The organism is Streptomyces sp. NPDC005017 (assembly GCF_042873115.1).
Classification (GTDB): domain Bacteria; phylum Actinomycetota; class Actinomycetes; order Streptomycetales; family Streptomycetaceae; genus Streptomyces.
Window position 1 is genome coordinate 54,771 of sequence record NZ_JBIALD010000016.1, and the last position, 55,158, is coordinate 109,928.

General features: G+C 73.7%; 51 protein-coding genes (2 of these 51 running past the window's edge). 21 read left to right on the forward strand and 30 right to left on the reverse strand.

Annotated features, from left to right (window positions below; all coding sequences use genetic code 11):
* On the forward strand, positions 1 to 1,301 hold the 3' portion of the coding sequence (locus ACFYR0_RS23875; protein ID WP_389331522.1) for an MFS transporter. The gene continues 82 nt to the left of window position 1, outside the view; 1,301 of the gene's 1,383 nt are visible here — the last part of the coding sequence; its start codon lies off the left edge, out of view; its stop codon occupies positions 1,299 to 1,301.
* A gap of 116 nt (positions 1,302 to 1,417) precedes the next feature.
* On the opposite strand, the gene ACFYR0_RS23880 is transcribed toward ACFYR0_RS23875, so the two are convergent.
* Both ACFYR0_RS23880 and ACFYR0_RS23885 read right to left on the reverse strand, forming a co-directional pair.
* Complete coding sequence (locus tag ACFYR0_RS23880) at positions 1,418 to 2,929, reverse strand: cation acetate symporter (RefSeq protein WP_389331830.1); 1,512 nt, start codon at positions 2,927 to 2,929, stop codon at positions 1,418 to 1,420.
* Positions 2,930 to 3,006: 77 nt separating this feature from the next.
* The gene (locus ACFYR0_RS23885; protein ID WP_389331525.1) at positions 3,007 to 3,372 is read right to left on the reverse strand and encodes a DUF485 domain-containing protein; all 366 of its coding nucleotides are present in this window, start codon (positions 3,370 to 3,372) and stop codon (positions 3,007 to 3,009) included.
* A 396-nt stretch (positions 3,373 to 3,768) separates the two neighbouring features.
* Between ACFYR0_RS23885 and ACFYR0_RS23890 the strand changes: the two genes are divergently transcribed.
* Together ACFYR0_RS23890 and ACFYR0_RS23895 are read left to right on the forward strand one after the other, a co-directional pair.
* On the forward strand, positions 3,769 to 4,722 hold the full coding sequence (locus ACFYR0_RS23890; RefSeq protein ID WP_389331528.1) for a hypothetical protein: 954 nt from the start codon (positions 3,769 to 3,771) through the stop codon (positions 4,720 to 4,722).
* Positions 4,719 to 5,879: an FIST signal transduction protein gene (locus ACFYR0_RS23895; RefSeq protein WP_389331531.1), complete on the forward strand. Its 1,161-nt coding sequence runs from the start codon at positions 4,719 to 4,721 to the stop codon at positions 5,877 to 5,879. The genes ACFYR0_RS23890 and ACFYR0_RS23895 overlap by 4 nt, the downstream gene beginning before the upstream one ends.
* Before the next feature lie 501 nt (positions 5,880 to 6,380).
* On the opposite strand, the gene ACFYR0_RS23900 is transcribed toward ACFYR0_RS23895, so the two are convergent.
* A complete protein-coding gene (locus ACFYR0_RS23900) occupies positions 6,381 to 6,944 on the reverse strand; it encodes a TetR/AcrR family transcriptional regulator (protein ID WP_389331833.1) in 564 nt (187 codons plus the stop codon).
* A gap of 263 nt (positions 6,945 to 7,207) precedes the next feature.
* On the opposite strand from ACFYR0_RS23900, the gene ACFYR0_RS23905 reads away from it, so the two are divergent.
* From ACFYR0_RS23905 to ACFYR0_RS23915, 3 genes are all read left to right on the forward strand, one after another.
* Entirely contained in the window at positions 7,208 to 8,098 is an 891-nt protein-coding gene (locus tag ACFYR0_RS23905) for an NAD(P)-dependent oxidoreductase (protein ID WP_389331534.1), read from the forward strand.
* 91 nt (positions 8,099 to 8,189) lie between these two features.
* Complete coding sequence (locus ACFYR0_RS23910; RefSeq protein WP_389331537.1) at positions 8,190 to 9,248, forward strand: nitrous oxide reductase family maturation protein NosD; 1,059 nt, start codon at positions 8,190 to 8,192, stop codon at positions 9,246 to 9,248.
* Positions 9,249 to 9,285: 37 nt separating this feature from the next.
* Positions 9,286 to 10,314, forward strand: coding sequence for a methyltransferase (locus ACFYR0_RS23915; protein ID WP_389331540.1), 1,029 nt, complete (start codon positions 9,286 to 9,288; stop codon positions 10,312 to 10,314).
* 65 nt (positions 10,315 to 10,379) lie between these two features.
* Here the strand turns inward: ACFYR0_RS23915 and ACFYR0_RS23920 are convergent, their stop codons facing one another.
* From ACFYR0_RS23920 to ACFYR0_RS23980, 13 genes are all read right to left on the reverse strand, one after another.
* Positions 10,380 to 10,712 (reverse strand): TcmI family type II polyketide cyclase, encoded by a 333-nt coding sequence (locus ACFYR0_RS23920; protein ID WP_389331543.1) that lies wholly within the window; start codon positions 10,710 to 10,712, stop codon positions 10,380 to 10,382.
* A 22-nt stretch (positions 10,713 to 10,734) separates the two neighbouring features.
* The gene (locus ACFYR0_RS23925) at positions 10,735 to 11,214 is read right to left on the reverse strand and encodes an SRPBCC family protein (RefSeq protein ID WP_389331546.1); all 480 of its coding nucleotides are present in this window, start codon (positions 11,212 to 11,214) and stop codon (positions 10,735 to 10,737) included.
* 1 nt (position 11,215) lies between these two features.
* Positions 11,216 to 11,476: an acyl carrier protein gene (locus tag ACFYR0_RS23930; RefSeq protein WP_386382019.1), complete on the reverse strand. Its 261-nt coding sequence runs from the start codon at positions 11,474 to 11,476 to the stop codon at positions 11,216 to 11,218.
* The gene (locus tag ACFYR0_RS23935; RefSeq protein WP_389331549.1) at positions 11,473 to 12,732 is read right to left on the reverse strand and encodes a ketosynthase chain-length factor; all 1,260 of its coding nucleotides are present in this window, start codon (positions 12,730 to 12,732) and stop codon (positions 11,473 to 11,475) included. Before ACFYR0_RS23935 ends, ACFYR0_RS23930 begins: the two co-directional genes overlap by 4 nt.
* Positions 12,729 to 13,997 (reverse strand): beta-ketoacyl-[acyl-carrier-protein] synthase family protein, encoded by a 1,269-nt coding sequence (locus tag ACFYR0_RS23940; protein ID WP_389331552.1) that lies wholly within the window; start codon positions 13,995 to 13,997, stop codon positions 12,729 to 12,731. The genes ACFYR0_RS23935 and ACFYR0_RS23940 overlap by 4 nt, the downstream gene beginning before the upstream one ends.
* Complete coding sequence (locus ACFYR0_RS23945; RefSeq protein WP_389331555.1) at positions 13,994 to 14,428, reverse strand: cupin domain-containing protein; 435 nt, start codon at positions 14,426 to 14,428, stop codon at positions 13,994 to 13,996. Before ACFYR0_RS23945 ends, ACFYR0_RS23940 begins: the two co-directional genes overlap by 4 nt.
* A gap of 87 nt (positions 14,429 to 14,515) precedes the next feature.
* Complete coding sequence (locus ACFYR0_RS23950; protein WP_389331558.1) at positions 14,516 to 15,673, reverse strand: SchA/CurD-like domain-containing protein; 1,158 nt, start codon at positions 15,671 to 15,673, stop codon at positions 14,516 to 14,518.
* Positions 15,674 to 15,839: 166 nt separating this feature from the next.
* A complete protein-coding gene (locus tag ACFYR0_RS23955; protein ID WP_389331561.1) occupies positions 15,840 to 16,565 on the reverse strand; it encodes a class F sortase in 726 nt (241 codons plus the stop codon).
* Positions 16,566 to 16,680: 115 nt separating this feature from the next.
* Positions 16,681 to 17,310 (reverse strand): hypothetical protein, encoded by a 630-nt coding sequence (locus tag ACFYR0_RS23960; protein WP_389331564.1) that lies wholly within the window; start codon positions 17,308 to 17,310, stop codon positions 16,681 to 16,683.
* Positions 17,311 to 17,459: 149 nt separating this feature from the next.
* A complete protein-coding gene (locus ACFYR0_RS23965) occupies positions 17,460 to 19,115 on the reverse strand; it encodes an FAD-dependent oxidoreductase (protein WP_389331567.1) in 1,656 nt (551 codons plus the stop codon).
* Positions 19,116 to 19,545: 430 nt separating this feature from the next.
* Complete coding sequence (locus ACFYR0_RS23970) at positions 19,546 to 21,054, reverse strand: MFS transporter (protein ID WP_389331569.1); 1,509 nt, start codon at positions 21,052 to 21,054, stop codon at positions 19,546 to 19,548.
* 596 nt (positions 21,055 to 21,650) lie between these two features.
* Entirely contained in the window at positions 21,651 to 21,920 is a 270-nt protein-coding gene (locus ACFYR0_RS23975) for a hypothetical protein (protein ID WP_389331572.1), read from the reverse strand.
* The gene (locus ACFYR0_RS23980) at positions 21,917 to 22,333 is read right to left on the reverse strand and encodes a TetR/AcrR family transcriptional regulator (RefSeq protein WP_389331836.1); all 417 of its coding nucleotides are present in this window, start codon (positions 22,331 to 22,333) and stop codon (positions 21,917 to 21,919) included. The genes ACFYR0_RS23975 and ACFYR0_RS23980 overlap by 4 nt, the downstream gene beginning before the upstream one ends.
* A gap of 328 nt (positions 22,334 to 22,661) precedes the next feature.
* On the opposite strand from ACFYR0_RS23980, the gene ACFYR0_RS23985 reads away from it, so the two are divergent.
* From ACFYR0_RS23985 to ACFYR0_RS23995, 3 genes are all read left to right on the forward strand, one after another.
* Positions 22,662 to 24,140: a glutamate--cysteine ligase gene (locus tag ACFYR0_RS23985; protein WP_389331575.1), complete on the forward strand. Its 1,479-nt coding sequence runs from the start codon at positions 22,662 to 22,664 to the stop codon at positions 24,138 to 24,140.
* 107 nt (positions 24,141 to 24,247) lie between these two features.
* Positions 24,248 to 24,919 carry a hypothetical protein gene (locus ACFYR0_RS23990; protein ID WP_389331578.1) on the forward strand — a complete coding sequence of 224 codons (672 nt, stop codon included), beginning with the start codon at positions 24,248 to 24,250 and terminating at the stop codon, positions 24,917 to 24,919.
* 1 nt (position 24,920) lies between these two features.
* The gene (locus ACFYR0_RS23995) at positions 24,921 to 25,574 is read left to right on the forward strand and encodes an RES family NAD+ phosphorylase (protein WP_389331581.1); all 654 of its coding nucleotides are present in this window, start codon (positions 24,921 to 24,923) and stop codon (positions 25,572 to 25,574) included.
* A gap of 42 nt (positions 25,575 to 25,616) precedes the next feature.
* On the opposite strand, the gene ACFYR0_RS24000 is transcribed toward ACFYR0_RS23995, so the two are convergent.
* Both ACFYR0_RS24000 and ACFYR0_RS24005 read right to left on the reverse strand, forming a co-directional pair.
* Positions 25,617 to 27,773 carry a caspase domain-containing protein gene (locus tag ACFYR0_RS24000; RefSeq protein ID WP_389331584.1) on the reverse strand — a complete coding sequence of 719 codons (2,157 nt, stop codon included), beginning with the start codon at positions 27,771 to 27,773 and terminating at the stop codon, positions 25,617 to 25,619.
* 76 nt (positions 27,774 to 27,849) lie between these two features.
* Entirely contained in the window at positions 27,850 to 31,902 is a 4,053-nt protein-coding gene (locus tag ACFYR0_RS24005; protein ID WP_389331587.1) for a CHAT domain-containing protein, read from the reverse strand.
* A gap of 194 nt (positions 31,903 to 32,096) precedes the next feature.
* Here ACFYR0_RS24005 and ACFYR0_RS24010 point away from each other — a divergent pair, with 194 nt between their 5' ends.
* Entirely contained in the window at positions 32,097 to 32,360 is a 264-nt protein-coding gene (locus ACFYR0_RS24010) for a GlsB/YeaQ/YmgE family stress response membrane protein (protein WP_389331590.1), read from the forward strand.
* 84 nt (positions 32,361 to 32,444) lie between these two features.
* Here the strand turns inward: ACFYR0_RS24010 and ACFYR0_RS24015 are convergent, their stop codons facing one another.
* Both ACFYR0_RS24015 and ACFYR0_RS24020 read right to left on the reverse strand, forming a co-directional pair.
* Positions 32,445 to 33,137, reverse strand: coding sequence for a CBS domain-containing protein (locus ACFYR0_RS24015; protein ID WP_389331593.1), 693 nt, complete (start codon positions 33,135 to 33,137; stop codon positions 32,445 to 32,447).
* Between the two features lie 118 nt (positions 33,138 to 33,255).
* Positions 33,256 to 33,759, reverse strand: coding sequence for a flavodoxin domain-containing protein (locus ACFYR0_RS24020; RefSeq protein ID WP_389331595.1), 504 nt, complete (start codon positions 33,757 to 33,759; stop codon positions 33,256 to 33,258).
* Positions 33,760 to 33,963: 204 nt separating this feature from the next.
* On the opposite strand from ACFYR0_RS24020, the gene ACFYR0_RS24025 reads away from it, so the two are divergent.
* Positions 33,964 to 34,773 carry a MerR family transcriptional regulator gene (locus tag ACFYR0_RS24025; protein ID WP_389331598.1) on the forward strand — a complete coding sequence of 270 codons (810 nt, stop codon included), beginning with the start codon at positions 33,964 to 33,966 and terminating at the stop codon, positions 34,771 to 34,773.
* Positions 34,770 to 35,099, forward strand: a complete 330-nt coding sequence (locus ACFYR0_RS24030; protein ID WP_389331601.1) for a hypothetical protein — start codon at positions 34,770 to 34,772, stop codon at positions 35,097 to 35,099. Before ACFYR0_RS24025 ends, ACFYR0_RS24030 begins: the two co-directional genes overlap by 4 nt.
* An 81-nt stretch (positions 35,100 to 35,180) precedes the next feature.
* On the opposite strand, the gene ACFYR0_RS24035 is transcribed toward ACFYR0_RS24030, so the two are convergent.
* Both ACFYR0_RS24035 and ACFYR0_RS24040 read right to left on the reverse strand, forming a co-directional pair.
* A complete protein-coding gene (locus ACFYR0_RS24035) occupies positions 35,181 to 36,395 on the reverse strand; it encodes a chitosanase (RefSeq protein WP_389331604.1) in 1,215 nt (404 codons plus the stop codon).
* Between the two features lie 156 nt (positions 36,396 to 36,551).
* Complete coding sequence (locus ACFYR0_RS24040; RefSeq protein ID WP_389331607.1) at positions 36,552 to 37,160, reverse strand: hypothetical protein; 609 nt, start codon at positions 37,158 to 37,160, stop codon at positions 36,552 to 36,554.
* A gap of 304 nt (positions 37,161 to 37,464) precedes the next feature.
* Here ACFYR0_RS24040 and ACFYR0_RS24045 point away from each other — a divergent pair, with 304 nt between their 5' ends.
* The 4 genes from ACFYR0_RS24045 (at position 37,465) to ACFYR0_RS24060 (ending at position 41,545) form a co-directional block, all read left to right on the forward strand.
* Positions 37,465 to 38,184: a VOC family protein gene (locus tag ACFYR0_RS24045; RefSeq protein WP_389331610.1), complete on the forward strand. Its 720-nt coding sequence runs from the start codon at positions 37,465 to 37,467 to the stop codon at positions 38,182 to 38,184.
* A gap of 826 nt (positions 38,185 to 39,010) precedes the next feature.
* The gene (locus tag ACFYR0_RS24050) at positions 39,011 to 39,931 is read left to right on the forward strand and encodes an NADP-dependent oxidoreductase (RefSeq protein WP_389331613.1); all 921 of its coding nucleotides are present in this window, start codon (positions 39,011 to 39,013) and stop codon (positions 39,929 to 39,931) included.
* Between the two features lie 26 nt (positions 39,932 to 39,957).
* Complete coding sequence (locus ACFYR0_RS24055) at positions 39,958 to 40,428, forward strand: GreA/GreB family elongation factor (RefSeq protein ID WP_389331616.1); 471 nt, start codon at positions 39,958 to 39,960, stop codon at positions 40,426 to 40,428.
* Between the two features lie 178 nt (positions 40,429 to 40,606).
* Positions 40,607 to 41,545 (forward strand): endonuclease/exonuclease/phosphatase family protein, encoded by a 939-nt coding sequence (locus ACFYR0_RS24060; RefSeq protein ID WP_389331839.1) that lies wholly within the window; start codon positions 40,607 to 40,609, stop codon positions 41,543 to 41,545.
* 96 nt (positions 41,546 to 41,641) lie between these two features.
* On the opposite strand, the gene ACFYR0_RS24065 is transcribed toward ACFYR0_RS24060, so the two are convergent.
* The gene (locus ACFYR0_RS24065; RefSeq protein WP_389331619.1) at positions 41,642 to 42,346 is read right to left on the reverse strand and encodes a response regulator; all 705 of its coding nucleotides are present in this window, start codon (positions 42,344 to 42,346) and stop codon (positions 41,642 to 41,644) included.
* Positions 42,347 to 42,617: 271 nt separating this feature from the next.
* On the reverse strand, positions 42,618 to 43,082 hold the full coding sequence (locus ACFYR0_RS24070) for a cyclic nucleotide-binding domain-containing protein (RefSeq protein WP_389331842.1): 465 nt from the start codon (positions 43,080 to 43,082) through the stop codon (positions 42,618 to 42,620).
* 265 nt (positions 43,083 to 43,347) lie between these two features.
* Here ACFYR0_RS24070 and ACFYR0_RS24075 point away from each other — a divergent pair, with 265 nt between their 5' ends.
* Positions 43,348 to 44,253 carry a universal stress protein gene (locus ACFYR0_RS24075; protein ID WP_389331622.1) on the forward strand — a complete coding sequence of 302 codons (906 nt, stop codon included), beginning with the start codon at positions 43,348 to 43,350 and terminating at the stop codon, positions 44,251 to 44,253.
* Positions 44,254 to 44,326: 73 nt separating this feature from the next.
* Here ACFYR0_RS24075 and ACFYR0_RS24080 read toward each other — a convergent pair whose 3' ends face one another.
* Positions 44,327 to 44,683 (reverse strand): STAS domain-containing protein, encoded by a 357-nt coding sequence (locus ACFYR0_RS24080; RefSeq protein ID WP_389331625.1) that lies wholly within the window; start codon positions 44,681 to 44,683, stop codon positions 44,327 to 44,329.
* A 260-nt stretch (positions 44,684 to 44,943) separates the two neighbouring features.
* Between ACFYR0_RS24080 and ACFYR0_RS24085 the strand changes: the two genes are divergently transcribed.
* A complete protein-coding gene (locus tag ACFYR0_RS24085) occupies positions 44,944 to 46,017 on the forward strand; it encodes a zinc-dependent alcohol dehydrogenase family protein (RefSeq protein WP_389331627.1) in 1,074 nt (357 codons plus the stop codon).
* A 5-nt stretch (positions 46,018 to 46,022) separates the two neighbouring features.
* On the forward strand, positions 46,023 to 46,685 hold the full coding sequence (locus ACFYR0_RS24090) for a helix-turn-helix domain-containing protein (RefSeq protein WP_389331630.1): 663 nt from the start codon (positions 46,023 to 46,025) through the stop codon (positions 46,683 to 46,685).
* A 64-nt stretch (positions 46,686 to 46,749) separates the two neighbouring features.
* Here the strand turns inward: ACFYR0_RS24090 and ACFYR0_RS24095 are convergent, their stop codons facing one another.
* Positions 46,750 to 47,256 (reverse strand): pyridoxamine 5'-phosphate oxidase family protein, encoded by a 507-nt coding sequence (locus ACFYR0_RS24095; RefSeq protein ID WP_389331633.1) that lies wholly within the window; start codon positions 47,254 to 47,256, stop codon positions 46,750 to 46,752.
* 302 nt (positions 47,257 to 47,558) lie between these two features.
* Here ACFYR0_RS24095 and ACFYR0_RS24100 point away from each other — a divergent pair, with 302 nt between their 5' ends.
* Positions 47,559 to 49,277, forward strand: coding sequence for a GAF domain-containing protein (locus ACFYR0_RS24100; RefSeq protein WP_389331636.1), 1,719 nt, complete (start codon positions 47,559 to 47,561; stop codon positions 49,275 to 49,277).
* 120 nt (positions 49,278 to 49,397) lie between these two features.
* Here the strand turns inward: ACFYR0_RS24100 and ACFYR0_RS24105 are convergent, their stop codons facing one another.
* Positions 49,398 to 51,677 carry a glycoside hydrolase family 18 chitinase gene (locus ACFYR0_RS24105; protein WP_389331639.1) on the reverse strand — a complete coding sequence of 760 codons (2,280 nt, stop codon included), beginning with the start codon at positions 51,675 to 51,677 and terminating at the stop codon, positions 49,398 to 49,400.
* Positions 51,678 to 51,944: 267 nt separating this feature from the next.
* Between ACFYR0_RS24105 and ACFYR0_RS24110 the strand changes: the two genes are divergently transcribed.
* A complete protein-coding gene (locus tag ACFYR0_RS24110) occupies positions 51,945 to 52,745 on the forward strand; it encodes a BTAD domain-containing putative transcriptional regulator (protein ID WP_389331642.1) in 801 nt (266 codons plus the stop codon).
* Between the two features lie 169 nt (positions 52,746 to 52,914).
* Here the strand turns inward: ACFYR0_RS24110 and ACFYR0_RS24115 are convergent, their stop codons facing one another.
* The 3 genes from ACFYR0_RS24115 to ACFYR0_RS24125 form a co-directional block, all read right to left on the reverse strand.
* Positions 52,915 to 53,397 (reverse strand): DUF1877 family protein, encoded by a 483-nt coding sequence (locus ACFYR0_RS24115; RefSeq protein WP_389331645.1) that lies wholly within the window; start codon positions 53,395 to 53,397, stop codon positions 52,915 to 52,917.
* 353 nt (positions 53,398 to 53,750) lie between these two features.
* On the reverse strand, positions 53,751 to 54,386 hold the full coding sequence (locus ACFYR0_RS24120) for a CoA transferase subunit B (RefSeq protein ID WP_389331648.1): 636 nt from the start codon (positions 54,384 to 54,386) through the stop codon (positions 53,751 to 53,753).
* On the reverse strand, positions 54,383 to 55,158 hold the 3' portion of the coding sequence (locus tag ACFYR0_RS24125) for a CoA transferase subunit A (RefSeq protein ID WP_389331651.1). Its footprint extends 10 nt past the window's final position; the window shows 776 of its 786 coding nt (coding positions 11-786); its start codon lies beyond the right edge, outside the window — the gene reads right to left on this strand; it ends in the stop codon at positions 54,383 to 54,385. Before ACFYR0_RS24125 ends, ACFYR0_RS24120 begins: the two co-directional genes overlap by 4 nt.

The following is a 55,158-nucleotide window of genomic DNA, read 5'->3' on the forward strand; positions in this document are numbered from 1 at the left end:
TCGAGTGGTTCGATTTCTTCATCTACGGCACCGCCGCCGCACTGGTCTTCAACAAACTGTTCTTCCCGGCGTCCGATCCGCTCGTCGGCACGCTGCTGGCATTCATGACGTTCGCCATCGGTTTCGTGGCGCGTCCGGTGGGTGGAATCGTCTTCGGGCACTTCGGCGACCGGGTGGGACGCAAGCCCGCGCTGGTGAGCGCTCTGTTCCTGATGGGCGGTTCCACGGCGCTGATCGGCCTGCTGCCGACCTACGACGCCATCGGTGTGGCCGCGCCGGTGCTGCTGGTCGTGCTGCGCCTGCTCCAGGGCATCGCGGTGGGCGGCCAGTGGGGCGGAGCCGTGCTGATCGCCACGGAGAACGCCCCGCGGGGCCGCCGCGGCCTGTACGGCAGTTTCGCGCAGCTCGGTGTGCCGGCCGGGCTGATGCTGTCCAGCCTGGTGTTCCTCGTGATCACCTCCACCCTCGACGACCGGCAGTTCACGGCGTGGGGCTGGCGGGTGCCGTTCCTGTGCAGCATCGCGCTGATCGTGGTCGCGCTGTTCGCCCAGTTCAAGCTGGAGGAGACGGAGGACAGCCGGCAGGCACGGCAGGAGCGGGAGGCCACGGGCGCCGCGGAGGGTTCCCGCTCGCCGGTGGTGGAGGTGCTGCGCAGGCACCCGAGGAACGTGCTGCTGGCCGCCGGAGCCGTCGTCGTCATCGGCGCGGGCTTCTATCTCTTCGTCACCTACATGCTGTCGTACGGCACCACGGTCCTCGGCATGCCCAAGAGCACGCTGCTGAACGCGGTGCTGGTCGGCGCCGCGCTCCAGGTGCCCGCGCTGATGGGCTTCGGTGCCCTGTCCGACCGTGTGGGCCGCCGCGCGGTGTACCTGGTGGGCGCGGCCGGCATGGGGCTGTGGGCCTACCCGGCGTTCCTGCTGCTGAACACCGAGCGGTGGCCGCTGGTCACACTGGCGCTGGTGGTCGGCCAGTTGCTGTTCGCGGCGATGTACGGACCCCAGGCGGCCTTCTTCTCCGAGCTGTTCAGCGCGCGGGTGCGCTACTCCGGTGCCTCGCTCGGCTATCAGCTGGGCGTGATGCTGGGCGGCGCGTTCACCCCGATCGTCGCGACCTGGCTGTACGCGAAGTACGAGTCGTTCGTGCCGGTGGCGGGCTTCCTGGTCGCCGCGGCGGCGGTGTCCTGTCTGTGTGTGCTGGTGCTCAGCGAGACGTACCAGGACGAGGACGACGACGATAACGCGTCCGCGGCCGCGGACGCCGAGTCCGGCGGGAACGTTCGGCCCCTGACGGCGCGCTGACGACTCCCGCTCCGGCGAGCGGCCGCCGTGTGGTCACGGCGGCCGCTCGCCGCGCGGTCCCGGGTACGGAGGTGACGGGCGGCGCGGCGGGGTCCTCCCGCCGCGCCGCCCGTGACTCAGTCCCGTCCGCGGGCGCGGGCGAGCACCCGCACCTCCGTCTCCGCGAACGGCGCCCCGCCGGGCTCCCGGCCGTCGCGCACCGACCCGAGCCAGCCGAGCAGGAAGCCGATCGGTACGGCGACCAGGGCGGGGTTGCGCAGCGGGAACACCGCGAGGTCCAGGCCGGGCAGCAGAGCCGTCGGGGAACCGGTGACGTCCGGGGACAGCAGCACCAGCAGCAGGGACGAGGCCAGGCCGCCGTAGATGCTCCAGACGGCACCCCTGGCGGTGAAGCCGCGCCAGTAGAGCCCGTAGAGCAGCGAGGGCAGGCTCGCCGAGGCCGCGAGGGCGAAGGCCAGACCGGCCAGGAACGAGATGTTGATGTGCTGCACGTACATCGACAGCGCGGTCGCGGCGACACCGATGACGACGACCGCGACCCGGGCCACGAGCACCTCGCGCCGGGCCGGGCAGTCGCCGCGCCGGAGCACGGTGACGTACAGGTCGTGGCTCAGTGAGGTCGCCGCGGCCAGGGTCACCCCGGCCACCACCGCGAGGATCGTCGCGAACGCCACGCAGGACACCAGGGAGACCAGCGGGGCTCCGCCCAGACGCTCCGCCAGCAGCGGCAGGGCCGTGTTGCCCGTGCTGCTGTCGGCCGCGACGGCGTCCCCGCCGACCAGGGCCGCGGCGCCGAATCCCAGGACGCCCGCGACCAGGCACATGGCGCAGGTCAGCCAGGTCATGAGCCGGACCGACCGGCGGGCCTTCGCCGCCGTCGGGACCGCGCCGAGCCGCATCAGCACGTGCGGCAGGCCCGCCGTGCCCAGCGCCAGGGCGAGCGCGAGACTGAGCAGGTCGAGCCCGCCCTGGATGCCGGTGAAGCGCATGCCGGGCTGTAGCAGGTCCTCGCCGGGGCCGCCCGATCCGGCGGCCGCCGACAGCAGGGCGCCCGGGTCGAACCCGAAGCGGGCCAGCACCCACACCGCCAGCAGCACCGTGGTGCCCAGCAGCAGCGCCGCCTTGATCATCTGCATCGCGGTGGTCGCGCGCATGCCCCCGATCAGCACGTACATGATCATCAACAGGCCGAGCGCGCCCACGACGACCCGTTGGGAGACCTCCCCGGGGATGCCGAGGATCGACGCCGCGATCGAACCGGCGCCGACCATCTGCACGATCAGATAGAGCAGGCAGATCACCAGCGTGGACACACTGCTCGCCGCGTACACGGACCGCGCTCCGAGCCGCTGGGCGAGGCAGTCGCCGATCGTGAACCGGCCCGTGCTGTGCACCGGTTCGGCGACCAGGAACAGCAGGAGCACACAGCCGACGACCGGGCCGACGAGGTAGACGACGCCGTCGTAGCCGGTGAGCGCGATCAGGCCCGGGGTGCCGAGCAGCGTGGCGGCGGAGACGTAGTCGCCGAACATCGCGAACCCGTTGCGTACGGCCGACAGCCGGCGCTCGTCGACGAAGAAGTCACCGGGCGTGTCCCGTTCGGGCGTCAGCCACAGCGCCAGGAACATCGCCAGGACGACGAACACGATGAAGACCGCGAGGACCGGGAAGGGCTCCTCCCCGCCCGGCAGGCGTCCGGACAGCGTCACCGTTCGCCCTCCCCTTCGAACGAGGCACGGACGCGGGCGGCCGCCGGGTCGGTCCGGGTCCGGGCCCGGCGGGTGTACCACTGGACCGCCGTCAGACAGAGAGCGCCGAGCAGCAGGCCGAGGCCCATGCCCACGTTCACGTCCCCCAGCAGCCGCACGGCGAGCAGTCCGGGGGCGGCGACGGCGAGCAGCGAGTGCAGCACATAGAGGCCGAGCACGGCCCCGAGGACGGTGAGGGCGGAGCGGCGCGCGGCCCGCAGTACGCCGGTCTGCGGGTCGGCCTGGAGCTGGGCGAAGGTCGGCGGGCGGTGCGCGGGCGGCGGCGGTGCGGACGGGCGGGGGCGGAAGGCGTCATGGCTCATGCCGCGCACCTCCGGACCGGCGCCTGGGCAGGCGCGAGTGCCTTGATGATGATCATGGGATCCCGTGTCGGAAGGGGTGAGCTGATGCGGGTACGGCAACGGCGTGCCCGTGGCGCGCCGAAGCGCCGTGGCGGTGGCGAGGCGGACTCGGGCCTCGCTCACGGCCTCGGTGAGGAGCGTGATTCTTCATGCCGCGCCACTGGCCCAACACCCCCTGTTGGAGAGGCCATTGGGCCGCGCGGAGCCGCAGTTCCGCATGCCCCCGGGCGGGTGCCCGCGGGCACTGCCTCAACTTGAGACAGTTACCGACGCGCCCGGCGGTGCATGGTTCTCCTCCCTTGTTGCTGGGCCTGCCGCCAGGCGTCCGCCGGCCCGCCCGAACCCCTGGAAACCGGTGTGGCCGACGACTTCCGCTCCCCGTCCCCAGCCCCTCGGCCACCGGCCGAGATCCTGCGCTCGGTCCAGTTCTCGTGCCAGCTCCTCTTCCGCAGGGAACGCGAGTTCGTCGAGCAGTTCTACGTCTCGCTGGTCGACGTCCTGCCCGAGATACGCGGCCTGTCGAACCACGGCGGACGGCCGCTGTGCGACGGTCTGGTGCGCTCGGTGATGTGGGCGGCGCTCACCCAGGACTCCCCCGACGTGGTGGAGGCGACACTGCGCCGGGTCGGCGCCTCCCATCGGCGTGAGGGCTTCCCGGTGATCTGGTACCGGGCGTGCGGCCGGGCCCTGCTGGACGCCGCGCAGGCGCTGCACCGGGAGGACTGGGGGTCGGCCCTCAGCTCGCACTGGGTCGCCTACTACACCTGGCTCTGCGGCAGCCTGTCCGCCGGGGCGGTCGACGGCTCACCGGGACGGGGGCCGGGCGGGCGCGGTCCGGAGCGGGCCGGCCCCGGGCCGGGTCCGGAGCACATCGCCGTCGGGCCGTGGCCGGACGGACCGGGTCCGGAGCGGGCGGGCGCGGCCGGACCGGAGTCCCTCGGGGCCGTCCTCGCCGAGCTGCGGGCCCGGCACTTCCCCGGCGACGAGATCGCCCTCGCCGCGATCTGCACCAGGGTCGCCCTGCGCACCGGCGCCGACCTGCGCAATCCGCGCCCGGACCAGAACGCCGACCCCGCGATGGTCCGCAACGCGCTGGACGTCCTGCTGGTGCTGGGCTACTCCCTGCCGTCCCTGGCCCCGGACCCGTACCGGCCGTACGAAGCCCACGTCACCTCCCCCGCCGGTCCCGTCGCGGAACGGCACACCTCCCCCGCCGGTCCCGAGGCGGAACGGCACACCTCCCGCTCCAGCGGCGCGCCGGACGGCCCGGCACGTCTGTGGAGACGACTCTTCGGCAAGGCGGCCCGATGAACGACAGTCCCTCCTCGAGCGGCCTGGTCCGCGCCCATGCCTCCGGCCCGGTGCGGGACGCGGTGACCGGGCTGTGCAACGAGCTCGAACGGGGCTCGGCGGGGCGCGCCGTCACCGCGCTGCTGTACTTCGCCTCCAGCGCCTACGACCCCGAGGTGCTCGCCCCCGCCGTCGCCGCCCGCTTCCCGGACGCGGTCGTGGTCGGCTGCTCCACGGCGGGCGAGTTCACGGACCTGCACAACGGCACGGGCGGTATCTCGGCGGTCGCCCTGCCCGCCGACGTGATCACCCACGCGGCGGCGGTGCTCGGGGACCTCGGCGAGGACCCGGGCCGGGGCACGGCGAGCGCGCTGCGCACCCTCGAGGGGCTGACCCACGCCCAGTTGCGGCATCTCGACCCGGCCCGCCATGTGGGCTTCGTGCTCATCGACGGGGTCCGGGGGGCCGAGGAACAGGTCAACGACATGCTCGGGAACGCGGCACCCCTGCTGAACTTCGTCGGCGGCTCCGCCGGGGACGACTTCGCGCTCGAATCCACCTGGGTGGCCGTGGGCGCGGACGTCTCCTACGAGGGTGTGGCCCTGATGGTGTGCCGCAGCGCCGTGCCGTTCGAGATCGTCAAGACCTGTTCCTTCACCCCGGCCGGGACACTGCTGCGGGTCACCCGCGCGGATCCCGAGGCACGGCTCGTCCACGAGTTCGACGGACGCCCGGCAGCCGAGGCGTACGCCGACGCGGTGGGTGTGCCCCTCGCGTCGCTGGACGTCGACACCTTCATGGCGCGCCCGCTCGGGCTGATGATCGACGGGCATCCGTGGATCCGCACGCCCCAGGGTGTCGCCCCCGGCGGTGCCCTGCGCTTCTGGGCGCAGATCCTGCCCGGCATGGAGGTGGAGGTGATGCGCCCCGGCGCGCTCCTGCCCGACACCCACGCCGTGCTGCGCCGGGCGCGCCTCGGCCTGGGCGGGGCGGCCGGGGCGGTGCTGTTCAACTGCGGTTTCAGACGCCTGGAGATGGACGCGAGGAACCTCTCGCCGGCCTTCCCCGCAGCCCTGGACGGCATCCGCACGGCCGGGTTCCACACCTACGGCGAGAGCTGGCTGGGCCACGTCAACCAGACACTCACGGGCGTGGTGTTCGGCACCGCGGACCGGTAGGCCGCGGCGGCCCGCCCTTGCCGCCCGCCTCCTCACCGGCGGCCCGGGCTCGACGACGAACACGCTGTGGACGGACGAGACGGGACACGGTTCCCCGGCCTGCTCCCGGCGGTGATCGCCGCGTCCGCCCAGGCGAACGGGGTCGGCACGGCCTGAGGCGGGCAGGACGGCGGCGCCCTCGCAGGGACCCCTGCCGCGCGGAAGGCGCACCTCCCTCGGCTCCCGGCGGCACCTGCGCCCGATCCGCTCCGGATCGCCCGTGGCATCCCGTGTGAGGCCGACCCACGGGGTTACACGGACGGGCAAGGGGTTGGGAACGCAGCCCCTGCGGGTTCCGTCCGGAACCCCGCGCCCGTCGTGGTCGGCTGGTCCGCGGCGGGCGCGCCGACGCTCGCACCCCACCGCCCGGACCCCCACCGAGGCGGGCCGCACACCGGAGCCGCGAGCCGCGAGCCGCGGGACACGGACCGGCACGCGCCCCTGGTCAAGCCCCGCCCCTGGTCAAGCCCCCTCGCCGACCGCCGCGTCCAGCAGCGGTCCGAGTTCGCGCGCCACGGTCGTCAGGGCGCGCGCGTCCCGCTCGGCCCGGGCGACGAGGACGGCCCCCTCCAGCGCGCTGATCATGAGCGTGGCGAGCGCCTCGGTGCGCGGCTCGGGCACGCCCATCCCCGCCAGGGCCCGGGCCACCGGCGCCGTCCAGGCGGCGAACGCGGCGGCCGCGGCCTCCCGCGTGGACTCGGCGGTCCGCGCCCGGTCCACCGTGGCGGCGGCTACGGGGCAGCCGCCCGCGAAGCCCTCGGTCTCGTACTCGTCGGTCCACTGGCCGACCATGCGCGCGAACAGTCCGCTGGGCGTCGGCTCGTCCAGCGCGGCCACGAAGCGCTCGACGCGGCTGCCCGCGTACCGGCCCGCCCAGGCCACGGCCTCGTTGACCAGCTGTTCCTTGCCGTCGGGGAAGTAGTGCTGGAGGGAACCGCGCGGCGCGCCGGCATGCGCGGCGACCTCCCGCATGCCGGTGGAGGCGACCCCGTCGCGCCGGATGAGCTGGGCCGCGCTGAAGACCATCCGCTCGCGCGGCCCCCGACCGGACACCGTCGCCGCCGGGCCTCCCCGGTCCCTGCCGTCCACCGCCCGGTCCGGCGCGTCCCTGCCGTCCTCCGCCCCGCCCGGCTCGTGCCTGCCGTCCGTCATCGGCTTCCCTCGTCCCTGCCGTACTTCTCCGTCCCAGCCTATGACCGCTGTCATAGAGCGAGCTACTATGACAGCGGTCATAGCCCAGACGACGCGCGGCACCGAGCCCGCCGCGCGAGCCGGGAAGGCGGTGCGTCATGGACGTCGGATTCATCGGCCTCGGAGTCATGGGGCAGCCCATGGCCCTCAACCTGGCCCGCGCCGGGACACCCCTGATCGTCTGGAACCGCACCTCCGCGAGGTGCGAGCCGCTGCGGGCGGCCGGGGCCGAGGTCGCGGAGACCCCCGGCGAGGTCTTCGACCGGGCCGGGACGGTGATCCTGATGCTGGCCGACGAGGAGGCCATGGACGCGGTGCTGGGGCGCGGCACGCGGGACTTCGCCGCCCGCACGGCCGGGCACACCCTCGTCCACATGGGCACGACGTCGGCGGAGTACTCGGCCGGCCTGGAGCGTGACGTGCTCGCGGCCGGCGGCCGGTACGTCGAGGCCCCGGTCTCCGGCTCCCGCCTGCCCGCCGAGCGGGGCGAACTCGTGGCCATGCTGGCGGGCGACGAGCGGACGGTGGCGTCCGTACGCACGCTGCTCGCGCCCCTGTGCCGGGAACTGTTCGGCTGCGGCGCGGTCCCGGGCGCGCTGCTGATGAAGTTCTCGGTGAACCTCTTTCTGATCACCCTGGTCACCGGGCTCAGCGAGGCGTTCCACTTCGCCGAACGGCACGGGCTCGACCAGCGGCTGCTGCGGGACGTGCTGGACGCGGGACCGATGGCCAGCGCCGTCTCCCGGACGAAGGCGCCGAAGCTGGTGGACCGTGACTTCGCGGTGCAGGCGGCGGCCACGGACGTGCTCAAGAACAACCGTCTGATCGCCGAGGCCGCCCGCGGCGCCGGGGTGTCCTCGCCGTTGCTCGACGTCTGTCACGCCCTGTACGGCGAGACCGTGGCGCAGGGCCACGGCGGCCAGGACATGGTGGCCGTGCTGCGTGCCCTGGAGTCCCGTACCGACGGCGTTTCCGCCGCGGCTTCCTGAGCGCCGCGGCTGACGCCGTCCGGCGTAGGACACGCCGCCGGACGGCCTATCCGGCATGGCCATGTCCCGTCGCGGCCATAACGTGACAAATATGAACAAACGTCATATCGCATATCTGGCGTGCACGGCAGCGCTCACCGGGTCGGCTCTCGGAGCCACCCCGTCGGCCGCCGCTCACGGAGTCCATGTGGTCCGCCCGGGCCAGTCCATCCAGAAGGCGGTGGACGCCGCCTCCCCCGGAGACATCGTTCTGCTGACGGCCGGCACCTTCCGCGAGAGCGTGCAGGTGACCACCCCCGGCCTGACCCTGCGGGGCGTGGGGCGCCACACCGTGATCCGCCCGGCGGCCGAGAAGGCCGCCGGCACCTGCGCCCAGGACGGCAACGGCATCTGCGTGGTCGGGACGAAGGACCGCAACGTCGAGAACGTCACGGTCGCCTCCCTGACCGTGACCGGGTTCGCCCGCTCCGGCGTCTACTCCACGCACACCGACCGGCTGACCGTACGCAACGTGACCGCCGTGGAGAACGCCGTCTGGGGCATCGCACAGGAGATGTCGGTCCGCGGCGTCTTCAAGGAGAACACCGCCCGGAACAACGGTGACGCGGGAGTGTTCCTCGCCAACGCCGTGAAGGCCGAACTGGGTGCCACGGACACCCGGGGCGCCCTCGTCGCCCACAACCGCCTGGAGGGCAACCGGATCGGTGTCACCGTCCGCCGGCTGCGCAACCTCACCGTCGCCGGCAACGGCATCAGCGGCAACTGCGCGGGCGTGTTCGTCGTCGGCGACGAGAACAAGCCGAAGGCCGGCGCGCTGACGGTCCGCGACAACCGCGTCGTGAGCAACAACAGGTCCTGCCCGGCGAACTCCCGGCTGGAGGCCCTCCAGGGCTCCGGCATCGTGGTGACCGGCGCCGAGGACACGCTGGTGACGCGGAACGTGGTCCGCGACAACGCCGGCAACTCCTCCCTGTCCGGCGGCATCGTGCTGTTCAAGAGCTTCGTGGGCAGCGCCAACGAACGGAACCGGATCAGCGGCAACACGCTGTCCGGCAACGCGCCCGCCGACCTGGTCAACACGGACACCGCCACGAGCAACACCTTCGAGGGCAACACGTGCCAGGCGTCCAAGCCGGCCGGTCTGTGCTGACCCGTCCACCCGTAGGCAAGAGGAAGGAGAGCGGCACATGACGACCGCTCAGGCCGCTCCCCCGCCGCCCATGCGGCTGCGGGAGCTCGTGTTCGGCGCCGCGTGCGCCGCGGCGCTGCGCGCGTCCGCCCGGCTGGGCGTCGCCGACGCCCTCGGCGAGGAGCCGATGACGCCGGAGGACCTCGCCGCAGCGGTGAAGGCCGAACCGAAGCCGCTGCTCCGGCTGGTGCGCGCCCTGTCCTGCTACGGCGTCTTCGCCGAACAGCCGGACGGCCGGATCGCCCACACGGAGATGTCCCGCCTGCTGCGCGAGGACGATCCGCACAGCCTGCGCAACATCGCCCTGTGGTGCACCGAGCCGTGGACCTGGGACGCCTGGCCCAAGCTGGACGAGGCGGTGCGCACCGGTCACAACGTCGTGGAGGACCTCTACGGCAAGGAGTTCTTCACCTACCTCAACGAGGACGCCCCCGAGTCCGCCGAGATCTTCAACCGGGCCATGACCACCTCCAGCGAGCAGTCGGCGCGGGAGGTGGCGGCCCTGCTCGACCTCTCGGGCGCCGACTCGGTCGCGGACCTCGGCGGCGGCCAGGGGCACGTCGTGGCGAGCCTGCTGGACAAGTACCCGACGATGCACGGCTCCCTGCTCGACCTGCCGCGTGTCGTGGAGAACGCCGTGCCCCGCCTGCGCGAGGGCGGCGACCTCGCCGACCGGGCCCGGATCGTCCCCGGTGACGTCCGCGCCGCCGTTCCCGTACGGGCCGACGTGTACGTCATCAAGAACATCCTGGAGTGGGACGACGACAGCACGGCCAGGCTGCTGGCCAACGTCATCGCCGCGGGCGGGCCCGGAACCCGGGTCGTCGTCATCGAGAACCTCGTCGACGACTCGCCCTCGATGCGCTTCAGCACGGCCATGGACCTGCTGCTGCTCCTGAACGTCGGCGGGGCCAAGCACACCACCGAGAGCATGGTGAGTCGGCTGACCGGCGCCGGACTCGTCGTCGACGACATCAGTCCGGTCAACCCCTATCTGCACGCCTTCGACTGCCACGTCCCGGGCTGACCGGGGCACAGCACGGTGGCCGGGCCCGCGGTGCTGCGGGCCCGGCCACCGTTCGTGCGTCGCGGTCAGCCCGCAGGGTCGCGCTCCCACAGATAGAAGCGCTGCGCCATGGCGTCCTTGGGGGAACGCCAGGTCTGCGGGTCGTACGCGCTGACGTACGCCGCCAGTTCCTCGCTCACGCTGCGGAACTCGGGATGGCCGGCCGCCTTGGCGATGGCGGGGCCGGGGTCCCGTTCGGACTCGATGAGGTGCAGATACACGTCACCGAACTGGAAGAGGCTGCGCCGGGACACCCCGACGAGGTGGGGCAGTTCCCCGCGGTCGGACTCCGTGAACACCTTGGCGATGTCCGGGGCCGATCCCGGGGCCATCCGGGCGACGATCAGGGCCTGGTGCATGCTGTCCTGTCCTCCGTCCGGCTCAGTCGGCCAGGGACGGCACGGGCCGGTCGTCGGCGGCCGCCTTCTCGATGCGGTCCCGGATCAGGGCCATCTGGATCTTCGAGTTCCGGTTGATGTTGTCCGTCATCCACTCGTCGTCGACGGGCGCGTCGGGCTTCATCGCGAAGTCCTGCGTCCACACCATCCGGGTGCCTTCCCGCGTCTTCTCGTACTCCCACCGGATGTTCATGTAGGCGAACGGTCCGGTCTCGACGCGATGGGCCCGCACGGTGAGGGCGTCACGGTCCGTCTCCCGCTGCGAGACCCAGCTCCACACGGTGCCGTTGTCGTCGGGGTGCATGGTCAGCCGGAACGTGGTCCGGTTCCCCTCGCGCGACAGGATCTCGACGGAGGCGTACTCGCTGAACAACCGCGGCCAGTCGTCCAGGTCGTTCGTCATGTCCCACACCAGGTCGACGGGCGCGGCGATGGTGATCTCGTTCCGGGTGTGTCCGGTCATGTCACGCCCCCGCCGGAAGCGCGCTGTTGACCAGGTCCAGGAACTCCCTGGGGGTCTTGGAGCGTTCCGCGTCGGGCGGCATCGGCGACCCGTAGCGGTTCTCCAGCTCACCGACGATGCCGAGCAGACCCAGCGAGTCGATGCCCAGGGTGTCGAAGCCGACGTCGTAGCTTTGTTCCAGCTCCGCCGGCGGCACGGTGACCCCGGCCGACTTCTTCATGAGCGTGGAGAGTTCCTCCACGGTGACGATGTGCTCACTCATACGGTTCCTCCTTCGCTGTGGGACCGGCGCCGCACCAGCAGCGCCGCGTTGGACCCCATGAGACCGCGGCTGAGGACCAGTGCCGTGCCCAGCTCCGCGGAGCGCGCTCGGCCGGTCACCAGGTCCAGGTCGTGGCAGACGTCGAAGACATGGGGTGTGGGGGGAATCAGGCCGTCCTCCATCGCGAGGACGGCCGCCGCGGTGTCCAGCACGGGCGCGGCGCCCCAGCCCCGGCCGAAGCCGGTCTTGGGTGCCGTGACGGGCACCCGCCTGCCGTGCGCGCCGAGCGCGTCGGCGATCGCCAGTGCCTCGGCACGGTCCGCCTCGGGGACACCGAGCGCGTCCGCGAAGACCACGTCGACCTCCTCGGGGGCGCACCCGGCCTCGTTCAGCGCCCCTTGGATGGCGCGGGCCAGCCCCTCGCGGGAGTCGGCCCAGCGGGAGGCGCCGGTGAACGTGGCCGCGTGTCCGGCGATATGGGCCCTCACCCGCGCCCCCCGCTCGCGGGCCGTGTCCTCGTCCTCCACGACGAGCATCGCGCCGCCCTCGGCGGGCACGAACCCGCAGGCCGCCGACGTGAACGGCCGGTAGGCCCGGTCCGGGTCCCCGACGGTGCTCAGCTCCTCGTAACCGAGCTGGCAGACCACCGAGTACGGTGCGAGCGGCGCCTCGGTCGCCCCGGCCACCAGCACATCGGTGCCGCGCCGGACGGCCCGTGCCGCGTGCGCCAGCGCGTCCAGACCGCCGGCCTCGTCGGAGGCGACGACCCCGCACGGGCCCTTGAACCCGCGCCGGATGGAGATCTGGCCGGTGCTGGCCGCGTAGAACCAGGCGATGGACTGGTACGGCCCGACGAACCGGCTGCCCTTGCTCCACAGTTGCTGGAGCTCGCGCTGGCCGAACTCGCCGCCGCCGGAGCCGGCCGCGGTGACCACGCCCACGGAGTACGGCGACGCGTCGGTGTCGACCCGGCCGAGCCGGGCGTCGTCCAGCGCCAGGTCGGCGGCGGCCAGCGCGTAGTGGGTGAAGCGGTCGGTCTGGACGAGGTAGCGCTCCTCGACCGCCGCTTCCGGATCGAACTGGCGGACCTCGCCGGCCACTCGCAGCGGCAACTGCTCGCAGCCTTCCCGGGTGACCGGGCCGAGGGCGCTGATGCCTTCCTTGGTGGCCTTCCAGAAGGTCTCGGTGGAGGTTCCGTTGGGCGCGACCACGCCGATGCCGGTGACGGCCGCGCGCCGGGGACGTGCTGAACTCATCGTCTGCCCTCCCTCGGACGGTTCAGGACGACCGCGGACTGGAAGCCGCCGAACCCGCTGCCCACGGAGAGCACGCTGTCCAGCTTCCGCTCGCGGGCCTCCTTGGGGACGTAGTCCAGATCGCACTCGGGGTCCGGCGTCTCGTAGTTCGCCGTGGGCGGCACCGCCTGGTGGGCCAGCGCCAGCACACAGGCGACGAGCTCGATCGAACCGATCGCGCCGAGCGAGTGGCCCACCATGGACTTGATGGAGCTCATCGGCGTGACGTAGGCGTGCTCGCCCAGCGCCCGCTTCACGGCGGCGGTCTCGTGCCGGTCGTTCTGCTGGGTGCCCGACCCGTGGGCGTTGACGTAACCGATGGCCTCGGGGTCGAGCCGGGCGTGGTCGAGGGCGTGCTCGATGGCACGGGCCATCTCCAGGCCCTCCTTGGTCAAACCAGTCATGTGGTACGCGTTGCCGAACGTGGCGTAGCCGGAGAGCTCGCAGTACACACGTGCCCCACGGGCCCGCGCGTGCTCCAGTTCCTCCAGGACCAGAACCGCGCCGCCCTCGCCCATCACGAACCCGTCGCGGTCGGCGTCGAAGGGACGCGAGGCGTGCGCGGGGTCGTCGTTGTTCGGCGAGGTGGCCTTGATGGCGTCGAAACAGGCCATGGTGATCGGGGAGATCGGCGAGTCCGACGCGCCGGCGATGCAGACGTCGGCCCGGCCCTCCTCGATGGTGTGCAAGGCGTATCCGACGGCGTCGAGCCCGGAGGTGCAGCCGGTGGACACCGTCTGCACCGGGCCGCGTGCCTCGAAGCGCTCGGCCACCGCGGCGGCCAGCGTGCTCGGCGTGAACGCGCGGTGCAGATGCGCGCCCGCCTCGCGGTGGTCGACGTCCCAGCGCTGCCCGTGCCGGCTCACCAGGACGTAGTCGTGCTCCAGCCGGGTGGTGCCGCCGACCGCGGTGCCCAGACTGACACCGACCCGCCAGGGGTCCTCCCGGGCGAGGTCGAGCCCGGAGTCCTCGACCGCCTCGGCGCCGGCCACCAGCGCGAACTGGATGTACCGGTCGCACCGCGCGATCTCCTCCGGCCCCAGCCCGTGGGCCGCGGCGTCGAAGTCGCACTCGGCGGCGATCCGCGACCGGAGGCCGGACGGGTCGAAGAACGTGATGCCCCGCGTCGCCGTGCGTCCGTCGGCCAGCAGTCGCCAGAACGCCGGGACTCCGATGCCACCGGGGGCGACGACACCTATGCCGGTGACCGCGACACGCCTCCTCATGAGCGGACACGATTTCGTTCGGGCACCGGGTCGACCCGGGCCACGTCGGTCTCCTCGGTGTCCACATGACCGAGCGGCGGGCTCGGCGCCAGCGGTCCCAGGTGGAAGACGATGCGCGCCTCCTCGTCCCCGACGTTGCGGAAACGGTGCCGGACGTACGCGGGGATCATCAGCCCCTGTTCGGCCCGCAGCGGGTGGGGCTCGCCGTCCAGGTCCACCTCCAGCCGCCCGCACACCGCGTAGATGAACTCCTCGGAGTACGGGTGGTAGTGCTCGGCGATGCGGTCGCCGGGCTGGATGGTCGCCACGCCCATGAAGCCGCTGGTGGCGCCCACCGTGGCCGGGGTGAGCATGGCGCGCAGATCACCGCCGCGCCGGGTGTTGGGCTCGATCTCGCTGAGGTCGACGAGCCGGGGAGAGGGTTTGGTCACGACAATCTCCGATCAGGTTCGGCGACGACCCGTCGCCGCGGTCTGGCCGTCGGTGCGTCAGACGCCGGTGGGTCACGCGTCGGTGGGTCAGGCGTCGGGCGCGCTGCGGTCGGTGATGAGGTCCATCCGGGCGAGCGTGAGCAGGCGTGCCGCGGCGCCCTTCTTCAGCGCGGAGGCGTCGGCTCCGAGCGCTTCGGCGTCGAGGAGTTCCGGCAGTTCCGCCGCCCGGGCGCGGTCGTGCAGTCCGAACACCGGCGCCGGGTCGGCGTCGAGCCCGCCGCGCAGGTCGATCAGCCGGACCACCACGTCGTCGCGCTGGAAGATCGTGCTGCGCAGCACCGGGCTGTCCGGGTCGTCCGCGGCGGCCGCGTCCAGCTCCGCCAGCAGTTCGGCCAGCCGCATGCCGCGGCCCTCGCGGGCCGGATAGTACAGCGCGTGGCGTTCGGCGTCCGGGGTGTCCTGACCGTTCGTCACGTGGTGGACGGCGGGCAGCGCAGCCCTGGTGAAGAAGACCCGGGCGGACTCCGGGTCCTCGAGGTCCCGGTCCTGCTCCAGGTAGGGGTTGATGGCCTCCTCGACGGCCCGGACCTCGGGCTGGCGGGCCACGTGCCGCAGTGCGGCGAGCAGGTCGCCCCGTACCTCGACGGCGCGCACCACCCGGTTGCCGTGCATGAACAGCGAGGTGCGGCAGAGCCGGGTCGTGTCGTCCACGCGCGGCTCGGGAGAGGAGTAGTCGGCGAGGATCTTCGCGACGGTCTCCTCGCTGCCCGGCTTGACGGTGAACGTCAGCGCGTGGCGGATCACTCCGTCACCGATGCGGGGCGCGGCCTGGAGCCGGCGGCCGGCGGGGTCCGGCTGCGCCGAGGCGGCGCCGGTCTCGCGGACGATGTGGAAGCGCAGCGACCTGGTGTCCCGGACGCAGTTGTGCAGCGGCCGCACCATCTGCACGTGCTCCTCGCTGTTGACCCAGGTGAGGAACGGCGGGGCGCTCTCCCACTCGCTGGTGATGAGCCACTGCGAGGGGTTCTCGATGGACTGGCACAGCTGGTCGCTCACGTGTCCGGGAATCGAGGCGATCTGCTTGCACATCCGCTCGTAGGCTTCCAGGAACTCCTGCTGCGCGCCGTCGTACACGTCGACCAGCAGCACGACACGGAGCGGGGAACCGTCGAACACGGACTGCGAGATCGTCTGCGACACCTGGGGGGTCCGAGATTCCGCACGACGTTCGGAGGTTGTGGTCATCCGGGCACATCTCCTTCGCGGGGACAGAGGCCGACGCCGTCGCGAGATCGACGGCACCGTTCCTTGATCCTGTGCCCGCCCTCCGAAGAGTGCGACTTGTGTGTACTCCGTCAGTGGCTTGTGCGTACTCCGTCAGTGGTGGGGGCGCGCCGCCGGGCGGGTCCGCTCAGGCGAGATGCGCGAAGACCACCAGGTTCTCCGTGTAGTCCCGGACCTTGCGGTCGTAATCACCCGCACAGGTGATCAGCCTCACCTGCGGCTGGGCGGTGTCGCCGTACACGCGCTCGTTGGGGAAGTCCTTCTTGGAGAAGGTCTCCGCGCTGTCGACGACGAAGGTCGCGCGGCGCCCGTCGGCCCGGTCCACCTGGAACCTGTCGCCCTTCTCCAGCTCCCCGAGGCGCACGAACACGGCCGGCGAGGTCGCCGTGTCGACGTGTCCGGCGATGACCGACGTGCCGGGCTCCCCGGGGGAGGGGCCGTCGGCGTACCAGCCGACGAGGTTGATGTCGTCGGCGGGCGGGGGCTCGAGCTGTCCCGAGGCGTCGATGTCCAGGTCCGTGAAGGGGGCGTTCACCGCGATCTTCGGGATGCGCAGGCGCAGGGGCTTCGAGCGGGCCAGGCCGTGCGCCGAGGGCCGAGCCGCGGGCCCGGTGCGCGTGGTGGCCGGCGCGGTGGTGGCGGGTGTGGCGGCCGGCGCGGGGAGCGCGGGCCCGGTGGCCCGGGCGGGGGCGGGTGGTGCGGCGTCGGCGGGGGGCCCGTCCTCGCCGCCGAACACGGTCATGGTCACGATGACACAGGCGACGGCCGTCATGACCAGCGCCGTGGCCCGGGACGATCGCGGCTTCTGCGGGTCCTTGTCGCCATCGGTGCGGGAAGGGGGACGAGCTGCCATCGGACACCACCTCATCTGGACACGGCAGCGCAGCTGACTGGTCTGTGGGGACGTGCGGCAGGGCCGCCACGCGGCTGACGCGTGGCGGCCGCCGCGGCTATCGCATCCGGCATGGTCAGGCGATGATTCCGGCCGTCTTGCGACGGCGGACCGCGTACAGTCCGGTTCCGGCGACGGCCAGGACGGCCAGCCCGCCCGCGGTCACCGTAGGCGCGGCGAGCGCGCCGCCGCCGGTGTGCACGCCACCGCGGGGCTTCTCGTGGCCACCGCCCCAGGAGCTCTCCGAGCTCTCATCGCCCTTGCTCCAGGGGCGCTCCGCCTTCTTCTCCTCGGTCCAGGACTCCGGCTTCTCACGCCCGTCGTCGGTGGGGAGGGTCACCGAGGAGAGGGCACCGCCGCCGGCGTGCACGCCGCCACGGGGCGAGTCGTGCCACTTCTCCTTGCCCCAGTGCTTCTTGTGCTCCGCCTTCTTCTCCTCGGTCCAGGACTCCGGCTTCTCACGCCCGTCGTCGGTGGGGAGGGTCACCGAGGAGAGGGCACCGCCGCCGGTGTGCACGCCGCCACGGGGCGAGTCGTGCCACTTCTCCTTGCTCCACTCCTTGCCGTGCTCCTTCTTCCACTCCTTGCCGTGCTCCTTGCCGTAGGAGGAGGAGCCGGCATCGTCGGCCGCGTAGGCGCCGGGGGCACCGAGCACGAGGACGGCGGAGGCCGCCGCGGTGGCCAGCAGCGTGCATGCGGAACGCATCTGACTTCCTTTCCGTCTGGGGCGGACGTGGCTGACGCTGTATCAGCCGGGAGGATTTCCGCCCCGACGTGATCCACCGTCAGCCCGGATCGCGACGGCCGCCACTCGAGACGATCAGCAGAGTGACGGCCGTCCTCCGTCCGGGTTCCTCAGCCCATGGCGAGGATCGTTTCGAGGACTTGACGGAGCGTCGACTCGGGGTCCCCGACCGGGCCCGTGGACCGCCAGGCGACGAACCCGTCGGGCCGCACGAGCACGGCTCCCCCGGCCGCGACGCCGTGCCGGTCCGCCCAGTCGACGTCGTCCTCGCAGGTCAGCTCGCCGCCTGCGCCGATCTGGTACGACGTCAGCGGAACCGTCAGCTCGTCGCCGAGGCGTACGGCGCTCTGGTGCCAGCCGCTCGGGTCGCCGGAGTCGCTGAGCAGCACGAGGGACTTCTCGTAGAGGTCGAGCGTGGAGACGCGCCGGCCCCGGTGACGCAGCCACATGTGCGGTGCCCTGCTGCCGGGTTCACCCGTCAGGTCCAGCCCGTCGGGGACCACGGGTGCCTCGGGGGCGCCGCCGAGCACGGCTCCCCGGCGGTAGCGGTAGCCCAGCGCGACGTTGAGGATGCCGCGCTGCGGGCCACCGCCGCCGCCCGCCGCGGGCGGTGGGGCGAAGCCGGGGTGGCTGTGTTCCACCGAGCGCACGGCGGCGCGGGCGCTGGTCGCCTCCGCCACCGGGCGGCGCTCGGCGTCGTAGGTGTCGAGCAGCCCGTCCCCGGCCCAGCCGCCGAGCACGGCGGCCAGTTTCCAGGCGAGGTTGTGCGCGTCCTGGATGCCCGTGTTGGAGCCGAAGGCCCCGGTGGGCGACATCTCGTGGGCCGAGTCGCCGGCCAGGAGGACGCGCCCGGACCGGTAGCCGCGGGCGACACGCTGGGCGGCGTGCCAGGACGCCTTGCCGGTGATCTCGACGTCCAGGTCCAGGTCACCGACCGCGCGTCGGATGTGCTCGACGCAGCGCTCGTCGGTGAACTCCTCCATGGTCTCGCCGCGTTCCGGGTGCCAGGGGGCGTGGAACACCCAGTTCTCGCGGTTGTCCACCGGCAGCAGAGCGCCGTCGCCGTCCTCCCCGGTGAGGTAGCAGACGATGAAGCGGCGGTCGCCGACGACATCGGCGAGACCGCGGGAGCGGAAGGTGATGCTGATGTTGTGGAAGAGGTCTCCCGGGCCGCTCTGTCCGATGCCGAGCTGCTCGCGGACAGGGCTGCGCGGACCGTCGGCCGCGACCAGGTAGTCCGCGCGGAGGGTGGTGTGCTCGCCGGTGTCCCGGCTCTTGACCACGGCGGTGACACCGTCGTCGTCGGCGTCGAAGGACATCAGTTCGGTGTTGTAGCGCAGGTCGCCGCCGAGTTCGCGGGCGTGCTCGAGCAGGACCGGTTCGAGGTCGTTCTGGCTGCACAGGCACCAGGAGCTCGGGCTGAAGCGGGCCAGTCCGCCGCCCGGGTCGATCTCCCGGAACAGCCAGTCGCCCTCGTCGCCCACCAGGGTGGGGGTCTGGAGGATGCCGTGGTTGTCGGCGAGGGTGGCGGCGGCGTCGCGGATGGCCTTCTCGGTGCCCGCCACGCGGAACAGTTCCATCGTGCGGACGTTGTTGCCGCGGCCCCGGGGGTGGATCGAGGTGGCGGCGTGCCGCTCGACCAGGGTGTGCGGCACGCCGAGCCGGCCCAGGAACAACGAGGTCGACAGGCCGACCAGGGAACCGCCCACGATCAGGACGGGGACGCGGTGTGCTGTTGGGGCGGTTGGGTCGTCTTGTGCGGTCATCTCTCGCCTCCGGCGGGTCGAGTCGCGGATGTCGGCCGGGTCCGGCCGGACCTCATTCATCCCCCGCCCGACCGGCGGCGGCCGCCGCGTCACCCGCTCAACTCGCCGGATTCGCTGTGTCGGCGGCATGCCGGACGCGGCGGCCGGGGGGTCCCCGGCGCCGGGCGGGCGGTCGCCGCAGGGCGACGGATCGTCGACAGGGGCCCTGCGTCGTGGGCGACTGACAGTCAGCAGGGCCGTCAAGGCAGGGCGACGGGGTGTCAGCAACGGTCGACGCCGTGGGGCGACAGTTCGTCAGCAGGACTCGGCTCAGCAAGTCGACGGATCGTCAGCAGGGCTCGGCTCGCGAGGGCGACGGTGCGCCGGCAACGCCCGGCCCCGTGGCGCGACGGATCGTCAGCACCGCCCCGTGTCGTTGTGCGACGGATCGTCAGCGGCGGCCGGTGGGCGCCGCACCCCGCGCGACCGGCACCTGCAGCTTCCGGGGCAGCATGGTCAGGGTCACCACCGCACCGAGGGCGTAGAGGCCCGCCGAGGTCGCGAAGGCCGCGTGGTAACTCTTCAGCGTGGCCTCGGCCATGAGCTGCGGCGTGGGTGTCTTCCCGGCGAGCTGGTCCGCGACCGTGCCGGCGGCGATCGTGCTGAGGAGGGCCGTGCCCAGGGAGCCGCCGACCTGCTGCATGGTCTTGATCAGCGACGAGCCGACGCCGATGTCGGCCGGATCGATCCCGGCCGTCCCCAGGTTGATGGACGGGGACATGATGAGCCCCATCCCGACGCCGAAGACGATGAGCGCGGGCAGCACGTATGTGGCGTAGGGACTGGTCTCGGACAGCCGGGTCAGTCCCGCCATGCCGCAGGCGGCCAGCACCATGCCGGTGGACACCAGGACCCGGAAGCCCGCCTTCGGCAGCAGGACGATGTTGCTGACCATCGAGGTGGTGGTGATGGAGAGGGCCATCGGCAGGAAGGCCAGTCCGGTCATGACGGGGCGATAGCCCATGGTGTGCTGGAAGTAGTACGTGAGGAACAGCAGGACGCCGAAGATGCCCGCGCCCCCGATGAGCAGGGCGAGGAACGCGGTGCCGCGCACCCGGTCGAGGACGATGCGCAGCGGCAGCAGGGGGTGCGGCGTCCGGGTCTGCCACCAGACGAACGCCACGACGAGCACGGCCCCGGCGGCGAGGAAGCCCCAGGTGCGCGGGGAGCTCCAGCTGGCGGAACCCGCGCCGGACAAGCCGTAGACGAAGCAGAACAGGCCGGAGGAGGCCAGGACCGCGCCCGGCAGGTCCAGCTCGGGTCTGCGGCCGGTGGGGCGCGGCCTGATCAGCACCAGGGCGCCCAGGCCCGCGATCGCGGCGAAGACGAGGTTGACGTACATCGTCCAGCGCCAGTTCAGCCCGTCCGTCAGGACTCCGCCCAGGAGCAGGCCCACTCCCCCGCCCGAGCCGGCGATGGCGCCGAAGACGCCGAACGCCTTGCCCCGCTCGGCCGGGTCGGTGAACGTCGTGCTGAGCAGGGCCAGCGCGGCGGGCGCCAGCAGCGCGGCGAACAGGCCCTGGAGCACCCGGCCGGTGACCAGCACACCGAAGGTCGTCGCGGCACCGCCGAGTGCGGAGGAGAGGGCGAAGCCGGTGAGCCCGATGAGGAAGGTGCGGCGGCGCCCGAACATGTCCCCGAGGCGGCCGCCGAGCAGCAGCAGGCTGCCGAACGCCATCGCGTAGGCGGTCACCACCCATTGCCGCCCGCTGTCGGAGAACCCGAGGTCCGTCTGCGCCGAGGGCAGCGCGATGTTCACGATGGTGGCGTCCAGCACCACCATCAGCTGGGCCACGCCGATGGTGGCGAGGATCCACCACCGCCGGGGGTCGGACACGGGGTCGGTGGCCGTCAGTACCGGCTTGGGCGACGGCGCGGAGTCGGTGGGGTCTGTGTGCATGTGGGGCTGCTCCCAGGCCGGGACGGGTCGGAGTGCTGGTGACACCGGATCAGGTCGCGGTCGGCCGCGTCGACGTCAGGAGTCGACGGCGCTTTCCCCGCCCACGGGACATCGTCGAAGGACAGCTCGTCGAAGTGGGCAGTCCGTTTGATCCTACTTGGCAGTACATTGACCCTTTTATCAGTCATCTCGGTCCGGACCGAGGAGGCGAGGCGTGCTGCGGGACGAGCCGCCGTTCCCTGAGGGCGGGTCACAAGGCGCCGCGTGCGCGGCATCAGCTGCTCCGGGAGCGGTGGCGAGAGGGGACGGGTTCGCGACGAAGCCGAGGAACACCACCGTCACGATCAGCGCTGCCCGGGTGATCACCCGGCCGGTGACCGCCATGCCGCGTGCCACCGACCCGGTGGTGTCCCCGGTGGCCTTGGCGCTCCTCGCCGTCGTAACGGACCCATGTGCCTTCGGGAGCGATCGCCTGGCCGTCGACGAACTCGCCGGACGGAGTCGGGCACGGGTTCTCGACATGACCGACGGAAAGTTTTCCGGGAATCCCCGGAGGAGCGGATTCGGCCGTGTGAGCTCTCCCGAGACGGCGTCGGTCACCGGCCGCGTCCCGCCGCCCAGGTCCCTACGCCGACGGCGCCCGCAGTCCGTCCACGATCAGGGTGAGGATCCGGGCCGCCCGCTGTTCCCTCCCCCGACGGATCGATCCGCCGCAGGACGCCGAGCTGGAGCAGGACGTCCCCGGGGTCGAGGCCGGGCTTGAGGGTGCCGTCCGCGGCACCGGTCTCGAGCAGGAGCGAGCGGGCCCGGAGGAACGGCTCGTGGCGCTGGTCGTCCCGGTCGCCGTCCGCCGCCGCGTGGATCACCTCGGCGACGCCGGTCCTGAGCCGGCCGTAGTGCGCGACCTCGGCGGACCATCCGCGCAGGCCTCGAGCGGAGGGTGCTCGCCGAGGAGGGCCGGCACGCGGTCGGTCAGGCGCTGGATCTCGTGCCGGTACAGCTCCACGGTCAGGGCCTTTCTGGTCGGGAAGTGGCGGTAGAGCGTCCCGACCCCCAAGCCCGCCTGCCGGGCGATCTCCGTCGGCGAGGCGGAGCCCGACCCGGCGAGGCTCTCCCGGGCGACGGCCAGGACGCGCCGCCGGTTCTCCCGGCGTCCCGGCGGACGGGCTTCGCGGGCGGCGACGGGTTCACGGACGGGCCCTCCAGTCGGGCGGACCTGCTGGACGGAGGGGCCTCCGTCACGTCGGTGAGGGCCTGGCGGAGGGGCCTCCGCCTCGATTCTGGCGCACCCGGCCCCGTCCCACCCTCAAAGCCGCGGTCCGCCCTCGCCTCCGGCGGGCATGCACAGCGCGTCCGGACGCGCACGGAGCGCGAGCATCCCGCCGGGCGGGCGCTCTCCGCGCCGCCTCCACCAGGGCGACCGGAAGCCCGAACTCACGCACGACCCGAGCCGGTTCGGCACTCCCTCGACGCTCCGCACGTCCGGCACCGCACCGGGCACGGTCGTGCCCACCGGGGAGCGTGAGCCCGCTGTCTGGTCGGAGGCACGCGGTGGTGCGACTCTAAGAGGTGAGGGGGTCCCGAGGCAGGACGACCCTGGAGGACCGATGGGCCGAGACGTCCCGGCGATGGTCTTCACGCGTGAGGACCGCCGCCGGTACCGGATCAAGATGCAGGCGTGCCTGGACGCGTTCGCGCAGATGCTGCGCGAGGAACGGTTCGAGACCGAGCGGCCCCAGGTGGGGCTGGAGATCGAGCTGAACCTCGTCGACGACGCGGCGGAGCCGGCCATGCGCAACACCGACGTCCTGGAGTCCATCGCCGATCCCGCCTGGGCCACCGAGCTGGGCCGGTTCAATCTGGAGATCAACATCCCGCCCAGGGGTCTGACCGCGGGCGGCCCCGACGCCTGGGAGTCGGAGATCCGCGACGCGCTGAACCACGCGGACGAGCGGGCCCGGGAGGTCGGCGTACAGCTGGTCATGATCGGCCTCCTGCCCACGCTGCGCCAGGAGGACGTGGGCGAGGGCGCGCTGTCGGACAACGCGCGCTACCGCCTGCTCAACGACCAGATCTTCGCGGCCCGCGGCGAGGATCTGCTGATCGAGGTGACCGGCGTCGACCGGCTGCGGACGTACGCGGACACGATCACCCCGGAGGCGGCGTGCACCAGCACGCAGTTCCATCTCCAGGTCGCCCCGAGCCAGTTCCCGGCCTACTGGAACGCGGCGCAGGCCATCGCGGGGGTGCAGATCGCGCTGGCGGCGAACGGTCCGTTCCTCTTCGGCCGGGAGCTGTGGCACGAGACCCGTATCCCGCTGTTCGAGCAGGCCACCGACACCCGCCCGCAGGAGATCAAGGAGCAGGGCGTACGGCCCCGGGTGTGGTTCGGCGAGCGGTGGATCAACAGCGTCTTCGACCTCTTCGAGGAGAACGTGCGCTACTTCCCGGCGCTGCTGCCGCTGAGCGACGAGGAGGACCCGCAGGAGGCCCTGAACCGCGGTGACATCCCGGAACTGTCCGAACTCACCCTCCACAACGGCACGATCTACCGGTGGAACCGGCCCGTGTACGCCGTCGCGCAGGACCGGCCGCACGTGCGGGTGGAGAACCGGGTGCTGCCCGCCGGCCCCACGGTGGCCGACACGCTCGCCAACGGGGCGTTCTACTACGGCCTGACGCGGGCGCTCGTGGAGGAGGACCGGCCGGTGTGGTCCCGCATGTCCTTCGCCGCCGCCGAGGACAATCTGCACACGGCGGCGCGTGACGGCATCGAGTCCAGCGTGTACTGGCCCGGGGCGGGCGAGGTGCCCGTGCCCGAACTCGTCCTGCGGCGCCTGCTGCCCCTCGCGCACCGGGGCCTGGAGCACTCCGGCATGGACGCGTCCTGGCGGGAGCCGCTGCTCGGCATCATCGAGCAGCGGTGCGTGGCCGGGCGCAACGGCGCCACCTGGCAGAAGGAGATGGTCCACCGCTTCGAGGACCACGACCACGTCAGCCGCCACGAGGCCCTGCGCCGCATGACCGGGCAGTACATCGACTACATGCATCTCAACGCGCCCGTCCACACCTGGCCCGTCGACTGATCCGGTTTCATCAACACCCCTGCCTCTACCGGGTGTTGAATGGGACGAGGGCGGGACGGCCGACACCGGGCCCGCCGCAGTCCGGAGGGAACCGGGGAGGGCAGCAGGTGGATCCGTTACGGGTGCTGGCCGCGGTGGCGGCCTCCTGGGAACGGCTGGGACCGCATCTGAGGGACCTGCCGGCAGAGGCCGGAGCACGGTTGGCGCAGGCCCTGGAGGAGCTGCGCGCGGCAGAGGGCCGTCCGGACGCGCTGCGCGACGCCGCCGACACCGCCGCGCGACTGGTCCTCGGGGCCCTGCCGCCGCGGGAGAGAGGCGGGCTGGACACCGGGGACGGCGGCCGGTACACCGACGGCACCGGGCACCCCGCCGTCCACGGCTTCACCGCCGCCGACCTCGCCGTGCTGCTGATCGACGGCAGCCGCATGGTCGGCCCCGTGCTCGGCCCCGTGCGCGCCCGCCTGCTCGCGCAACCAACGCTGCGGGACGCGGAACTGCGCGTCCGGGGCGGCGATCCGGCGGCCGGCGGTCTCATCCGGCTGGCCGGGCCCGGGGGACACGCGCTGCTGCCGAGCTTCCAGTTCCGCGCGGACGCGCTGCCGTGGCAGGTCGTACTGGAGGTGAACGCGCTCCTCGACTCGGAGCGGGACCCGTGGGGCGCGGCCGACTGGTGGCTGTCGGACAACACCTGGCTGCGCACCGCGCCCGCGGCACTGCTGGGCGCGGCGCGGGACGGGGAACTGGTCGGCGCCGCACGGTCGTTGCTGGAGGAGGACTGAGGTGCCCAACGTCCCTCCGCCGGCCGCCCTGCCCGGCACCCCCACGAAGGTCACCCTGCCCGAGGGCACTCCCCTGTTCCGGGTGCACGGTTCCGCCCGGTCCGCCACCGCGTTCAACCCGCTGCCCGCCGACCGGCTCTACGGCGGCGGGCGCTTCGACGGGACGGAGAGCCGGCCCTACACCTATCTGTACGCGGGGCTCGAACCCGCGGCGGCGGTGTGCGAGGTGCTGCTGCGGTCGGTGCCGTTCGCCCCGGACGGCGGTCCCCGGCTGCTGCCGCGCGCGGGAGTCGTGCGCAAGAGCTTCTCGTTCCTGAGGCTGGCGGCCGATGTCACGGTGGTGTCGCTGATGTCGGGCGCCGACCTCGCCTCGGTGGGGCAGGACGCCTGGCTGGTGCAGGCGGAGGCCGCCGAGTATCCGTGGACGCGGAACTGGGGGCACTGGATCCGCGACCGGACCGAGCCGTGGGCGCAGGGCTTCGTGTGGCCGTCCAAGCGGGAGCCCGCCGACCGGGCGGTGATCCTGTTCGGCGACCGCTGCGCGACGGACGCGGTGGCCGGGTCCGGGGCGCCCGCCGTCGACTTCGCCACCCCGGACGGCGAGGACTGGCTGAACTCGCTGCTCGCGCCGTACCACGCCCGCGTCGCGCCCTGAGCGGCCCGCGTGGCCGGCCGGGTCGTGAGGCCGACCGGTTCGTCAGGCCGGGTCGCGGTCCGGCCCGCCCGCGACGCACGGTCGGTCGGCGGGCGGTATCACCGTGCGCAGCGGGATGGTCCGGGTCGCCCACTGGCCCGGCCCCGACGCCGGAGCCTCCCCCATGTGCCGGTCGCCCCGGCCGGGCGGGGTGAGACGCAGCATGCCGTCGTCCCCGGCGAGCGGGGAGAGTCGGTCGTCGTCGTTCTCAGGGTCCCAGGGCGGCAGATGGAACGGCCCGGTGTTCAGCTCGCCTTCCGCCACGATGAGTTTGAGCCAGTCCCGGACCTGCGCCCCGGGGCGGGCGCGGTGCGCGGGGACGGTCAGCGCCACCGGCCGGTCGTCGAGCGCGAATCCCGTCCGGCCGGGCCCGACGAAGTGCCCCGGGTACAGGTCGGTATGACCGGCGTAGTCGTCGGTGAGGTTCAGCAGCACGCACCACAGCTTCCGCGTGGCGGAGCGGTTGTGGAGGCGGACGGACAGCCAGGGCTCCTGAGGCAGACCGGACGGTGTGCGGCCGTAGCCGCAGACGATCTCGCCGCCGCCGTCGGGCAGGAGGGGGCTCGGGCCGTCGGAGCTCCAGGGTCCGTCGTAGGTCCAGGGGCGGATCTCGACACGGACCAGGTCGGCGAGGGGTGAGACCGGGTTGTCCAGGGTGAGCAGTTGGTGCCAGCGGGTGAGGTGGTGCAGGCAGGCGACGACCCGTCGGGCGTCCCGCGGCCCGCCGAGCGGCAGCGGCGCCACGGCGGCCGAACCGTCGCGCCGCAGGAGCCGCGCGGCGAGGCCGGGCCCCGGCCCCGGCCCCGTCTCCGTCTCCGTCTCCGTCTCCGGAGACACGACGACCCGCAGCAGCAGCCCGGCGCCGGAGCCCGCCTCGTCCACCAGCCGCAGCAGGGGTGACGGCCGGCCCTCGGGGCCCGCCGACGCGATGGCCTCACGGACCGACCCGGCGGCGCGGCGGGCGGCCTCGGAGCCGTCCGGCGTCTCGACGCGGACCTGGGTGGGCGGCAGCGCGAGCGCCGACAGCGCCACCGGGTAGACCCGGCGGCGGTCCGGTACCCAGCCCACGGGGGCGACTTCGGTCCGGTCGGAGAGGACGGACCGGGCACGGAGGATCCGGGGTGCGGCGCCGGACGGGAGGACAGATGCCGTGGAGGACACGACACCAGGCGCCGTGACAGGTGCGGCGCCGGTCGCGGTGACCGGCGCCGTGGCGGACTCGGAGCCGGTCGGGGTGACCGTGAACTCCACGCCTTCCGGACCGTCGCCGCCGCTCAGCCCGTGGACGCGGCCGCAGTCGACCTCCCAGCCGCGCGGGCCGTTGCGCAGCAGGTGCGGGCCGCGGGACCGGGCGACCGCGCCGCCGAGGAAGGGCTGGTCGGCGATGCCTCCGGGCTGCGGCGGGAACAGGACCGGGTGCTGGTCGGCACGCTCGGTCTGGACCAGGCAGTGGGCGGCCGCCAGCAGCTCGCGGTAGGTCGCGTCCGGCCCCGCCGCGCGCAGGGCCGTCAGCAGGGCGTGCGTGAACACGCCGTGCGGGACGCCGTCGAAGTCCCGCTCGTAGGAGAGTTCGTCGAGACGGCCGGCGGCGAGCAGCACATGACCGGCGGCCGGTGCTCCGGACGTCACGGCGGACCCGCGCCCGTCGGGCGGCGCGCCCCACCAGGCGGCGGGCGGCTCGTAGCGGGCGGTGAGGCCGGCGGGCAGACGGGTGCCGCCGCCGGAGAAGCAGCAGTCGAGGACGGCGGCGACATGCGCGCCCCGAGCGGCGACCGTGTCCAGCAGCGCGCCCAACTCCTTGTCGGTCAGCGGGCGGCCGCCCTGCAGAGGGCTGTCCGCGCAGACCAGGGCCTGGTAACGGCCGGTCGCCTCGACGCGGTGATGCGCGGGCAGCACGGCCGCGTAGTCGGTGCCGTGGCCGGAGAACCAGAACAGCGCCGTGTCACCCGGCCCGGCGGCGCCGAGATGGCCACGGACGGCTTCGACGACGGCGTCGGTGGTCGCCTCCCCGTTCCGCAGGAAGCGGGGCTCGAAGGTGCCCTCGCCCAGCGTGCCGAGCAGACCCGCGGCCGCTTCGACGTCGTTGACCGCGCCCCGCAGACTCCGGTGCGGCAGCGGATAGGCGTCGATCCCCACGAACAGCGTGTACACGGTCCCCATGGCGGGATTCTCGCAGGCGAAGGCCCCGGGTTCGGGTCACAACCCGGCCACTGGCAGGGCGAGTTCGGGGCGCCCGTCACTGGCCGAGGTGGGTGAAGCCCGCCCACCCCCGCAGGTCGTCGGGGTTCACGGAGCGGACCTGGGCGGCGAGTTCCGGCGGCATGGTCCGCGGGGCCCGCCGGTCCGGGTCCAGCATCCACAGCTGGGCCAGGCGCAGCGCCGCGGCGGGCCGGGCTCCCTCGGCGTGGAGATAGTGGTGGACCATGAACATCAGGTACGACGTGGCCTCGTCCGGCACCGGCCACAGCGAGCCCAGCACCGACCTGGCGCCGTCCACCAGGAAGGCCGTCGACAGCGAGAACGCCTCGTCGTAGCCGCGTCCGGACACATGGGTGGTGCAGGCCGCCAGCGACACCAGCCCCAGCCGGGCGGGCCGGTCGCGGCGCTGGGCGTGTTCGGTGAGCTGCTCGGCGGCGAGCGTGCCGCCCGCGAGGTGGAGCTGCGAGGTCCGGGCGGCTGAGCCGGGGAGCACCTCGGCGTGGCAGGCGAGGTGCAGCACCCCGCCCGGGGACAGGGAGCGCAGCCGCAGCCAGCCCAGGAGCTCGGCGGGAGTACCGCAGCCGGTGGCCGGGCCCGCGGTGGGGCGTCCGAGGTAGGGGGCGGCGCGGTAGAACGCGGTGTGCAGGGCGGCGGCCTCCCGCCCGGCGTGGGGCAGGTCGCCGGTCGGGTTCCCGACGACCAGTGCCGGTCCGTCGAGGGGCACCGGTGCGCGGCCCATGACCTCGCAGAACAGCCGTGCCGAGGCGGCGTAGGAGAGGACGGCGTCCTGGACGGCGTACCGGTACGGACCGCCGGGCGCGCGGGTACGGGCGGCGTGCCACGGTACGGCGGCGAGGGCGCCCATGGGGACCAGCACCACCCTGGGCGGCCGGGTGGCGCCCTGGGCGCGCAGATGGGCGAGCAGCGGCTCGGTGACGGCGTGCGAGGCCCAGTCGCAGACGGCCTCCAGGGCGTGGCGCTCGACGCGTCGGCGGGCGCCGGGAGCCGGGGCCGTTGGACCGCCGACGGGGCCCATGACCCTGCCGCCGGAGGGCGTGCCCTCGCCGAGGTGGGCGGTGAGCGCGGGGGCGTCCGCGGTGAGTCCGGACAGGTGCACCACGCTCGTGCGCCCGTCGGCGTGGACGGCGACCGCGCAGCCGCCGCGCGCGGAGGTTCCGGTCCCCTCGCCCGGCACCAGGTAGACCAGGGCGTCCGCCCCGGTCCGGCGCAGGGCGGCGGCGATGTCGGGGAGGGCGGGCGGGGTGAGCAGACGGCCGGCGCCGGTTCCGGGGTCGGCGGACATCAGGTCCTCGGTCCCGGCCAGGACCTGGAGCACGCGGTGGCGGAGGTCGCCGGGGATGCCCTCGCCCTGCCCGGCGCCGTCCTCGGCGGCCGCGGCCCGCCACTCGGCGGCGAGGTCGGGGTGCCCCACGGCGGTCAGCCGGTCGGGCACGGTGCCCGCGGCGGAGGCCGCGTGCAGGACCAGCCCGCGGCCGGCGTCCAGCGCCTGGACGGCCTCGTCCAGGGAGCCGTCGGCGAGGCACCAGCGGGCGACCATCAGGGCGTGCGACGCGGAGAGGGTGAGGGTCTCGGCCGTGTACTGCGCGCGGGACTGGAGCAGGACCTGCCAGGCGTGGCCGCGCAGCGCCCGGAGCCCGAACTCGCGGCTGCGGGGGCGGAGTTCGGGCCGTCCGCCACGCCGGGCGGTGGCAGCGGCGCGATAGGCCTCGGCGAGCTGGGCCGCCGCGATCGCCCAGCCGAAGTGGCCGGGATGGGCCGCGAGGCGCACCGCCTCCTCGGACCAGTGGAGGGACTCGTCGAGGTCCTTCCGGTCGTGGTCCGCGCGGTACCTGCGCAGTTGCAGCGTGGCCAGGGAGTGGGCGAAGCGGACGCCGTTGCCGCCCTCGTAGGCGGGGTCGAGCGCGAGGGCCTCCCGCAGCAGCGCGATGGCGTCGTCGAGCCGGCGGGCGTCGGGTGTGCGCATCACCCGCAGTCCGAGTGCCAGACCGGCCAGCCCCAGGGCCTCGGCCCGGTCCCGTGGCGTCAGCGGAGCCGCCTCCCGTCGCACCCGGGCGGGGTCGATGTCGTCGTCACCGCGTTCGGCACGAGGGTCGAGGAACCCGTGCGCGGAGGCGAACGCGTCCAGCAGCATGGCCACTCTGGGGCGCAGGGCGTCCTCGGCCGGAAGGCGGTCCCGGGCGTCCCGCAGCTGCGCCGCCGCCGAGGCCAGTGCCGCGATGTCGCTCACCGCGAGGGCCTGACGGGCTCGGAGCAGGGCGTGCTGCACGGCCGCGAACACCCGTGTGTACGTGGTCACCGCCGGGTCGGCGCGCAGCCGGTCCAGCTCGGCCGCGGCCCGGGCGAGGGCGTCCTGCGTGCCCCGGACCTGTGCCTTGAAGGAGACCGCGGCGATACGGCAGGCCTCCCGGCTGCCGCGCAGCCCCTCGTCCTCGGCGGCGGCGTCCGGCCTGGCCAGGGCGGTGTCGAAGTGGTCCAGCGCGACCTGGAGCTGCTTCTCGTCGTAGGCGTGTCCGCCGGCGGTCAGCGCGGTCTGCCCGGCCGCCATGTGCAGGCTCGTCAGGAGGGGGTCCCGCGGCGGGACGTCCGCCATGGCCGCGCCCAGCTGGTCGAGCAGCCCGGCCGCGGTGGGGCTGATGCCCAGTTCGCCGAAGGACGGCGAGAAGAAGGCCACCAGCGGCAGGGCCAGGGCGCGCAGCCGGGCGGGCGCCCCGGCCCGGTGACCGCGTTCGATGACCCGCTGGATGTCCTCGCCCGCGGGCCCGAAGCTCGTCAGGCCCAGCTGCAGGCCTCCCTCCTCGCCGTCGGCGCCCGGCTCGGCCATGGACCGCCGGAACGCCTCGGCCGCCGTCCGGCCCGCGAGCACGACGGGGTCATCCGGCAGCTCCGGCAGGTGTCCGGCGCGGACCCGGACTCCTCTCAGGTAGCCGCGGGTGGCTTCCACGTAGGTGCGGACGCCGGGCGGGCAGCCGGTCGTGGAGAGGACCTCGGTGTACGCGTCCTCGGTGGCGCGCAGCTCCCCGGCGCCGAGGGTGTCGAGCGAGACGACCTGCCATCCGACGGCGAGGTCCATCAGCACGCTCCAGCGGTCGGGGGCGTCCCGCGGCCAGCGCTCCGCCACCTGCCCCAGCACGGCGAGCGCCCGGCGGGCGTCCGCCGACCGGGTCTGCTCGATGGCCCGCTCGCGCAGCAGCCGCCCGTAGACCCTCAGCAAGGACAGCGGGTACTCCGCGAGCAGGGGGCTGTCGACCGGCAGGCCGTCCAGTTGCGCGAGGGCCAGCGCGATGTCCTTCGGGTCACGGTCCTCCCGGGCCGGCTGGACGCGCAGGAGGAGCAGACGGGCGAACTGGGCGCGGGCGACGGGGAACCAGCGGTCCTGGCACTCCGTGGAGTTCTCGCCGTCGGCGACCGCTCGCCGGACCTCGGCCACCGCCCGGTCGAGGTCGGCGTCGACGGCCGTACGGTCGTAGCGGCGGGCGTACTGCTGCCCGTAGTGGAACCGGAAGAAGGCCGACTGGCCCATCGGCCCGGGTACTCCGTCGAGTGCCTCGCCGAGCTGGGTGATCGCCGCTTCGGTGTCGGCCGGGTCGCCGGTGCTGAGGTAGCGGGTGCCGTAGGCGATGCCCAGCCGGGCGCGGACCTGGCGGGTGATCTCGTCGCCCGGGGGCAGGACGGCCGCGGCGGCTTCGAGACGGCGGACGGGTTCGGCGAGGAGGGCGCCGATGCGCTCCGCGGGCATTCCGGGTTCGACGGCCGCCTCGTAGCGGGCCCAGTGCAGCTGTCCGAGGATGCCGCTCCAGGTCGGTGCGTCGGGGTGGCCGGGGGTGTCGGTGAGTGCCCGGTCGACGGCCTCCAGCGCGGCTTCGCGGTCGCGGGGGTCGCCCCGGCGGTCGGAGAGCTCCGCGAGCCACAGGCCCATGGCGACCCGTGCCGCCGAGGCGTCGGGACCGCCGCCGTCCGCGTGCCCGTCCAGCTCCGCCCTGGTCTCGCTGATCCACTCGCGCAGTTCGTCGTCGGACGCGGCGTCGAGGTCCGCCTCCGCGGTCTCCTGTCCGGCGGTGCCGTCCGTCATCCCCCGTACTCCGTCCCGGGGCGCCTTCGCCCCCGCGACCAGTGAACCTCAACTCCGCTGCCCACGGCGGTCGTTCGCGGGTCGGCGGCCGGTCGGAAACCGGGCGGGGAGCGGCTCGGGGGCGGCCCGCGGACTGAATCGCGTGCGAACGGGCACTCGTAGACCACCAACGACTGAGAAGTGACGGACCGGCCATGGAGATTTCAGGCATCATCAGCGCGATCGTCATCGGCATCGTGATCGGGGTCCTGGGACGGCTCGTCGTACCCGGACGCCAGCGCATCGGCATCCTCTGGACGATCCTCGTCGGCATCGTCGCCGCGCTCATCGGCACCGCCGTCGCCTCCGGGCTCGGCGTCGAGGACACCGAGGGCGTCGACTGGGTGGAGTGGCTCATCCAGATCGCCCTGGCAGGGCTCGGGGTGGCGGCGGTCAGCAAGGTGAAGCTGCGCCGCTGACGCGCTCCCCGGCGCCCGCGACCCCGCCGCGCGTCCACGCCGAGCCCGTGGGCGCGCGGCTTCGGCGCGCTCGTACGCCCTGAGTCAGCGTGCCGGTGTGTCCGGGACGTCGCCCAGGTCGGGGTCGAGGTCGGGGCGGCGCAGGGGGCCCTCGAGGTCGCACTCCACGTCCACGACGCCCTCGACGGTCCGTACCAGGCGGGTGAGGACCGGCACCAGCGTGGTGTCGCGGACCTGGCCGGAGAGCGTGACGACACCGTTGCGCACCCGTACGTCGACCGGCCGCACGGGGAGCGCCAGCAGGTGGGTGTCGATGTCGCGGCGCACCTCGGCCTCGATGTCCTCGTCGCTGCGCAGGAACACCTTCAGCAGGTCGGACCGGCTCACGACGCCCCGCAGCACGCCCTCGCCGTCCACCACCGGAAGCCGCTTCACCCCGGCGTGGGCCATCGCACGCGCGGCGCGGGCCGGCGAGGCGTCCGCGCGGACGGTGACGGCGGGAGCCGTCATCACCTGTTCCGCGGTCGCTCCCCGGGCCTTGGCCGAGCGCGGGCCCCGGTCCGGCGGGCAGTCCTCCGCGTCGCGGTACTCCTCCTTGGGCAGCAGGTCGGCCTCGGACACGACGCCCAGGACCCGTTGCCCGTCGTCCACCACGGGCAACGCGCTGACGTGCCACTCCCGCATCGTCCGCACGATGTCCTTGAACTCGGCGCCACCGCGCACGGCCACGACCTTGTGGGTCATCACGTCGTTCACGGTGCGGGGGCCGTCGGACATGGCGTCCTCCTCAGGTTCTCGGAAACGCGGTTCTCGGAGGCATGGTTCTCGGACACGTGGTTCTCGGCGAGGCTCTCGGCGGCGCTCGCGGTCCTGCCCCGGCCGGCCGCACGGCGGTTCACGGGGCGGCCTCCAGCTCGTCCGCGACGCGTCCGGCCCACGCCTCGATCGCGCCGAAGTCACGGAAGTCCCCGCCCTTGCCCGAGCGCAGGATCATCCGCGCGACCATCCCTTTCGCGCCCTCCTCCAGCCGGCCGCCGAAGGTGATGTGCTCCCGCGCGTCCAGCCGGACCAAGGCCTTCCGGACGCCGGGCACGGGCGGGATGTCCCGCTCGGAGGCGGTGGCGTCCAGCGGGCCGCTGCTGAACAGCCAGAGCGGACGCGGGGACAGCTCCCGGCCGTGCCGTCGCGCGAACCGCCGGGCGTCCTTGTGCCAGCGACCCGCGTACAGAGCGCCGCCGAGCACGACGGCGTCGTACGGGGCCACACTCGTGACGGACCGGGCGGGGGCGACGTCCGCCGCGAGTCCGCGCCCGCGCAGCACACCGGCGACGGCCTCGGCGATCTGCGCGGTCGATCCGTTCGTGGTGCCGTACGCCACGAGCACCCTGGTGGTGGTCATCGCGCACCTCCTCGCATCCGCTCGGCACTTCGAGCATCCCCCGTACCGTGTCCTGCCGCATGGGTCGACCGGGGTGCGTCCGGGACCGGTCGGCCCATCCGGCGGACGCGGCGACGGTGAGGCGGCGGCCGGGCGGGACGGCGGCCGGGCGGGCGGGGCGAACGCTTGACCTTCGAGTCGGGTCGAAGGTCTACCGTCGGCCGTATGACCACCTACCGCATCTCGCAGCTGGCCGAACGCTCCGGCGTCCCGGCGACGACGTTGCGCTTCTACGAGACCGCCGGACTGCTGCCCGCCGGGCGGACCGCGTCCGGGTACCGGGTGTACGACGACGAGGCGGTGGAGACGCTGGAGTTCATCTCCTCGGCCAAGCTGCTGGGCCTGGCGCTGGAGGAGATCCGCGAGCTGCTGGACGTGCGCGGGGAGGGGGTGTGCGGCTCGGTGCGCGCGCGGATGCTGCCGCTGATCGCGGAGCGGCTCCGCGAGACGGACGGCAGGATCGCCGAGCTGCGCGCCTTCTCCGCCCGGCTGGGCAGGGTCCGCACCGCGCTGTCCGGGCCCGCGCCCGCGGGCGCCTGCGGACCGGACTGCGGCTGCACCACGACCGGCCCGGCCGCCGCCGGTCCCGTGCCGGTCACGCTCACGCCGACCCGTGTCACGCTCACGCCGACCCGCGCCTCCGGTACGCCGGAACCCGCTGAGGACGAGTCGTGGCGGCAGGCCCCGGTCGCCTGCACCCTGGACGGCGCCGAGCTGGGCGAACGCGTCGGGCAGTGGCGCGCGCTGGCCGCGCGGGCGGACCGCCGTGAGGAGGTCGGCGACGGCGTACGGCTGTACTTCCCGCCGGAGGCGGAGCTGGCCGCCACGGTCGCCCGCCTGGCCGCCGCCGAACAGGGCTGCTGCGCCTTCCTCGACTTCACCCTGCGGCTGACGCCGGCCGCTCTCCAGCTGACGGTCCGGGCGCCGGAGAGCGCCGCCGGGATGCTGGCCGACCTCTTGGGAGAGACCGTATGACCGCCCCCTCGCCGTCCCCCTCGCCTTCGCCGTCCCGGCCGTGGCGTGCCCTGGCCGCCGGAGGGGCCGCCCTCGCCGCCTGCGCGGTGTGCTGTGCGGGCCCGCTCCTGGCCGTGCTCGGCGGCGTCGGGGCCGCCTCGGCGATCGGCGCCCTGTGGATGCCCGCCCTCGCCGTGCTGACGCTCGTCCTCGCCGCCGCCTTCCTCGTCGTACGCCGGCGGCGCCGGGCGGCCGCCTGCCGTACGGTCCCGGCCCGTGCCGACCTCGGGATGCCGGCGCTCGGGCCGCCGCGGCAGGGCGACGGGGAGGAGGCTCTGAACAGCTGACGCCCTCCGGGAAGCCGGCCCCGGCCCGTCTCCGGCGGGGAGGCGGGCCGGGGCCGGTGGGTCACCGGAAGCGGGCGCCGGTCACGAGGTGATGGAGAAGGCCTCGCCGTACACGCTCCAGTACAACGGGACGTCGAGGTGCAGGTTGCCCTCGACGAGGAACCTCCGCTGGGCGGTGCTCACGCGCGTGGTGTCGCTGTGGGCGGGCTCCCTGCGCATCTCCTCCTCCCGCGCGTCGAGGAAGGCGTGCAGATAGGCGGTCTCGCTGCCGCCCTGGGCGGGTGTCCTCGCCCGGGACATCGCGACCCGGCGGATGCTGCGGAAGCCTTCCTCGCCGTGCATCACGGCGGCGTCGTAGTAGGCGAACTGGCCGAGTGCCCTGAGCCCGTCCGACTTCGCCTGGGACACGGCCGGGTTGAAGTACACCCGGTCCCGCTCGGCCTCCTGGGCGGCCTGGAACGCGGGGTCCCGGGCGGCCTCGCGCCAGGCGTTCGGGAAGCCGGGGTCGAGCCCTTCGTGCGAATCCGTGCCGTTGACCGCTCGCAGCGCGTTCAGGTAGCGGGCGAGCGGGTTGCCCGGCTTCGCGGCGGTGTAGCGCTCGACGAGTTCGAGCATGTCGCCGGTGCCCGAGCAGAAGCCGATGATCCCGGCGGTGTAGCCGCGGCCGTCGCCGATGTCCTCGATGTAGGCGAACTGGGCCCGCCAGTCGAGGGAGGAGTTCTCGAAGGTGGACACCAGCTTCATGGCGATCTCCTTCTTGGCCGGGTCGTCGAGGGGGGTGCCGGACGACGGCGGGGTGGTCGAGCCGCTGCCGTACGCCTCCACCTCCCACAGCGAGTAGCCGTACGGGGTGCCGCGCTGGGTTCCGTAGACGCGCAGATAGCGGCCGGTGCCGCTGACGGCGAGGTCGTCGGTGCCGCCGTCGCCGGAGCCGGTGCCGTACACCCGGCGCCAGGTGGAGCCGTCGTCGGACAGCTCGACGCGGTAGGCCGTGGCGTACGCCGCCTCCCACTTGAGGACGACGCGGTTGACGGTGGTGCCCGCTCCGAGGTCGACGCGGATCCACTGGTTGTCCACGCCCTCGGCGCTGGCCCAGCGGGTGCTGCCGGAGCCGTCGACGGCCTTGGCGCCGCCGAGGGTGCTGCTCTCGGTGGAGGAGACGGTGACGGGCTTGTTCAGGGCGAGGTTGACGGGGGCGGCGGTGGCGGTGGGGAGGCCGGTCAGGACGGGGGCGAGGAGTCCGGCGGCCAGGACAGCGGTGAGTGGGGCGACGCGCTGACTTTTCATCAGGGACATGTCACTCCTGTGTGGGGGCCAACTGTTTGGAAACTTTCCTAACGATTAGAGAGTAGGGATGCTCCGCCTTCGGCACAACGTCCGTGCACGACCCGGTCGCGTCGCCTCGTCAGCGTGGAGGCGCCGCCCGCGTTCCGGCGGGTTTCCGGGCCGGGCCTACCAGATCAGGCACCAGTAGGCGCCCGAGTTGCCGATGCCGATGCGGCTGACCTGGGGAACCAGGCCCGGGTCGGGCCGTCCCACGGCGGCCATCGAGCACGCCGGGTCGCCGACCGTGCCGGCCGCCGCCATCCGCTGGGCCGCCGCGACGGCCTCGGGAGAGGTGAACCAGGTCGTCGAGGTTCCCGTGCCGCCGGTCGGCGAGACGGTGGGGGACGGCGTCGGGGTGGGGGTCGCCGTGGACGGCGTCGGCCGCGGGGTGGCCGTCCGCGTGGGCGCGGGGGGTTCGGGGGTGACGGCGCGCGGGTGGGTCGGCGCCGGTGTGCGGACGGCGGGCGAGGTGTCGGTCGCCGTCGGCCGGGGCGCGGGCGGCTCACCGGTCCCGGTCGGCTCCGCCGGACCGGAGGTCCGCGTCGGCGGCGGTGTACGCGTCGGCGCCGGACTTTCGGTGGGGGACGCCTCCGGGGGCGACGAGGTCCAGGTGGGCAGCGGGGACACGGTCGGCAGGGACAGATCGGTGGACTCCGACGGCCTGGGACTCGGCGAGTCGCTCTCCTGGGCCATCAGTGCCCACGTCCCGGCCCCTGTCAGTGCGATCACGGCCACGGCCCCCGCGATCCACGGAGCCCGTCGGCGAGGGCGTCGGTGCCGGTTCATAGACTTCACTGTCCTACGCGACCGGCGGCCCCCTCAACCGCAGGGACGGCCGCCGCGGCGCCGACGGCGGGGTCGAGCTCTGAACGCGGGCGGGCGAGCTGCAGGGCCACGCGCCGGATACTCGGGTGCGACGGGCACGGCCGCGCCCCTAGGCTGCCCGGCGACGAATCGACGAGGCGCCCTGCCGGCAGCACGACCGACGGGCCGGACGCGCACCGGCCGCGGCGGCCGGCGGCCATGAGGAATGTGGGACATGACGACTGACCTGTTCGCACTCTGCTTCGACGCGAACGACCCCCTGCGGGTGGCACGGTTCTGGTCCGGGGTACTGGGGCGGGAGCTGGTCGAGGACCCGCGCGACGGCGTCACGCTCCTGCCCGGCGAGGACGGCGGCTTCCGCCTCCGGTTCGCACCTTCCCAGGAGCCCAAGACCGTTCAGAACCTGATGCACTTCGACCTCACCAGCACCTCGCCGGAGGACCAGCTGCGGACGGTGGCCAGAGCCCTGGAACTGGGCGGGCGCCACATCGACGTGGGCCAGCGCCCGGAGGAGGGCCACGTCGTGCTGGCCGACCCCGAGGGCAACGAGTTCTGTGTGATCGAGGCGGGCAACAAGTTCCTCGCCGACACCGGGATCATCGGGGCACTGGCCTGCGACGGCTCCCAGGCGGTCGGCTACTTCTGGAGCCGGGCGCTGGGCTGGCCGCTGGTGTGGGACCAGGACGAGGAGACCGCGATCCAGGCGCCGGACGGCGGCACGAAGATCACCTGGGGCGGGCCGCCCCTGATGCCGCGCGGCGGCCGGGACCGGCTGCGCTTCGACCTCGTACCGGCGGACGGTGCCGAGCACACGGCCGTCGTGGACGGACTGCTGTCGCTGGGGGCGACCCGCCTCGACTCCGGCCGGGACGACGACGGCGTGGCGCTGGCCGACCCGGACGGCAACGAGTTCCGCCTCCTGACGTCCCGGTGACACCCCTGCGCCCCGAGCCCCTCTCACAGGCCCGGGGCGCAGGGGTACGCGCAAAGGCCCAGCCCTTGGCGCCGAGCGCGGCGGCAGCGGTGTCGTCGGCGGCCGTGGCCTCCGCCGCGCTCCCGGTGCCCCGGGGTTCACCCCCTGGCGGGGCCACAACGGCCGGCCGCCGCCGATCAGGGGATCGGCGGCGGCCGGAGCCGGCTCAGCACGGACGTGCCGCGGTCAGCACTGGGGGCGGCGCCCGTGGTTCGCTGCGTGCTTGCGGCGGGACTTCTTCTTGCGGCGTCGCTTCGAGGACATGGCAACCTCTCACGGTGTCAACGGAGTCGCCCACAGGCGATCAGATCGGCACGAACACGATATCTCCGGGCGTTACGCCTCTCCACCGGTGGCTGCACGCGGGAGGTCGCCCGGGGCTTCGGCGGACCTCGACGACGGAGGCGGGGCCTCGGCCTGCGGTCCAGGGGCCGGGCGGGGCGCCGCGGGGCGTCCTGGCCGTTCGGCTCGGGTCGTCGCCAGGGCCCCATGGCCCCGGCGCACCGGCACGGGACCGGCGACAGGCAATTTCGGCCTGACGGGGTGCGTGAGGCCGACGGACCACCCTGGGCCCGACGTGGCGCCAAAACGGCAATTCGCTGTGGGTCCCAGGTCGGCATCAGCCCGCTCCCCCGCCGACGTGACACCGCGGGGCCCGACGTGTCGGCGCGGGGCCCCGGGCCGGAGCGGGCGCCTCAGCCCCGCAGGTCGCCCCGGGGGCGGTCTGGGCCTGCGCGCCCCCACCCCCCGTGATGTACTCGGTTGCACCTTTCGAGGAGGTTCATACATGCGTGCGGTCACGTACGACGCCTATGCCGCGGACAACGCGCGGCTGCGGTTCGGCGAGGTCTCTGAGCCGAAGGTGGCACCCGGGCAGGTGCTGGTGCGGGTGCGGGCGGCCGGGGTGAATCCGGTGGACTGGAAGCTGATGGCGGGCGGCCTCGACGGGATGATGGACGCGGTGTTCCCCGTCATCCCTGGCTGGGACGTGGCCGGGGTGGTGACCGGACTCGGACCGGACGTGCCCGAGTTCGCCGTCGGCGACGAGGTGATGGCGTACGCCCGCAAGGACGTCGTGCACGCGGGAACCTTCGCGGAGTACGTGGCGGTCGACGCCTCGGCCGTCGCCCGCAAGCCGGCCGCTCTGGACTGGCCCCAGGCCGCGGGGCTCCCGCTGGTGGGGCTCACCGCGCTGCGCACCCTGGACCGGATGGACGTGGGCCCGGGCGACACCCTGCTGGTGCACGGCGCCTCGGGCGGCGTGGGAAGTCTGGGCGTGCAGCTCGCGGTCGACCGCGGCGCCCGGGTGATCGGGACGGCGTCCGAACGCAACCACGACTTCGTGCGCGGCCTCGGCGCGGAGCCGGTCGCCTACGGCGACGGCGTGGTCGAGCGCGTGCGCGCGGCGGCGCCCGACGGCGTGAGCGTGGTGGCGGACTTCGTGGGCGGACAGCTCGACGTGACCCTCGCCGTACTGGCCCCGGGCGGCCGTCACGCCTCGATCGCGGACCCGACCGTCACGGAGCACGGCGGACAGTGGATCTGGGTGCGGCCGGACGGTGCCAGGCTCGCCGAGCTGGCCTCGGTGGCCGATCGCGGCGCGCTGACCGTGGAGATCGCCGGCACGTTCCCGCTGGAGGCGGTCGGCGAGGCCTTCGACGCCAGCCGGACCGGGCGCACCCGCGGCAAGCTCGTCGTCGTCCCCTGATCACGGAACGCCCCGAAGGAGCGGACATGACCGAAGGACCCCAGCCGATCGGCGCCGAGGCCCGGCGCGCGCTGGAGAAGGAGCTCGCCGATCTGGAGGCCGAGCGGCGCACGGTCGCCGAGACCCTCCGGGGCAGCGGCTCCGACGAGATCGGCGATCTCGCGGACCAGGCCGACGAGTTGCAGCGGGCCGATCAGCTCCACCGGCTGGACGCCCGGGTCGAGGAGGTCACGCTGCGGCTCCGCCAGGGGACCGCGGCGGGCCCCGCGCCCACGGACGGGGTGGGGGTCGGCAGCACCGTCACCGTGCGGTTCTCGGACGGTTCGGAGCAGACGGTCGAGATCGGCGAGGTGGCCGTCGCGATGGACGAGTCGCTGGTGACGGCGGACAGCCCGCTCGGCGCCGCGCTGCTCGGCCACCGTGCCGGAGACACCGTCACCTACCCGACGCCCGGCGGGCAGGACACCGCCACGATCGTGTCGCTCGGCGGCTCCTAGCCAGAACCCGTCGTCAGCCACCACACGTCACGGAACCAACTCCTCCGGCGGATCGTCCTGGCCATCGGGGCTGAGGAGTCGACGGAAGCGGAGGGCCGGGGTGAGGGCGTCGGCGCCGCCGTGGACGAGGTACCGCGCGCAGCGACCTCGGGCGGCCGGAGCGGGTTCGGCCCGGACGCTGCCCGGTCAGCGGCTCGGCGGGCGGGAAAGGCTGCTCGTCGCGGTCGCGTCGCTCACCGCCGGCCTGCTGGCCTTCCACCGGGCGGTGCCCGACGCGGCGGTGCGTGCGGGGAGTCTGCTGGAGGCGTTCCTGCCGTGGCTCGGCGCGGTCGCCGTTGTCCTGTTCGTGCTCGCGCTGACGCTGCGTTCGCCCGCCGCGCTCGTCGCCGTATTGCTGCCCGCCGGAGTGTGGACGCACCAGTTCGGGCATCTGCTGCTGCCCGATCCGGGGCCCGGCCGGGACGACCTGGTCGTCGTGCAGCACAACGTCGCCGACGACAACGCAGACCCCGCCGGCACGGCCCGCGTCCTGGCGGAGGCGGGGCCGGATCTCGTCGCGCTGCAGGAACTGGTGCCGCGGTCGCTGCCGGTCTACGCGTCGACGTTCGCCCCCGACTACCCGTACCACGCGGTCCGCGGCACCGTCGGCCTCTGGTCGCGGCATCCGCTGAGCGGCACCCGCGCGGTCGACATCCGGCCGCCGGGGATCGCCGAGTCGTGGAACCGGGGGCTGCGGACGGTGGTCCACACGCCGTCCGGCCCGATCGCCACCTACGTCGCCCATCTGCCCTCGGTCCGGCTGGGCTCGCACGGGCTGACGTCGTCGCGGCGCGACGCCGGCGCCGAGCTGCTGGGCCGGGTGATCGCGGCCGAGCCGCAGCGGTCGGTGCTGCTCCTCGGCGACCTCAACGGCACGGTCGACGACCGGGGGCTGGCCCCGCTGACCTCCCGGCTCGGCACGGCCCGGCGCGGCTTCGCCTTCAGCTTCCCCGCCGCCGCGCCCGTCACCCGGATCGATCAGGTGATGGCCCGTCCCGCGACCGTCGGTCACATCGGCACCCTCCCCCGCACCGGCAGCGACCACCTGCCGGTCATCGCGCGGATCACACCGCGCTGACCGCAGCCGGGACGTCCGAGCCCCGCGGCGCACCGCTCCCCCGCCCCGCCCTGCGCGTCCGGCTCCGCGGCGGCACAGACGGTCAGGGCACCCGCGTCACCGGCCTCCCGGCCGGTCGCCGGTGTCCGGGTGGTCCAGGTGGGAGGCCAGGACGGCGGCCTGGACCCGGCGCTGGACGCCGAGTTTGGCCAGCAGCCGGGAGATGTGGTTCTTGACCGTCTTCTCCGACAGGTAGAGCCTCTTGCCGATCTCGCGATTGGTCAGCCCGTCGCCGATCAGGGCGAGGATGTCCCGCTCCCGCGGGGACAGGGTCGCCAGTTCGGGCGCGACCGCGGGTGTCTCGACGGGGTCGGTGCGCAGCGACCGCATCAGGCGGGCCGTCGTCGCGGGGTCGAGCATGGACTGCCCCGAGGCGACCGTGCGCACGGCGGAGACCAGGTCGGAGCCCCGGATCTGCTTCAGGACGTACCCCGAGGCGCCGGCCATGATCGCGTCGAGCAGCGCCTCCTCGTCGTCGAACGAGGTCAGCATCAGACAGGACAGCTCCGGCATCCGGCTGCGCAGCTCGCGGCAGACGGTGATGCCGTCGCCGTCCGGGAGCCGTACGTCCAGCACGGCGACGTCGGGGCGCAGGGCCGGGCCCCGCACGAGGGCGTGCTCGGCGGTGTCCGCGTCGCCGACGACCGAGATGTCGGGCTCGGCGTCGAGCAGGTCGGTCAGGCCGCGTCGTACGACCTCGTGGTCGTCCAGGAGGAACACGCGGATCGGGTTCTGCTCCGTGAAGGTGCCTGTGTCGGCCATGACAACCCCTTGTTACCGGTGGCTCGTCGCGTGCGTGCGGACTGCTCTCCTGTCGAGCATCGCGCGCCGGACCGGGCGGCACCAGGGCCGACCGGCCCCACTGGGTCCCGGAAACCGCCGGTTCGGGGAGTCGTTGTCGCGTGTGCGCTGGGGGCGTCGGCGGTCCACGGGTTCGCCGTCGCGAACGCGGCCGGGGAGCCGGCGGTCCTGGGGAGCGCCGTCGTCACCGTCCCAGGGACCGCCGTCGTCACCGCACCCGGGGTGCCGCGGCTCAGACGTGGATGCCGGAGCCGCAGGGGCCGTAGAGGTCGAGCAGCCGGGTCCGCGCGGAGCGCAGCCGGTGGGCGAGGACGTCGCCGACCCACTGGGTGACGGCGTGGTCCAGGCCGGGGTCGTCGTGGCACATCGCGCGGATGGCCGTGGCGTCGAACTCGTAGGCCCGCACGGGCGTGGTCGCCTCCGCGCCGAGGTGCCAGACGTGCGGGGTGAACAGCCAGGACCAGCCGATGAGGTCGTTGTGGCGGAGGGTCTCGATGACCGCGGCGCGCCGGCCGGGTACCCGCATGTCGAGTTCGACGGTGCCCGTCCGCACGATCCAGAACCGGTCGGCGTGGCCGCCCTCCTCGAACAGGCGCGTCCCCTCGGGGAAGGACACCGTGCGGGCGGTGCTCAGGAGCCTCTCCCGGTACTCGGCGGGCAGGGCGCGCAGCATGCTGGGGGTGGGGGTGGTGGTGATCACGGCGTGCCTCCCGACTCGACGGAACCTTGCGGCCAGCGTCCTGCCGCCGCCGTCGGCGGGCCATGGGCCGTCCGGTCCGTGGGGGCGGGCCGAACGGGTCCCTCCTGCCGGGCCGGAGCCGCGGGGCGGGCGGCGCGGTGACGGCGGACCCTGGGGCCGGCTGGGCTGGTCGTCCCCTCGTCGGGCCCGGTGGGCCCCTGCCGGCGGCGGTGGTGCCGGAGGCAGGCTCGTGGAGGAAGGTCCGGTCCAGGAGGTGGAGATCATGGCACCCAGCGTCATCGTCGGTCTCGACGGCTTGCGCGAGAGCCGCGCGGCGGCCGAGTGGGCGGCGCGCGAGGCACGGCTGCTCGGGCTGCCGCTGAGACTGGTGCATGTCACGGAGCGGGTGCCGGAGCCGCTGGCCTCGGTGCCGCTGCTCGGCACCGAGACGCAGCGGCAGTGGTCCGAACGTGTCCCCCGCGAGACGGCCGAGGGCCTCCGGCTGCGCCACCCGGGCCTCGACGTGACCATGGAGCAGCTGTCCGGGAGGCCGGACGAGGTGCTGGCGAAGCTGGCCGAGGACGCCGAGCTGCTGGTCCTCGGCTCCCGGAGGCTCGGCGAGGTCGGCGGGTTCCTGCTCGGCTCGGTCGGGCTCGCCGTCGTGGCCCGCGCCGAACGGCCCGTGGTCCTCGTCCGGGCGGAGCAGCAGGCCGCCGACGAGCACACCATGGACCCGGCGGGCATCCCGTCGGCCGCCGGGCCGTTCCGGCCGGTGGTGCTCGGCCTGGACACCGGGAACCCGGACGCGCGGCTGATCGAGTTCGCGTTCGCCGCCGCCTCCCGCCGTAGCACCGCGCTGCGGGTCGTGCACGGCTGGTACCCGTCGCCGTACCACGCGTACGGCCTGTCGGTGGCCCCCGGACTCCACCCGGCCCTCGCGCGGCAGGAGGGCGTGGCCGTGAGCGAGGTGCTGCGTCCCTGGCGCGAGAAGTTCCCGGACGTGGAGGTCGTACGGGAGACGCACCAGGGCCCCGTCGCCGTGCACCTGGTCGACGCATCGCGCGAGGCGTCCCTGGTCGTCGTGGGCCGACGTGCCCGCCGCGGCCCGGTCGGTGCCCGCATCGGGTCCGTCGCGCACGCGGTGCTGCACCACGCCGTCGCCCCCGTCGCCGTCGTCCCGCACGACTGAACGGCCGGTGTCCCGGCGGTGTGTGCCGGGCCACCGGACGCGGGCACGCTCCTCCCGGCGCCGCCCTCGGGCCTCACGCCCCGGCGCCGGTGGGCAGTCGCGGGTGGAGCTCGAAGACGTCACCGAGACCCGTCGCGTTCAGCATGCGCAGCAAGCAGCCGTCGCCGCTGACCAGGCGGAGCCGCCCGCCGCGGGCCCGGACGCGGTTGCGGGCCCGGCACAGTACGGACAGCCCGGAGCAGTCGATGAAGGACACGGGGCGCAGATCGACCACGAGGTCGGGGCACGACACCGCGGTGAGGTCGTCCAGGCACCTGGCCACCGGGACCGCCGTCAGGACGTCGATCTCGCCGTGCAGCGTCAGGATGGCCGTTCCCTCGACATGGCGCACGGTCGGGGCCGCTGCGGGCCTCGTCTCGCTCTCGGGCATGTGCAGATGAAAGCCCCGTCGTCGGGTTCCGCGGTAGGGCCGAACGGTCCCTTCCGGCGCGTTCGCGCAGGTCCGTCCCGTTCCCTCCCGGTGGCCGCGCGCCGTCCGACCCGTGAAGGGCCCGACCGGCCCATGCGCCCGCCGCGCCGCGGGGTCAGGCTGGAGGGGCGGGGCGATTGCGGCACCGGGTGGCGGAGGCACTCGTACCGGCCGCCGAGGTCCCCGGACTCCGCGCCACTTCGAGCGAGGTGAGGAACGTCATGAAGGGCCATGTGTTCCACGGCACCGGACAGTCCGCCTGGGAAGAGGTCCCGGACCCGGCCGTGAAGAACCCCACCGACGCGATCGTGCGGGTCGACGCCGTCACCGTCTGCGGGACGGACCTGCACATCCTCAAGGGTGACGTGCCCGAGGTACGCCCCGGCACCGTGCTGGGCCACGAGGCGGTCGGCGAGGTCGTCGAGACCGGCCAGGACGTGCGGACCGTACGGCCCGGCGACCGGGTCCTGGTCTCCTGCATCAGCGCGTGCGGCCGCTGCCCGTACTGCCGCAAGAGCATGTACGGCCAGTGCCGCGGCGGCGGGGGCTGGATCCTCGGGCATCTCGTGGACGGCACCCAGGCCGAGTACGTCCGGGTCCCCTACGCGGACCTGTCCGTGCATCCGCTCCCGGGCTCCCTGGCGAGCGCGGACGCCGTCCTGCTCGCCGACATCTTCCCGACCTCCTACGAGGTGGGCGTGCTGAACGGGCGGGTCCGCCCCGGCGACACCGTCGTGGTCGTCGGCGCGGGGCCCATCGGGCTGGCCGCGATCAGCACGGCCAAGCTGTTCTCCCCGGAGCGGATCATCGCCGTCGACCTGGCGCCGGCCCGGCTGGAGGCCGCCCGGCGGCTGGGCGCCGACGCCGTGGCGGACGCGCGCGAGAACCCCGAGGGACTGGTCGCGGACCTCACCGACGGGCTCGGCGCCGATGTGGTGATCGAGGCGGTCGGTGTGCCGGAGAGCTTCGAGATGTGCACCCGCATGGTCCGGCCCGGCGGGCACGTCGCCAACGTCGGCGTGCACGGCGCCCCCGCGACCCTGCACCTGGAAGACCTGTGGATCAAGAACATCACCCTCACCACCGGTCTGGTCGACACCTACTCGACGCCCACCCTGCTGCGCATGGCCACCGCCGGCCGACTGCCCACCTCGCAGCTGATCACCCACACCTTCCCGCTGGACCGCATGACGGAGGCGTACGACGTCTTCGCCCGGGCCGCCGAGACCGGCGCGCTCAAGGTCGTGCTCCACGGGCCGCGGTCCGGGGCAGCCGACACCGCCGGACGGAGGTGACCGTCATGACCGGAACCACGTCCGACGAAAAGCCTTCGGGCGACCTGGGACGCCGGCTGGCGACGCGGCGCGCGGAGCTCGGCCTGTCCCGGCCGGAGGCCGCCGACCGGGCCGGGGTGGCCGTCAGCTATCTGACGCATCTGGAGGAGCATCCCGGCGCCGCGCCCGGCCGGGGCACCCTGCTCACCCTGGCGGCGGCCCTGGACACCACGGTCTCCGACCTCACCGGCGGCCAGGCCGACCTGCCTCCGGGCCCGGAACAGGCCTCCAGGACGGCCGAGTTCACCGAACTGGACCAGGAGGAGTGCAGGTCGTTGCTCGGCTCGCACGGGGTGGGGCGCGTCGCGGTGCCGGCCCCGGAGGGGCCGGTGGTGGTACCGGTCAACTACAGCGTCGTCGACGACACGGTCGTCTACCGCACCGCCTCCGGTACGACGCCCTCGTCGGCCGCGGGCCAGCAGGTGGGCTTCGAGGTCGACCGGATCGACGACGCCTTCGGGCAGGGCTGGAGCGTGCTCGTGCGAGGCCCCGCCCGTACGGTCACCGAACCCGACGAGGTGCGACGGCTGACGGACAGCGCGCACAGCAGGCCGTGGGCCGGGGGCGACCGGGAGCTGTGGATACGGATCGAGCCGCGGACGATCACCGGGCGCCGCATCACGGCGTGAGTCACGCGGGCGGCCCGGCCGGGACGCGTCCGGGGCCGGGGTCAGGACGCCTCTTCGCCCAGGGTCAGGACGCGTCCGGGCCGCCGCTCCTCACGAAGTCCCCGTGAACGAGGTCCCCGTCGCCCACGAGCCGGATGCCCGTGATCAGGTCGGGCCGGATGCGGATCGCCTGGTCCATGGGCCGTCCCACCCACGGCCGTACCAGCGCGCGGACGTGCGCCAGGTCGTCGGGGTCGGTCACCGGGCGGGCGAACCCGGTCACCACCACGCTCCAGCCGAGGTGGGTGCGCGGGTCGATGGCGTCCGTCTGGTAGGCGACGACGACGCCCGACCCGTCGGCCTGCCGGGTGTGCGAGGTGAGGGCGGCGCCCTCGTGCGAGCGGATGACGATGTCCCCGCCGTCCAGGGCGTGGTTGACCGGGCGCACCGTCGGCAGCGCGCGCCGGGTGAAGACGATCCTGCCCAGGGACACACCGCCAAGGAGCCGCAGTGCCTCGTCGGCGTCGAGTTCGACGGTACGGCGAGAGCCGGTGGCTGCCGTTTCGGCGGGCGGGCTGTCGTGGTGAAGCATGGCTCACATCCGTAACCGTGGGGCTCGCTCGTCGATGGGCGGGGCGGCCCGAGCCGCTCGTCCTTCTCGCCGGCCGCGCACCGCGGCCGGGCACCCCGTCAGCCTCGCGTGTGCGACGCCCGCGCCGGCAGGTGCTGTCCGTCCCCGCCACGGGGGCCGAACGGCCCCGGTGCCGAACCGGTGGCGGGAGCGGGCCGCCGGCGGACCGCCACGGCCCGTGCCGTCGAGCATGACCGACCGGTAGCGTGAGACCCGATCGGAGCGGCCCGCGCCAGACCGCCCAGGAACCGGAGGAGACGCAGGTGGCAAGCCATGAGCAGCAGGCCCGAGCAGGGCTGCCGCAGCTGAGGCTGGACGAGCTCCTGGAGGAGCTCCAGGCCCGTCTGGACGCCGCTCGCGGCACACGGGACCGGGTGCACAGTCTGCTGGAAGCGGTGCTTTCGGTCGGCCGCGAGCTGGATCTCCAGCAGGCGCTGCGCAGCATCGTGGAGGCCGCCGCCGTGCTGGTCGACGCGGAGTACGCGGCGCTCGGCGTGATCGGGCCCGACGGCAGGCGCCTCTCCGACTTCCACACCGTCGGGATCAGCGAGAGCCAGATCGCCGAGATCGGCCACTACCCGGAGGGGCACGGCATCCTCGGCGAACTCATCCGCCGGCCCGAGCCGTTGCGGCTGGCGAAGATCTCCGAGCACCCGGCGTCGTACGGCTTCCCGCCGAACCATCCGCCGATGAACACCTTCCTCGGCGTCCCCATCCGGGTGCGCGACCAGGTCTTCGGCAATCTGTACCTGACCGAGAAGCGGGGCGGGGCGCAGTTCGACGAGGAGGACGTCTCGGTGACGTCCACGCTGGCCGTCGCGGCGGGCGTGGCGATCGACAACGCCCGGCTGTACGAGGAGTCCCGGCTCCGGGAGCGCTGGCTGCGCGCGAACGCGGAGATCACGCACAGTCTGATGTCCGGCGCCGAGCGCGGCGAGGTGCTCGGGGTGATCGCGGAGCGGGCGCGGGAGATCACGGGTGCGGCGCTGGCCGTGGTGGCGATGCCGATGGAGGAGACCGACTCGCTGGGCGTGGAGCTGGCGATGGGCCCGCAGGCGGAGACGCTGCGCGGACTGGTGCTGCCCAAGGAGAGCAGCCTGATCGGCGAGGCCTTCACGACGGTCGCGCCGGTCACCACCCCGGACATCTCCGGTGACGAGCAGATCGCGGTGCCGCCGCGTTTCACCGGGCTCGGTCCCGCGGTCGCCGTGCCGGTCGGCACGGGCGAGGGCGGGGTGCGGGGTGTCGTGCTGCTCGTCCGTGAGGAGGGGCAGACGGTGTTCGCCGGCAAGGAGATCGAGCCGCTGCTGGGTTTCGCGGCGCAGGCCGCGATCGCCATGGAGCTCGCGGAACGCCGACGGGACGCGGAGCAGATCGCGGTGCTGGAGGACCGCGACCGGATCGCGCGCGATCTGCACGACCTGGCGATCCAGCGGCTGTTCGCGACCGGGATGACCCTGGAGAGCGCGGGCCGTTTCATCGAGCATCCCGAGGCCTCGGAGCGGGTGGTGCGGGCGGTGGACGACCTGGACGAGACCATCAAGATCATCAGGTCGACGATCTTCGGTCTGCGCTCGCGCGAGGGCTCCGGCGGAGCCGGGCTGCGGGCCCGTGTGGTGCGGGTGGCCGGGGAGAAGGCGCAGGTGCTGGGCTTTCCGCCGAGCGTCCGGATGGAGGGTCTGCTGGACACCGAGGTGCCGCGGGAGATCGCCGACCATGTGGTGGCCGTGCTGTCCGAGGCCCTGACCAACGTGGCCAGGCACGCCCGCGCCGAGCGGGCCGACGTGGTGCTCGCGGCGGACGCGCGTGAGGTCCGGCTGACCGTCACGGACAACGGGGTGGGCATCCCGGCGGAGGGCCGCCGCAGCGGGCTGCGCAACATGGCCGAGCGGGCGCGCGGACTGGGCGGGGAACTGGAGTTGAGCAGTCCGGCGGGCGGCGGCACCACCCTGGTGTGGTGGGTGCCGGTGGCCCCGGAGTAGCGCGGCGACGGGGGCGGGGCCCGCGGACGGTCAGGTCCGCGGGCCCCGCCTTCCTGCGGGGGCCAGGTCCGTGCGCCTCCTCCTGCGGAGGGGTCCGTCACCGGTGCGCCGGGCCGGGTGTCAGCGCAGACCCGTGTCCAGCGCCGTCATCAGGGTGCCGCTGTCGCCGGACATCTCCCAGACCATGCCGCCGAGGAGGCCCCGACTCCTGATCCAGGCGGCCTTCTTGCCGATGGTCCAGGCGTCGTCGAAGCTCCACCACTGGCCGTTGTTGCCGGTGTAGCCGTAGGCGGAGACGGACTGTTCGTCGTGGTACACGGTGAGGCCGGGCACCGAGCTCATCAGGTTGTCGTAGCCGCGTGTCCCCGCCTCCTCCGGGAACTGGCCGGGTGCCGCGCCGTTGGCCTTCTGCCACTCGCCGTGTGCGCCGCCGTCCTCGACCTGCTGCCAGCCGCGGCCGTAGAAGGCGAGGCCGAGCGTGAGCTGACGGGGATTCACCCCGGCGTCCAGGTAGGTCTGGATGGCGCGCTGCACACTGAACTCGGTGGCGTAGGGGTCCTGTTCGTCGCGGTAGAGGTTGATCTGGTGGCCGGTGCGGTTCGGCTCCCAGGAGTTGTCGCTGCCCGCGCCGTGGAAGTCGTAGCCCTGGACGTTGGCGAAGTCCATGTAGTCGAAGACGCTGGGCGTGCCGTCGCGGGTGGTGATGTCCCAGCCGGCGTCGATCTTCGCGGGGTCGGCCGGGGTGAACGCGGTGAGCAGGTACTTCTTGCCGGTGGTGGCGCTCAGCGCGTCGAGCTGGCGGCGGAACTCGGCGAACAGCAGGGTGTTGTTGGCCTTGTCGGCCGCCGACCAGTGGTTGCCCGGGTGTCCCTCGGCGCCCGGCCACTCCCAGTCGAGGTCGAACCCGTCGAAGACACCGGCCGCCACACCCGTGCCGCCGCGGCCGTTGACGACCGGCAGGTTGCCCTTGATGTACATGTCGACGCAGGACGACACCAGCTTCTTGCGGGAGGCGTCGGTGAGGGCCGCGTCGTGGAAGTACTTGGAGTAGGTCCAGCCGCCGAGCGAGATCAGGGTCTTGAGGTGCGGATGCCTGGCCTTCAGCTTCTTGAGCTGGTTGTAGTTGCCGGCCAGGGGCTGGTCCCAGGTGTCGCCGACGCCGTCGACGGACTCGGCGGCGCCCACGGAGCGCTCGTAGTCGGCCCACGAGTCACCGGCGCCGTCGCCCTGGTTGGGGTCCTGCGGGTTGGGCGTGGTCGCCTTGGTGACGCCGTTCATGCAGGTGAGCTGGGTGGGATGGAGGTTGCTGAAGGCGTAGTTGAGATGGGTGAGCTTCGCCGCGGCGCCGGTGGTGTCCAGCTTCTTCACCGTGTAACCGCGTCCGTAGATGCCCCACTGGGTGAAGTAGCCGACCTTGGCGTACGTCGACGGGTTGTCACCGCCGCCGGTCCTGACGGTGAGCGCGCCGCCGGGCGGTCCGACCTGGTCGGCGGTGTCGCGGGCGCGGACGGTGAAGGTGTAGTCGGTGCCCGGGGTGAGGCCGGTGACGGTGGCCGTGGTGCCGGTGACCGTCGCGGCGAGGACGGAGCCCCGGAACACGTCGTAGTTCTTGACGCCCCGGTCGTCCGTGGCCGCTGTCCAGCTCAGCCGGATCGTGGTGTCGCCGATCTCGTCGGCGCGCGGGGTGCCGGGCGCGGTGGGCGGCCGGTCGGTTCCGCCGTCGGAGCCGGTGCGGATCCGGGTGGCGGGGCTCGGCGGGCCGTTCTGCCCGGCGGTGTCGCGGGCCCGGACGGTGTAGGTGTACTCGGTGTCGGGGGTGAGCCCGGTGTCGGTGTACGTGGTGCCGCCGACGGTGGCGACGACCGTGCCGCCGCGCAGCACGTCGTAGTTCTGCACGCCCTTGTCGTCGGTCGCCGCCGCCCAGGTCAGGGCGATGGAGGTGGTGGTGACGCCCGAGGACTGCGGTGCGCCGGGGGCGCTGGGCGGGGTGTCGGCGGCCGAGCCGTCGCAGGGGCCGCCGTCGAGCTTGCAGTTGGCGGGGGCCGCGGTGCCGGAGGCGACGAAGCCGAAGGTCGCGGAGGCGCCCGGGGCGAGGGTTCCGTTGTACTCGCGGTTCTTGGCCGTGTAGTGGCCGCCGGAACTGGAGATCAGCGAGTCCCAGTAGGCGCCTACGGTGGTGCCCGCGGGCAGGTCCCACTCGACCGTCCACGCGGTGAGGGTCGTAGTGCCGTTGTTCTTGATCGTGAACTGGCCGGTGTAGCCGGTGTCCCAGGCGGAGGACTTGGTGAACGTGGCCGACGGCGGGGCCGCGTGGGCCGGGCCGGCGAGCGCGACCAGGAGGCCGAGCGGCAGGAGCAGAGCGGTCAGCAGTGCCGGGAGCTTTCGTCTCGCACGTTTCATGGCGCCTCTTCTCATGGGGGTTGCCGGTCGTCGCCGAGCGGTGGAGAGGTGCGTGCGCCTGCGGAGGCAGGCGGCCATGGCGCGCCGCGCCGCGTGTACTTCGCCGGGCGGGCTCCGCGAATGGCCTAGACCAACTAGTGCCACATGGGCGGCGGTTGGGCCAGGGGTGCCGGAATCGTGTCCATCCGGTGTCCATTCGACCCGGTGCCGGGTTCCGCCCACCCGGGCATGATTGGTCCAGACCAAGAGCCCGGAAAGGAGTCGTCCATGCCCACGCCGCCCGACCGTCCCGTCCAGTACGAGCTTCTCGGCATGGCCCGCGTCTCGCTCGCCGGACGGCGTCTCGCTCCGGGCCCGCCCATGCAGACCGCGCTCCTCGCCGCGCTCGTACTGCGCAGCGGCGCCTGGGTGGAACGCGCCGACCTCATCCGGTCCCTGTGGGGCGACACACCCCCGGCCGGGGCGCACGGCATCGTGGCCACGTACGCCGCCCGCCTGCGCAAGATCCTCGAACCGGACCGTCCCCGGCGCGCCGCGCCCCGCCTGCTCCTGTCGCAGGGCGCCGCCTACGGTCTGCGGGCCGCGCCCGGCGACGCCGACCTCTGGCGGTTCCACCACGCCCTGACCGAGGCCCGCCGCATTCGCGACACCGACCCCGCGGACGCTCGCTCCGCCTACCGCCGGGCCATGTCCGAATGGCACGGCCGCACCGCGCTGATGTCCGTGCCCGGACCGCTGGCCCTCCTGGAACGCCGCCGCCTCACCGGCATGCGCCTGGCCGCCCAGCTCGAACTGGCCGAACTGGACGTCCGTCTCGGCTCCTCCGGCGAGGCGGCCGAGGCCCTGGAGTCCCTCGGCGCCGAGAACCCGCACAACGAGCGCCTGTACGGCCTGTGGATGCTCGCCCTCTACCGCGAGGGCCGCACCGCCGAGGCCCTCGCGGTGTACCAGCGCATCCGCCGGACCCTGGTCCACGACCTGGGCGTCGATCCGGGCCCGCCCCTCACCACCCTCCAGTCCCGCATCCTCAACGCGGACCCCACCCTGACGGAGCCGCGCCGGGGGTGACACACGAAGTCCCCGGCGCGGCGACGCGAGGCGGGCGGACAGGCGCTGGGGCGTACATGCCAGGCGTCGCCCGGCAGGCGAGACCTTCCCGAACGCGTCAGCGCCGATCGGGCTTCCCCGTGCCCCGCTCCCCCGGCAGCCGCGTCCCCAACCTCACGGGTCAGTACACCTAGAGCACCAGCCACTTCACGACGGCGTCGCCGTAGCCGGCCGCGGTCGTGTAGAAGGCGGTGAGATCGCGGTGGGCCTCGGCGAGGACCGCCCGGGTCCGCGGCGCGGTGCTCTCCGCGCCCACGGTCAGGGGCACCCGTGCCCGCTGCCACAGCAGGTCGAAGTCGGCCGTGTTCAGGTAGGACGCGACCTGGGCCGTGCGGGCCGCGGTCAGCAGCAGGAACGGCGGCTTGTACGGGTCGGGGTGGAAGACGGGCCGGCCGCCCAGGACCACCTGGGCGTGCGGGCCGGGGGCCGTGTGGTGGCGCGGCGTGCCGGCGTAGAGGAGTTCGTGGTCGAGGTAGTAGCGGTCGAGCACCTTCTCGCGGTGGCGTCCGACACGGTCACGGACGGCGTCCCCGTCGTCCTCGAACAGTCGTTGCATCCAGGCGGCGCTGTTGCGCAGGGCCGGGGCCGGCACCGCGCGGAGGTGGAAGTACATGCTCATCAGTGGGTGCAGCGCACCAGGACGGCGAACCGTCACCCCCGGTGCGGCCCCGCGGCCGCCCGTCACCCTCCGGTCCCGTACCCGCCCGCCGACAAGCCCAGGTCAGAGCGCCGGACCCGGTATCCGCACACGGCAGATCCACGTATTCGTACGGCCGTTCCTGCGTTTCGTCGAGGAGCGTGACGGCGCCGCCGGTGCCGCCACCCGCGCGGGCGGGCCGAGTCGGGGTTGCCGTGGCGTGCAGTGACGGTTCGCCTGAGGGCGGGCCGGCCCGCCGCGCCGGTACGCCGGGGGCCCGGGGACCCCCGGCGTACCGGAAGGAACCCGGGCCAGGGCCGGGAGCGTGCTCAGCCGGAGCCTCTGGTGCCGAGCGGCGTGACGGCGGCGACCTCGGCGGGTGTCACCCCCGGTGCGCGGTCGACGAGTTCGAGCCCGGCCGGGGTCACGTCGAGCACGCACAGGTCGGTGATGATCCGGTCCACGCAGGCCCGGCCGGTGAGCGGCAGGGTGCACTCCTCGACGATCTTGGGACTGCCGTCCTTCGCCGTGTGGTCCATCAGGACGACGACCCGGCGGGCCCCGTGGACGAGGTCCATCGCGCCGCCCATGCCCTTCACCATCCGGCCGGGCACCGCCCAGTTGGCCAGGTCTCCGCGCACGGACACCTGGAGGGCGCCCAGCACGGCGGTGTCGACGTGGCCGCCGCGGATCATGCCGAAGGAGAGCGAGGAGTCGAAGAAGGCCGCGCCGGGCCGTACGGTCACGGTCTCCTTGCCCGCGTTGATGAGATCGGGGTCGACCTCCTCCGGCGTGGGGTACGGTCCGACGCCGAGCAGTCCGTTCTCCGAGTGCAGGACGACGTCGACGCCGGGCGGCAGGAAGTCGGCGACCCGGGTGGGCAGTCCGATGCCCAGGTTGACGTAGTCGCCGTCGCGCAGCTCGCTCGCGGCGCGGGCCGCCATCTCGTTCCTGGTCCAGCTCATCGCTCGCGCACCGTTCTCTTCTCGATTCCCTTGTCGGCCGCCTGCTCCGGGGTCAGGGCCACCACCCGCTGCACGAACACGCCGGGCAGATGGATCTCGTCGGGGTCGAGCACGCCCGGCTCGACGAGTTCCTCCACCTCCGCGACCGTGATCCGCCCGGCCATGGCGGCCAGAGGGTTGAAGTTGCGGGCCGAGCGGCGGAAGACCAGGTTGCCGTGCCGGTCTCCGCGCGCGGCCCTGACCAGGGCGAAATCGGTGGTGACGGCGTGCTCCAGGATGTGCTCGACGCCGTCGAAGACCCGTACCTCCTTGCGCGGCGAGGCCACCGCTGCCGGCCCTCCACCGGAGTCCGTCCCGGAGGTGCCTCCCGCCGCGTACCGCCACGGCAGACCGCCGTCGGCGACCTGGGTGCCGACGCCGGCCGGGGTGTAGAAGGCCGGGATCCCGCAGCCGCCGGCCCGCAGCCGCTCGGCGAGGGTGCCCTGCGGGGTCAGCTCGACCTCCAGTTCGCCCGCGAGGTACTGGCGGGCGAACTCCTTGTTGTCACCGATGTACGAGGCCGTGACCCGGGCGATACGGCCAGCGGCCAGCAGGATGCCCAGGCCGCGGCCGTCGACGCCGCAGTTGTTCGACACGACGCCCAGACCGGTCGCCCCGCTGTCGTACAGCGCGCCGATCAGTACCTCGGGGACTCCGCTGAGTCCGAAGCCGCCGACGGCGAACGACCGGCCGTCCGTCACGTCCGCCAGTGCCTCGGCGGCCGTGGCCACCT

Excerpts from the sequence above, each read along its gene's own strand:
- ACFYR0_RS23880 (WP_389331830.1), bottom strand. The coding sequence starts at position 2,929 with ATGTTCCTGGCGCTGTGGCTGACGCCCGAACGGGACACGCCCGGTGAC.
- ACFYR0_RS23885 (WP_389331525.1), bottom strand. The coding sequence starts at position 3,372 with ATGAGCCATGACGCCTTCCGCCCCCGCCCGTCCGCACCGCCGCCGCCC.
- ACFYR0_RS23895 (WP_389331531.1), top strand. The coding sequence starts at position 4,719 with ATGAACGACAGTCCCTCCTCGAGCGGCCTGGTCCGCGCCCATGCCTCC.
- ACFYR0_RS23900 (WP_389331833.1), bottom strand. The coding sequence starts at position 6,944 with ATGGTCTTCAGCGCGGCCCAGCTCATCCGGCGCGACGGGGTCGCCTCC.
- ACFYR0_RS23905 (WP_389331534.1), top strand. The coding sequence starts at position 7,208 with ATGGACGTCGGATTCATCGGCCTCGGAGTCATGGGGCAGCCCATGGCC.
- ACFYR0_RS23910 (WP_389331537.1), top strand. The coding sequence starts at position 8,190 with ATGAACAAACGTCATATCGCATATCTGGCGTGCACGGCAGCGCTCACC.
- ACFYR0_RS23915 (WP_389331540.1), top strand. The coding sequence starts at position 9,286 with ATGACGACCGCTCAGGCCGCTCCCCCGCCGCCCATGCGGCTGCGGGAG.
- ACFYR0_RS23920 (WP_389331543.1), bottom strand. The coding sequence starts at position 10,712 with ATGCACCAGGCCCTGATCGTCGCCCGGATGGCCCCGGGATCGGCCCCG.
- ACFYR0_RS23925 (WP_389331546.1), bottom strand. The coding sequence starts at position 11,214 with ATGACCGGACACACCCGGAACGAGATCACCATCGCCGCGCCCGTCGAC.
- ACFYR0_RS23930 (WP_386382019.1), bottom strand. The coding sequence starts at position 11,476 with ATGAGTGAGCACATCGTCACCGTGGAGGAACTCTCCACGCTCATGAAG.
- ACFYR0_RS23935 (WP_389331549.1), bottom strand. The coding sequence starts at position 12,732 with ATGAGTTCAGCACGTCCCCGGCGCGCGGCCGTCACCGGCATCGGCGTG.
- ACFYR0_RS23940 (WP_389331552.1), bottom strand. The coding sequence starts at position 13,997 with ATGAGGAGGCGTGTCGCGGTCACCGGCATAGGTGTCGTCGCCCCCGGT.
- ACFYR0_RS23950 (WP_389331558.1), bottom strand. The coding sequence starts at position 15,673 with ATGACCACAACCTCCGAACGTCGTGCGGAATCTCGGACCCCCCAGGTG.
- ACFYR0_RS23955 (WP_389331561.1), bottom strand. The coding sequence starts at position 16,565 with ATGGCAGCTCGTCCCCCTTCCCGCACCGATGGCGACAAGGACCCGCAG.
- ACFYR0_RS23960 (WP_389331564.1), bottom strand. The coding sequence starts at position 17,310 with ATGCGTTCCGCATGCACGCTGCTGGCCACCGCGGCGGCCTCCGCCGTC.
- ACFYR0_RS23965 (WP_389331567.1), bottom strand. The coding sequence starts at position 19,115 with ATGACCGCACAAGACGACCCAACCGCCCCAACAGCACACCGCGTCCCC.
- ACFYR0_RS23970 (WP_389331569.1), bottom strand. The coding sequence starts at position 21,054 with ATGCACACAGACCCCACCGACTCCGCGCCGTCGCCCAAGCCGGTACTG.
- ACFYR0_RS23985 (WP_389331575.1), top strand. The coding sequence starts at position 22,662 with ATGGGCCGAGACGTCCCGGCGATGGTCTTCACGCGTGAGGACCGCCGC.
- ACFYR0_RS24000 (WP_389331584.1), bottom strand. The coding sequence starts at position 27,773 with ATGGGGACCGTGTACACGCTGTTCGTGGGGATCGACGCCTATCCGCTG.
- ACFYR0_RS24005 (WP_389331587.1), bottom strand. The coding sequence starts at position 31,902 with ATGACGGACGGCACCGCCGGACAGGAGACCGCGGAGGCGGACCTCGAC.
- ACFYR0_RS24010 (WP_389331590.1), top strand. The coding sequence starts at position 32,097 with ATGGAGATTTCAGGCATCATCAGCGCGATCGTCATCGGCATCGTGATC.
- ACFYR0_RS24015 (WP_389331593.1), bottom strand. The coding sequence starts at position 33,137 with ATGTCCGACGGCCCCCGCACCGTGAACGACGTGATGACCCACAAGGTC.
- ACFYR0_RS24020 (WP_389331595.1), bottom strand. The coding sequence starts at position 33,759 with ATGACCACCACCAGGGTGCTCGTGGCGTACGGCACCACGAACGGATCG.
- ACFYR0_RS24025 (WP_389331598.1), top strand. The coding sequence starts at position 33,964 with ATGACCACCTACCGCATCTCGCAGCTGGCCGAACGCTCCGGCGTCCCG.
- ACFYR0_RS24030 (WP_389331601.1), top strand. The coding sequence starts at position 34,770 with ATGACCGCCCCCTCGCCGTCCCCCTCGCCTTCGCCGTCCCGGCCGTGG.
- ACFYR0_RS24035 (WP_389331604.1), bottom strand. The coding sequence starts at position 36,395 with ATGTCCCTGATGAAAAGTCAGCGCGTCGCCCCACTCACCGCTGTCCTG.
- ACFYR0_RS24045 (WP_389331610.1), top strand. The coding sequence starts at position 37,465 with ATGACGACTGACCTGTTCGCACTCTGCTTCGACGCGAACGACCCCCTG.
- ACFYR0_RS24050 (WP_389331613.1), top strand. The coding sequence starts at position 39,011 with ATGCGTGCGGTCACGTACGACGCCTATGCCGCGGACAACGCGCGGCTG.
- ACFYR0_RS24055 (WP_389331616.1), top strand. The coding sequence starts at position 39,958 with ATGACCGAAGGACCCCAGCCGATCGGCGCCGAGGCCCGGCGCGCGCTG.
- ACFYR0_RS24065 (WP_389331619.1), bottom strand. The coding sequence starts at position 42,346 with ATGGCCGACACAGGCACCTTCACGGAGCAGAACCCGATCCGCGTGTTC.
- ACFYR0_RS24075 (WP_389331622.1), top strand. The coding sequence starts at position 43,348 with ATGGCACCCAGCGTCATCGTCGGTCTCGACGGCTTGCGCGAGAGCCGC.
- ACFYR0_RS24080 (WP_389331625.1), bottom strand. The coding sequence starts at position 44,683 with ATGCCCGAGAGCGAGACGAGGCCCGCAGCGGCCCCGACCGTGCGCCAT.
- ACFYR0_RS24085 (WP_389331627.1), top strand. The coding sequence starts at position 44,944 with ATGAAGGGCCATGTGTTCCACGGCACCGGACAGTCCGCCTGGGAAGAG.
- ACFYR0_RS24090 (WP_389331630.1), top strand. The coding sequence starts at position 46,023 with ATGACCGGAACCACGTCCGACGAAAAGCCTTCGGGCGACCTGGGACGC.
- ACFYR0_RS24095 (WP_389331633.1), bottom strand. The coding sequence starts at position 47,256 with ATGCTTCACCACGACAGCCCGCCCGCCGAAACGGCAGCCACCGGCTCT.
- ACFYR0_RS24105 (WP_389331639.1), bottom strand. The coding sequence starts at position 51,677 with ATGAAACGTGCGAGACGAAAGCTCCCGGCACTGCTGACCGCTCTGCTC.
- ACFYR0_RS24110 (WP_389331642.1), top strand. The coding sequence starts at position 51,945 with ATGCCCACGCCGCCCGACCGTCCCGTCCAGTACGAGCTTCTCGGCATG.
- ACFYR0_RS24115 (WP_389331645.1), bottom strand. The coding sequence starts at position 53,397 with ATGTACTTCCACCTCCGCGCGGTGCCGGCCCCGGCCCTGCGCAACAGC.
- ACFYR0_RS24120 (WP_389331648.1), bottom strand. The coding sequence starts at position 54,386 with ATGAGCTGGACCAGGAACGAGATGGCGGCCCGCGCCGCGAGCGAGCTG.